This is a genomic window from Bradyrhizobium aeschynomenes, assembly GCF_013178945.1.
GTDB classification, from domain to species: domain Bacteria; phylum Pseudomonadota; class Alphaproteobacteria; order Rhizobiales; family Xanthobacteraceae; genus Bradyrhizobium; species Bradyrhizobium aeschynomenes.
In genome coordinates this window covers 56,882-113,492 of the sequence record NZ_JABFDM010000014.1, presented here as the reverse complement: position 1 = coordinate 113,492, position 56,611 = coordinate 56,882, and the positions used below count along the sequence as shown (strand labels likewise).

Below are 56,611 nucleotides of genomic sequence, written 5' to 3'. Positions count from 1 at the left end.
GGTAGACACATAGGTTTCGAGACAGCCGGCGTGCCCGCATCGGCAGACAGCCCCGCCGGGATCGATCACGACATGGCCGATTTCGCAGGTTTCGACATCGCCGCTCTCGGCCAGTTCGTCGACGATGGCCGCGCCGACGCCATGGCCGACGAACACGAAGAAATACGAGCCGCCGAGAACGCCCGTTCCCATCTCCAGCCGATGCCCGACGGCACGCGCGACCATCGAATTGGTCAACCGTGCCGGCGTCTCCGGAAGCTCGCGCTGCAGGAGGTCGTCGAGCCGCGCGACGTTCACTGCAACGATGGGACTGGTGCGCAGATCGGGATCATAGCCCGGGATCGAGACGGCGAGTTGCTCCAGGGCGATGCCGCGCTGCTTGGCCCAGCCGGCGAGATCGCAGACGGCCCGGGTCATCGTCGCCGCAACATCGGCGGCACCGAGGCCGTCGGGAAGATCGTATCGCTCAGAGTACAGCGTTTCGCCGGCCAGCGTGCCGACGGCGGAGTACAGACTATTGTTGGAGATCTCGATCGCTGCGACGCGAATCTGATTGCTCAATGTGACGAACTGGCTCGGGCCGCCGCGGTAGGGCGCCGTGCGCCGCGTCTCCTCAATGACGCCTTCCGCCTTCAGATCGCCGATGATGCGCGAGATGCTGGCTTCGGTGAGCGCGACCCCCTGCGCCAGATCCGGCCGGAACGAGCCACCGGAGCACCAGAGGTAACCAAGGACTGCAGATCGCGTATCACGCCGACTGCGGATGAGCCGCACCCCGCTTCCCCATCATTCTTACTTATTGTAAGAATGCTATTCAGCGGGCATGACGCTGTCAATCGGCACGACATCCAGACGACCCGGCGGACCGGATGACGGGCCTCTCGGCGACCATCTGCCTCCAACCAGAGTGCGCGGGCTGGGACGCACGGCTGGCGCGCCGATCAGGCGCAATACAGGCGGTACAGCGTCTGCAGGATCTCGCGGACCTCGTGGCTCGCCAGCCGGTAATAGATCGTCTGGCCCTCGCGCCGCGTCGCGACCAGGTCGAGCGCGCGCATCATCGCGAGATGTTGTGACAGCGCCGCCTGGCGCAAGCCCACTTGTTCGGCCAGCTCCCCGACTGCGCGTTCGCCTTCGATCAGGTTGCACAGCACCATGAGCCGCTTCGGGTTCGCCATGGCCGTGAGCAGGCGCGCGGCCTCCTCGGCCTTGTCTTCGAGGCCCGCCACCAGGGCTGCCTCCGACTTGCGAGCGACACGCGTTGCCATGATTGTTACTTCTCTATTTTCGTATATTAGCAATAATGCACATGAAATCCAATTGCAATGTGCCGACTGCCAGGAATGCCGAGAACGATGATCAACGAGTATACATTCATAACGGCGCTCGCGGGTGGCGCTCTCATTGGGGCTTCCGCCGTGATGATGATGGGTCTGACCGGCCGAATTGCCGGCGTCAGCGGGATCGCCGCACGCCTGCTGCCGCCCTGGAACGGCGCGATCGCCGGCCGCTTTGCCTTCATTCTGGGCCTGATCGCAGCCGCCCTGATCGTCCGCCTCCTGACTGGCGGCCTGCCGCCCCTCAATCTCGAGGCCGGCACGGTCGATCTGGTGGCGGCCGGGCTGCTGGTCGGTTTTGGCGCGGTGCTGGGCAACGGTTGTACCTCCGGCCACGGAGTGTGCGGATTGGCCAGCCTGTCGCCGCGGTCGATGGTCGCCACGCTGGTGTTCATGGTGACCGCGGTCGCGACCACGTTCCTTGCACGTCACGTGATGTGAGGCTGACATGACCGTTCTCACCCAGTTCGTCGTCGGACTCGTTTTTGGCCTCGGCCTGCTGCTGTCGGGAATGTCCAATCCCGAGAAGGTGCTGGACTTTCTCGACCTTGCCGCGATCCGCTCCGGCGGCTGGGATCCGAGTCTCATCTTCGTCATGGCGGGCGCCGTGGCGGTGACTTTCGTCGGCTTCCGGCTCATCTTCAGGCGCCAGCGCCCTCTCCTCGACGATCGCTTCCATCTGCCGTCCTCGCAGACCCTGGACTGGCGGATCGCGATCGGCCCCGCCATCTTAGGCATCGGCTGGGGCCTCGCCGGCATCTGCCCGGGCCCCGCCTTCGTGGCGCTCGGCTACGGCTCGCCTGCGATCGTGCTGTTCGTGGTCGCCATGCTGATCGGGATGGCCGCGGCGCGCCTCTTCGCGAGCCGCCAGCCATCGCTCTCCACTGCTGCTTCAGAATGAACAAGAAACGGTCTTCGACGGAGGTTCAAATGTCCAGCATTCCGCATCCGGTCGATCTGTCGGTGAAGCCCGACATCACGCCGTTCTTCGATCCGGCCACCAACACCGTCAGCTATGTGGTGAAGGATCCGAACTCGTCCGCCTGCGCCGTGATCGATTCCGTCATGGACATCGACTATGCGTCCGGCCACATCGCGCCGCTGTCGGCGGACAGGATCATCGGCCTGATCCAAGAGCGCGGATGGCATCTGGAATGGCTGATCGAGACGCATGTTCATGCTGATCATCTGTCGGCGGCGCCGTACATCCAGTCAAAGCTGGGCGGCAAGATCGGCATCGGCGACAACATCAGGGTCGTGCAGGAGACCTTCGGCAAGATCTTCAACGAGGGCACCGAATTCCAGCGCGACGGCAGCCAGTTCGACCGGCTGTTCCAGGATGGCGACACCTACCAGATCGGCGGAATGACCGCGTTCGCCATGCATACGCCGGGACACACGCCGGCCTGCATGACCCATGTGATCGGCGACGCCGCGTTCGTCGGCGACACCCTGTTCATGCCGGACGGCGGCTCGGCGCGCGCCGATTTCCCTGGCGGCGATGCGCGCACGCTGTATCGCTCGATCCGCCGGGTGCTGGAGCTGCCCGCAGCGACACGGCTGTTCATGTGCCACGATTATGGCCCGAACGGCCGCGACATCCGCTGGGAAACGACCGTCGCCGAACAGCGCGCGCACAACATCCATGCGCGCGATGGCATCACCGAGGATGAGTTCGTCGCGGCGCGGGAGGCGCGCGACCGCACACTGGACATGCCCAAGCTGATCATTCCCTCGCTGCAGGTGAACATGAAGGCGGGGCAATTGCCGAGCGCCGACGAGAGCGGACGCCGCTTCCTGAAGGTTCCGCTCAACGCGCTTTGACGACGCGCACCGATCTTCGCACGGGGCCCCCCACCGGGCCCGCAGCCCCCTCCATCGAGCGCCGGACACGTTCCGGCGGAGCATTCCTTCCATGACCTTTTCCGGTGCCGAGCTTGCGCTCGGCTCGCTATCCGGCTCGCTGGTCGGGTTCACGCTCGGCCTCATCGGGGGCGGCGGATCCGTCCTTGCCGTCCCGCTGATGGTCTATCTGGTCGGCGTCGCCAATCCGCATGTCGCAATCGGCACCAGCGCGGTCGCAGTGGCGATCAACGCGGCCGCCAACCTCGCCAATCATGCCCGTTCCGGCAACGTCAAATGGCCGTGCGCGCTGGTGTTCGCGGCCACCGGTGTGGTCGGCGCCTTCGCAGGGTCGACCCTGGGTAAAACGATCGACGGTCAGAAGCTGCTGCTGCTGTTCGCCCTGGTGATGATCGTCATCGGGCTCCTGATGCTGCGCAAACGCGGCGGCGAGGGCCATCTGGACGTCAAGCTCTCACGGGACAATTTGTGGCCGCTGCTGGCATTCGGCTTCGGCACGGGAACGTTGTCCGGCTTCTTCGGGATCGGCGGCGGCTTCCTGATCGTGCCGGCCCTGATGTTCGCGACGGGCATGCCGATCCTCTATGCGATCGGCTCGTCGCTCGTGTCCGTCACCGCCTTCGGCCTGACGACGGCCACCAATTACGCGTTGTCGGGACTGGTCGACTGGGCCCTGGCAGCGATCTTTCTGGTCGCCGGCATCGCCGGCGGCCTTGCCGGCGCGAGGCTCGCAGCTCGCCTCTCAGGAACGCGCGGCACCTTGAACAAGGTTTTCGCCACGATGGTCTTTGCGGTGGCTGCCTACATGATCTACCGCAGCCTGCTCGCGATGAGCGGGGCCGGCTAGCACCGCACCCAATCGACGACGCCCAGGCGAACACGTGGGCCAAACCGAAAAGAGACGCGCCACGTCGTCGCAGCGCGTCGCTCAGATCGCATCCTGCGGTCAGTTCACGCCGCGTTGCTGCCTTCCTGGCGGCTCGCTTCGAACAAGAACCAGGTGCGTCGCTCGGTCTCGTCGATGAAGTTTTCCAGCAATCCCGCGGTCGCCGGGTCGTCATTGTCGTCGCACACCTCATGCGCCTTCCGCATCGCGGCAGCGATGTGCTTGTTGTCCTCCATCAACTCCCGCAGCATCTCGCGCGGTGGCACATACTCCTCGTTGTTGTCCTTGATGGTCTGCAGCTTGCTGATCTGGCTGATCGATTTGATCGTGGTGCCGCCGAGCTTGCGCACCCGCTCGGCCAGTTGGTCCGTGGTGGCGAAGATCGCATCCGACTGCTCGTCGAGCATCTCGTGATAGTCGTGAAAGTGCCGGCCGCTGACGTGCCAATGGAAATTCTTGGTCTTCAGATACAGCGCGAAGGCGTCGGCAAGCAGCGTGTTCAAAGCTGTCGAAATCTTGTTCACGGCGTCGGGCGACAGATCGGTCGGCGTATCGAGCTCGGGGGCGGTCTTGTCTGTCTTTGCTTTACTCACGGCTTAACCTTCCTGTTAGAACCAGCAATGGACACGGGTGATCGGACCCGTTAACGCTCGCTGACCCTTCAAGTTCCCATCAAGGAACTGTGTTTGCCGGAACCCGCCGCCATGGACGATTGGATCGATTATTACGATTCCACGCACACGATCTATGCGAGCAAGCTGCATCGCGACCTGCACTTCCAGGGGATCGCGCGCGACATCGTCAGCTATATTCCGTCGGCTGATGCCGTCGTGCTCGATTATTCCTGCGGCGAGGCCTTGTCGGCCGCCAAGGTCGCGGACGCCTGCATGACGCTGATCCTGGCCGAGCCGGCGCCGGGCGTGCGTGGCCGGCTGATCGCCCGCTTCGCCCCTAACACCAAGATCCGCGTGCGCTCGCTGGATGAGCTGCGCAACATGCCGGAAGGCTCGATCGACCTCATCGTCATGAACTCGGTCGCGCAATACATGAGCGAGGCCGACTTCGATGCCGCCCTGGCGGTGATCCGGCGGCTGCTGAAGCCGTCGGGGCAATTCGTGCTCGGCGACGTGCTGCGCCCGGATGTCGGGATGGGCCGAGACGTGCTTGCATTGCTGAGGTTTGCCGCGCGGGACGGCTTCCTCAAGGATGCGCTGGTCGGCCTGGTCGCCACCGCGCTGTCCGATTACCGGCAGCTGCGGACCAAGGTCGGCCTGCAGCGCTATAGCGAGGCCGATATTCTGGCGCGGCTGAAGAGGGCCGGGCTGAGTGCCGTCCGCGCGCCCAAGAACATCGGCCACAATCCCTGGCGGATGACCTTCGTGGCACGTCCGGCGACGGGAACCGCCTGACCTCCCGCCCGCTGGAACCGAACATCCGGCAATTGGATTAGGGTTAACTGAAACACGGGCTGGCTCACGCCGCCGTGAGAGGTAAGATCGCCCCCGGCCCGGTGGCGGAAGCTACGACGCGAAGAGCGGTGCAACGCTCTTGAACCTGGTTCAAGTCCAGGCCGGGCCTCCAGCCTTCGCGGCTTTCGCAGCTTCGGCTCGGCAAGCCAGCCAAGATCGGCTGTCCTTGCGCCCTGCCCTCGCCAATTTGGCCGTTGATTTCGGCCCAAAACCCTTTTCGCTCAGAGGAAACTGGTCTAAAGACCGCTCGCGCGCGAGCACTGGTCGCGCCTTGGCCTTCCCTGGGCCTGTGGGGGACGCGCGGCACGCGCGCCCTTTTTTTGTGCCCAATTCTCTGCCGTTTCTTGCCCGTGAGCTTGAATGCCGAAACGCACTGACATCTCGACCATCCTGATCATTGGCGCCGGTCCGATCGTGATCGGCCAGGCCTGCGAATTCGACTATTCGGGCACGCAGGCGGTAAAGGCGCTCAAGGAGGAGGGCTACCGCGTCGTCCTCGTCAATTCCAATCCGGCCACGATCATGACCGATCCGGAATTGGCCGATGCGACCTACATCGAGCCGATCACGCCCGAGATCGTCGCCAAGATCATCGAGAAGGAACGTCACGTCATCCCCGGCGGCTTCGCGCTGCTGCCGACCATGGGCGGGCAGACCGCGCTGAACTGCGCGCTGTCGCTGCGCCGGCAGGGCACGCTGGAGAAGTTCGACGTCGAGATGATCGGCGCCACGGCTGACGCGATCGACAAGGCCGAGGACCGCCAGCTGTTCCGCAACGCCATGGAGAAGATCGGGCTGCAGACGCCGAAGTCGCGGCTCGCCAACGCCTCCGCGCTGAAGAAGCAATACCGCGACAAGTACTACGCCGAGCGCGAGAAGCTGTCGGGCGCCGAGCGCGACGAGCTCGACCGGCAATGGACGCTCGGCGAGAACGAGCGCCGCAAGCGGTACCAGGAGCACGCGCTCGGCCAGGCGCTGATGGCGCTGTCCGAGATCGGCCTGCCCGCCATCATCCGTCCCTCCTTCACGATGGGCGGCACCGGCGGCGGCATCGCCTACAACAAGGAAGAATATCTCGACATCATCGAGCGCGGTCTCGACGCCTCGCCCACCAACGAAGTGCTGATCGAAGAGTCGGTGCTCGGGTGGAAGGAGTACGAGATGGAGGTCGTCCGCGACAAGAAGGACAACTGCATCATCGTCTGCTCGATCGAGAACCTCGATCCGATGGGCGTGCACACCGGCGACTCCATCACCGTCGCGCCGGCGCTGACGCTCACCGACAAGGAATATCAGATCATGCGCGACGCCTCGCTGGCGGTGCTGCGCGAGATCGGCGTCGAGACCGGCGGCTCCAACGTGCAGTTCGGCGTCAACCCCGCCGACGGCCGCATGGTTGTGATCGAGATGAATCCGCGCGTGTCGCGCTCCTCGGCGCTGGCGTCGAAGGCAACCGGCTTCCCGATCGCTAAGGTCGCCGCCAAGCTCGCGGTCGGCTACACGCTGGACGAGATCGCCAACGACATCACCGGCGGCGCGACGCCGGCCTCGTTCGAGCCGACCATCGACTACGTCGTGACCAAGATCCCGCGCTTCGCCTTCGAGAAATTCCCGGGCGCCTCGACCACCTTGACGACATCGATGAAGTCGGTCGGCGAGGTCATGGCGATCGGCCGCACCTTCCAGGAGAGCCTGCAGAAAGCGCTGCGCGGCCTGGAGACGGGTCTCACCGGCCTGGACGAGATCGACATCGAAGGTCTCGGCCGCGGCGACGACAAGAACGCAATCCGCGCCGCCCTGGGCACGCCGACGCCGAACCGCCTGCTGCAGGTGGCGCAGGCGATGCGGCTCGGCTGGACGGACGAGGACATCTTCAACTCCTGCAAGATCGATCCCTGGTTCCTGGCGCAGATGCGCGGCATCGTCGAGATGGAGGACAAGGTCCGCCGTCACGGCCTGCCGCCGAATGCGAGCGGAATGCGCACGCTGAAGGCGATGGGCTTCTCGGACGCGCGGCTCGCGGTGCTCGCCAACAGCACCGAAGCCGAGGTCGCCGCCAAACGGCACGCGCTCGATGTCCGTCCGGCGTTCAAGCGCATCGACACCTGCGCGGCGGAGTTCGCCTCGCCCACCGCCTACATGTATTCGAGCTATGAGACGCCGTTTGCCGGCGCACTCGGCGACGAGAGCGCCCCGTCCGACAAGAAGAAAGTGATCATTCTCGGCGGCGGTCCGAACCGGATCGGCCAGGGCATCGAGTTCGACTATTGCTGCTGCCATGCCTGTTTCGCGCTGGCCGATGCCGGCTACGAGACCATCATGGTCAACTGCAATCCGGAGACGGTGTCGACCGACTACGACACCGCCGACCGGCTGTATTTCGAGCCGCTCACGGCGGAGGACGTGCTCGAGATCATCGCCACCGAGCGCAAGAACGGCACCGTCCACGGCGTCATCGTGCAGTTCGGCGGCCAGACGCCGCTGAAGCTCGCGCGCGCGCTGGAAGCCGCGGAGGTGCCGATTCTCGGCACCTCGCCGGAAGCCATCGACCTCGCCGAGGACCGCGACCGCTTCAAGCGCATCCTCGACAAGCTGCATTTGAAGCAGCCGAAGAACGGCATCGCCTATTCGGTCGAGCAGGCGCGCTTGGTGGCGGCCGATCTCGGCCTGCCGCTGGTGGTGCGTCCGTCCTACGTGCTGGGCGGCCGCGCGATGCAGATCATCCGCGAGGACAACCAGCTCAGCGACTACCTGCTCGGCACCCTGCCCGAGCTGGTGCCGGCCGACGTCAAGGCGCGCTATCCGAACGACAAGACCGGCCAGATCAACACGGTGCTCGGCAAGAACCCGCTACTGTTCGACCGCTATCTGTCGGACGCGACCGAGATCGACGTCGACTGTCTCTCCGACGGCAAGGACACCTTCATCGTCGGCATCATGGAGCACATCGAGGAAGCCGGCATCCACTCGGGCGATTCGGCTTGCTCGCTGCCGCCGCATTCGCTCGACGAGGCGACCATTGCCGAGCTGGAGCGGCAGACCCGCGATCTCGCGCTCGGGCTCGATGTCGTCGGCCTGATGAACGTGCAATACGCGATCAAGGACGGCGCCATCTACGTGCTGGAGGTCAATCCGCGCGCCTCGCGCACGGTGCCGTTCGTCGCCAAGGTGGTCGGCACACCGGTCGCCAAGATCGCGGCCCGAATCATGGCGGGCGAAAAGCTCGCTGATTTCGGCCTGACCAAGCGCGCGCTCAAGCACGTCGGTGTCAAGGAGTCGGTCTTCCCGTTCGCCCGCTTCCCCGGCGTCGACACGGTGCTCGGCCCGGAGATGCGCTCGACCGGCGAGGTGATGGGCATCGACCGCTCGTTCGCGGTGGCCTTCGCCAAGAGCCAGCTCGGCGGCGGCACACGCGTGCCGCGCAAGGGTACGGTGTTCGTCTCGGTGCGCGAGAGCGACAAGGCCCGAATCACCGAGGTGGTGCGGATGCTGCACGAGCACGGCTTCAAGGTGGTCGCGACCTCCGGCACTCAGCGCTTCCTGGTCGATCAGGGCGTCCCGGCCGAGAAGATCAACAAGGTGCTGGAAGGCAGGCCGCACATCGTGGACGCCATCACCAATGGCGACATCCAGCTGGTCTTCAACACCACTGAAGGTCCGCAGGCCCTGGCCGACAGCCGCTCGCTGCGGCGCGCTGCCCTCTTGCATAAAGTGCCGTATTACACCACTCTTTCGGGTGCCGTGGCGGCTGCGCAAGGTATCCGTGCCTATCTCGGGGGAGACCTTGAGGTCCGCACCTTGCAGAGTTACTTTTCCGAAAACTAATCGCGTCACGCGGGCGAGAGCCCGCTAAGCGGTTGGCAACAATCGGCAATAAGCCCTCTCGGCAGGAACTCGCCGCCTTGTTCGATGTTGGTCCGGCCTTTGACGGGTCGGCATGGCCCGGCTTTTCGGCTTTGCTTTGAGCCGCGAAGGCCTATTCTGAAGATGCTGATCGTGCGCACGCTTTATCCGCACGACTGAAGGACGAGAAGAGATGGTCGAAAAGGTTCCTATGACCGCGGGCGGCTACGCCGCGCTCGAGAACGAGCTGAAGCAGCGCCAGTCGGTGGACCGCCCGCGCATCATCGAGCACATCGCCGAGGCGCGCTCGCATGGCGACCTGTCGGAGAACGCGGAATACCACGCCGCCAAGGAAGAGCAGTCGCACAATGAGGGCCGCATCGCCGAGCTCGAGGACAAGCTCGCCCGCGCCGACATCATCGATGTCGCCAAGCTTTCGGGCGATACGATCAAGTTCGGCGCGACGGTGACTCTGATCGACGAGGACACCGAGAAGAAGACGGTCTGGCAGATCGTCGGCGAGGTCGAGGCCGATGCCAAGAAGGGCCGGATTTCGATCACGTCGCCGCTGGCGCGCGCCTTGATCGGCAAGAAGATGGGCACCACCGTAGAGGTCATGGCGCCCGGCGGCGCCAAGTCTTACGAGATCGCCAAGGTCGAGTGGCGCTGAAGCGGAACGTTCGGCGTGAACGACTCAGCCTGAACGACGCAAAGGGCCGCATCCCGGATGCGGCCCTTCGGTTTTTGCAGTGCGCCACGGCCGGCCTCGGGATTCTGGCAGCACACGGTCAATTCATCGAGCCTGGTGACACACGCCGGTGACGGGGGTCCGTTATTGGGTTAGTTCAGGGCTGACGCGCCGCACTGGCGCGGCGTCGTCCGACCATGATTTCTTTGATTTGGGGGATGATCAGACATGGAGCAGATGCTCTCGAAATGGCAACCGGCTGCGCTCAGCCTGTTTCGCTTCATCACCGGCCTGCTGCTGTTTCAGTACGGCGTGGCGAAGATCTTCAAGTTTCCGGTGATTCCGTATTTTGCGAACATTCCGCCGCTGATCTACACGGCCGGCATGATCGAGCTGGTGCTCGGCGCGCTGCTGATGGTCGGCCTGCTCACGCGGCCCGTCGCGTTCATCCTCTCGGGCCAGATGGCCTTCGCCTATTTCCTCGGCCACATGTTCAAGACCGGCGAACCGGTCTGGCTGCCGCTGCTGAACAACGGCACCGCGGCGATCGCGTTCTGCTTCTCGTGCCTGTATCTGGCGACGGCCGGCGGCGGGCCGATCAGCCTGGACGCGCTGCTGCGCAAGAAGGGCTGAGCGCTCGCTCGATCCGCTGTCATTCCGGGGCGATGCGCCAGCGTCAAACCCGGAATCCCGAGCTTACAAATGCCATATCGAGATTCCGGGTTCGGCCCCTTCCGAGGCTGCCCCGGAATGACCGGGCGTCTAGCTCCGTCCCTTGACCTCGAGCGGCACCGCCGCCTCGTATTTCGAATTGTGCAGCACAAGCGACGTCCGCACGTTGCGCACGTGCGGTGCCGCCGTCAGATGCGTGACGAATTCCTGGAAGGTCGCCATGTCAGGCGCGACGCATTTCAGGATGAAGTCCACCTCGCCCGACAGCATCCAGCATTCCCGCACCAACGACTCGGCGCGGACGAACTCCTCGAACGCCTTCAGGTCGGCATCCGCTTGGCTCGACAGGTGGACCGCGGCAAACACGGTGACGTCGAAGCCGAGCTTGCGCGGATCGAGCAGGCCGCGATAGCCGGTGATGTAGCCTTCCTCCTCCAGGGTCCGAACACGCCGCAGGCAGGGCGGCGGCGAGATGCCGACCCGCTTGGCCAATTCGACATTGGTGATCCGGCCATCGGCCTGGATCTCGCTCAGGATTTTGAGATCGATCTCGTCAAGATTCTTGGACACAGGGGGAGCGGGGGTCTGGCGGGAACTTGCGGGAGGCACGGCCCCCGGGCGGATGGCAACTCTCTTAGCGCACACCGGTCAATTTGCGCAATTTTATTACTCTAGATTTCCCCTGTTGACCGGGTCGTGAAGGGAAAATTCGCCGAGATGCGTTGCAATTCTTGCATAGCTTGCCAGATGGCTTAGACTTGGATTTGACATTTTCGATGGGGCTTCGGGGCGTTTGGTCCACGCATTCCGCTCGCTGCGTCGTCAATCCTCCCTTTTCCAGCGAGTTATCGACCCCATGCAAGCTCCGATCCATGCCAAAGTCGTCATCATCGGTTCCGGCCCTGCCGGCTACACGGCGGCGATCTACGCGGCACGAGCGATGCTGGAGCCGATCCTGATTCAGGGCATCCAACCGGGCGGACAGCTCACCATCACCACCGACGTCGAGAACTATCCGGGCTTTGCCGACGTCATCCAGGGCCCCTGGCTGATGGAGCAGATGGAGAAGCAGGCGACCCATGTCGGCGCCCAGATCAAGACGGACCTCGTGACCAAGCTCGAGCTGGCGCAGCGCCCGTTCCGACTGACCTGCGATTCCGGCGACGTCTATCTGGCGGAGACGGTCATCCTGGCCACCGGCGCCCAGGCGCGCTGGCTGGGGTTGCCATCAGAGGAGACGTTCAAGGGCTTCGGCGTGTCGGCATGCGCAACCTGCGACGGCTTCTTCTATCGCGGCAAGGAGGTCATCGTGGTCGGCGGCGGCAACACCGCCGTCGAGGAAGCGCTGTTCCTGACCAATTTCGCCTCTACCGTCACGGTCGTGCACCGGCGCGATCATTTCCGTGCCGAGCGCATCCTGCAGGAACGGCTGTTCAAGCACCCCAAGATCAAGGTCGTCTGGGACAGTGCGCTCGACGAAATCTGCGGCGCCAGCTCGCCGTCGAAGGTGACCCATGTCCGGCTGAAGAACGTCAAGACCGGCGCGCTCACCGAGCTGCCCGCCGACGGCGTCTTCATCGCGATCGGCCATGCACCGGCCACGGAGCTGGTGGCAGGTCAGTTGAAGCTGAAGCCGTCCGGCTATGTCGAGGTGGTGCCCGGCTCGACCGCGACCTCGGTCCCCGGCGTGTTCGCCGCTGGCGACGTCGCCGACGAAACCTATCGGCAGGCGATCACCGCCGCCGGCATGGGCTGCATGGCAGCCCTCGAGGCCGAACGCTTCATCGCCCACGCGGCGAGCGAACGCGCCGCTGCGGAATGAACTGACGATGCCACGATCACGGGATGGATTTACGGATATGGATTGGGACAAGCTGAAGGTGTTTCACGCAGCGGCGGAAGCTGGGAGCTTCACGCATGCCGGGGAGCAGCTCGGGCTGTCGCAATCGGCGGTCTCGCGCCAGGTCAGCGCGCTGGAGCAGGAGCTCGCGGTCTCGCTGTTTCATCGCCATGCCCGCGGCCTGATCCTTACCGAGCAGGGCGATCTGCTGTTCCGCACCGCGCACGATGTCTTCATGCAGCTTCAGGCGGCGCGCGCCAAGCTCACCGACAGCCGCGAGCGTCCGAGCGGCGACCTCAAGATCACGACCACCCCCGGCGTCGGCATCAACTGGCTGATTCCGAGGCTCGGCGAATTCACCGCCATGTATCCGGAGATCCGGATCTCGCTGATCGTCACCGACGAAGAGCTGGATCTGTCGATGCGCGAGGCCGACGTCGCGATCCGCACGCGGAAGCCGACACAGCCGGATCTGATCCAGCGCAAGCTGTTCGCGATCAGCTTCCACGCTTACTGCTCGCCGGAATATGTGAAGCGCTTCGGAACGCCCCGCACCCTCGACGAGCTCGACGATCATCGCATCATCATGCTCGCCGACGGCCAGGTTGCTCCGCATCTGCAGAACCGCAGCTGGCTGGTCGATGCCGGCCGCAACGGCTCGGGTCCGCGCGAGGCCTATTTCCGCGTCAACAACATCCTCGGTCTCGTGCGTGCCTGTCAGCAGGGCCTCGGCATCGCCGCGCTGCCCGACTATCTCGTCGAAGAGAACAGCCGCCTCGTGCAGCTGTTCGGCGAGTCCGACTCGATCCAGCTCGACACCTACTTCGTCTATCCAGAGGAATTGAAAACGGTCGCGCGCGTTCAGGTGTTCCGTGACTTTGTCGTGAGCAAAGCACAGCGCTGGCCGGCCTGAGATTGTGCATGTCTGACATGCGGCACACCTGCTTGCTGCAGGGCCGCGACGAAGACCATAGTGTCTTGGTGCTGAGCGTCGGCGTTACGCATTGTCCCCCTCCTCCAGTGGCGCGGACGCTCAGAAATCCCTCTTGGAAGGTGATTGTGTCGGCCGCGTTGGCCAATACCTCCAGCCGGGCTCATTGGGCCCGGCTATTTTTTTGCTCGGTTTTTCCCTTTGTATCCGTCTCGCTGGTGTTGCGACGTTGACAGTCTGAGCGGCGCCGCGCATGTAGGAGGCATGTCCGCATTTTCGTACGCCAAGCTGTCGTCGAAAAAAGCTCCCCTTCCGGGGAGCCGTGGACGCGCGCGCTAGAACCTCTCGAGAGTTCACCGCCGCCTCACCAAGCCCCGCCGCAAGGACGGGGTTTTTTCATGTCCCGTCTCCGGCTCACGACACCCAAGGAGATGGACCATGACCACCCCCCGAACGCGACTGCAAGGACTCTGGCTGCCGCTGATCACGCCCTTCTGCGACGGCGCGCTCGACGAAGGATCGTTGCGTCATCTGATCCGACACTACGCCGCCCAGCCCATCGATGGCCTCGTGCTCGGTGCGACCTCGGGCGAAGGATTGGCGCTGTCATGGGACGAGCGCGCGCGTCTTGTCAGCGTGGTCCGCGATGAGCTGGACACCATCGGCCGGCTGCTACCGATCTGCCTCGGCATCGGGGGCGTGGCGACGGCCGATCTGATCGAGGCGCTCGATCGAACGGCGTCGTGGTCGATCGACTTCTATCTGATCTCGAGCCCGCCTTATGTGCGCCCGTCGCAGCGCGGGCTGCTGGCGCACTTCACCGCCTTGGCCGATCGCGCCGCCCATCCGATCGTGCTCTACAACATTCCCTATCGCTCGGCGGTGGGGCTCGACAATGCGACGCTGCTCCAGCTCGCTGCGCATCCGGCCATCGCGGGGCTGAAGGATTGCTGCGCCAACCGGATGCAGACCCGCGACCTGATCGCGCGCCGGCCTGCCGGCTTTCAAATTCTGACCGGGGAAGACGCCCAGAGCTTCGACGCCTTGCAGGTCGGCGCCGACGGCGCCATCCTGCTCTCCGCGCATCTGGAGACGACCAATTTTGCGGCCATTCTCGATCACGTGAAGGCCGGCCGCCATGACGCCGCGGCAGCATGCTGGGCGCAGGTGGAGGATCTCACGCGCCTGCTGTTCACCGAGCCGAGCCCGGCCCCGGCAAAGTACTGGCTGGCTCGGACCAGCCTGATCGCCAGCGCCGAGATGCGACTGCCGATGGTGGAGGTGGGAGACGAGCTCGCCGCTCGGCTAGACCTGGAGATCGAACGCCGCAGGTCTGTTACGCAAGCCCGCGTCGCCTGAGCCGTCGCGACCGGGGTCATTCCGGGGCGGCCCGCAGGCTCGACCCCGGAATAACGGCGCGCCTGCGTGAGGCAGCAGAGTTAATCCGAACTAACAGAGGCGATCAAAAGCCGCGCAGTCCGCAACCTGCTGTTTAAAGATGTTCCGCTATGAATGTTGAAAACCAAAGAGCGCGGGGGCGTCGTGGCTTTTCAGGATCATGCATTCCCTGAACGTCAGGGATTTAGCGTCGAGGACATTATCTGGGCGGTCGGGATCTGGTCGGTGATCCTGACTTTGACGCCGGCGATTGCATTCTATCTGCTGATGGTCGCCTGACCTCGCGTCCCGCGCGGGCGTGGCCGCCTCGCGGCCTGCCCGATCGCTGCGATCACAACGATCGGATCCGGCGCGAAAAACGCGCGGAAGACCGCGCGTCGATGCCTCGTGGGAGCGATCGCGATCAGGCGGCCTGCTTGTGCATGGCCCCATTCGCCGAGACGGTCCCGCGAATCGCCCTCACCGAACGCTCGATCGCCGCCCACAGCCGGGCGATCTCGGCCGCAGCACGACCCTCCGCATAATACTCGCGCACGCCCTCGCCCTGGCCCAGCGCCATCAAGAGATCGGCGCGGTTGGTGATCTGTCCGCCCCACACCGGTGCCTTGAACTTGGCCAGCGCCTCGCGGGCAATGGTCACGATCGGGCTCTCGGCGTCGTCGCGGCGCGCCGGAGCGCCGTTGAGAACGACCGCATACGGCTTGCGCGCAGCGCGGCAGGTCTGGATCGTCTCCTGAACCGCGTTGACGTCGAACACGCCCGGGCGGGCCGGGATGATCACCATGGTCGCGTTCTTGATCGCATCCTCGACCACGGCCGAGATCGTCGGCGGCGTATCGATCAGCACCCACTCGACGCCGTCGCGGCGGGCCGCGGACACGATCGCGCTCACCGAGTTCACGGCGGTCTTGATCGGCGGCTCGTTGGTGCCGCGCAGCTTGTGCCAAAGCGTCAGCGACCCCTGAGGGTCGGCATCGATGAGCAGGCAAGACTTGCTCGCCTTGATCTGCGCAGCGAGATGGGCGGCCAGGGTGCTCTTGCCTGAACCGCCCTTACGCGATGCGAAAACAATAACGTTCATACCTTGGCCTCCAGATTGACCCCGGCCGCGAAAATGAATCAGCGGACTGATTCGCGGAAGATAAATTTAGCGATTGCCGGGGCGTAACTCCTGATTGCTGAAACGCATTGGTTTTTGAGTCACACCATCAGCAAAAACGCAGCACGTCAGGCGTGTCGTTCGACAACATCCAGTCATGTCCGATCGCATTTGCATGCTGAGGCTGCGCATATGCACCGGAAACGAGCAGGGCGTGGCGACACGCCGTTCGCGCCGTGACGCGTCCGGCGGCATGGCGGTGCTCAGGTCGGTTCCGGTCGCGACGGCTTCTTCGTCTTGCCCGCACGCGCATTCACCGGCTTCTTAGCTGCGGGCCGGATGCTCATCGGCCGGTCTGTGCGGCCCGATGACGCGGCTTGGCGTGGCTGTGGCCCGAACTGCGCGCGACAAGGCGGCGACAGCTCGGCTTTGCGACGGACCATGCAGGCGGTGACGCGATCGACATTGGGAATGTCGGAACTACAAAGCCGGAAGGCATCGCTGGTGCAGGCCTGCTCCTGCTCGGCCGTATAGGCGCGCGCCGCGGCCGGCACTAACAAGATCGCCGTCCCGATCAGCACGGCCGCCATGCCTGGATTGAGATCCATTCTCCTCATCGTCCCCTCCCCTCGTTGCCACAAATTGTGATTGAACGAGGTCGGATTCGCAAGCGAACGCGCTGCATCCTGCCGGTACGCATGGGATCGCGGACGCGCGGCGCCGAGAACTCCGTCAAAATACGGAGATCGGGAGTAGTTGCGATTTGGCTTCGATGCAGCCGGATCTCGCGGCAAGAGTGGTCGCGAGAGCATCGTCATCACGACGCTTGATCGGCAGGCCGCTTCATTCATGCTGGGGTTGATCCGAGAGCAACGCCCTCCGGGTCGTCATCTCGTGAAGAGCCGTTCCGACCTGCTCGACCACTTCGGCCCAGTTGCGTCTTTCGCATTGCCGGAAAAGACGCATCGTCGGGTACCAGACGCTGTCGTCACGGTCCAGCAGCCAGCGATAATCCGGCGTGTACGACAGAAGCGTCCAGGTCGGGCGACCGAGCGCGCCGGCGAGATGGGCGACACTGGTATCGACCGTGATCACCAGATCGAGGCAGGAGATCAGCGCGGCCGTGTCCGCAAAATCGGTGATCTCGCTGGTCAGGTCCAGGATCCGGCTCGCCTCCAGCAGGGCAGCCTTGTCGTCCGGCTTCGGCTCCTTCTGCAGGCTGATGAACGCCGCTTCGTCGCCGAGCAGGCCGGACAACATGCGCAACGGGATGGAGCGGTTGTGGTCGTCCAGATGGTTTGGATTGCCTGACCAGACCAGGCCGACACGCAGTTTGTCATGCGCGCCGAGACGCTCCTCCCAGAATTGGATCCGTTCCGGATCGGGCGCCCGCAAATAAGAGACGGGTGCAGGAACCGTCTCCAGCGTCGTTCGAAACGCAAAAGGGAGGCTCATGATGGGGCAATGGAAATCAACGGCCGCCAGCTCGGCCGCTTCGGAGACCGGAATGCATTGCGAAATCCCAGCCATATTCGACAGGAGAGCAACCAGCGACTTTTGGACCGCCAGAACGACGCGAGCCCCGAGCGCTGCGACCATCGGCACGTAGCGGGCAAACTGGATCGTATCGCCCAGCCCTTCGTCGGCTGCGATGACAATGGTTTTTCCCGCGATGTCGTCATGACCCAACCACATGGGTTGCTGGAACCGGGGATAGGCGCTCGGCAACTGCCAACGAGCTTCTCGCCCCCGCCAGCCCGCATCGAAATTCCCCAACAGCAGGTTCAGATGAGCTGTTCCCAGATCAGCCAAAGCGTCACTCGGCTCGATGTCCTTCAACCGCCTGTAGATCCCGAAGGCCTCGTCGAACCTGCGAAGCTTCGTCAGGACAGCAGCCTTGTCGTGCAGCGCATCCCTGGAGCCAGGCTGCACGGCCAGAGCCCGCTCGAACCACGCCAGCGCTTCTTCGTCTCTGCGCATCGTGCGCAAGACAATACCCGTCTTGACGCAGATATCGGAGTTGCCAGGTTCGATCTCGTGAGCTCGCCGGCAGATCGAAAGAGCCTCGTCGAAGCGCTTCAGAGCATTCAGAAGCGCGCCACGCATCAAGAGTGTCGGCACATGGTTGGGCCGCAAAGCGTCGCTCAGGTCGAGACAGGCCAGCGCTTCGTCGATCCGCCCCAACCGTTGAAGCGTGATGCCGCACTGGTTTGCGGCATCCCAATTCTGCGGATTCAGTTCCAGCACGCGTTGGAAGCTCGAGACCGCGTCGGCCAGCTGCTGCAGATGAAGCAGAGCATTGCCCCGCAGCATCCACAGATCGGGGCTATCAAGACCGAGCGCCCTCGCCTTGTCGAAGACCTTGATCACCTCGTCTGGCCGTCCCTGGACCTGGAGAACCGTGCCGAGACTCAAGAAGTATTGCGGCTGAACGTCCTGCTGGAGCGCACGGGATACCCACTGTAGCGCGGCATCGTAATGCCCTGCCTGCAGCGCGAGGATGCCCAGCAAGTTCAGTGTGGGCGCGTGTCCTCCATCGATCGCAAGCGCCATGTGGCAACACCCCTCGGCGTCTGCGTGGCGGCCACTCGCGATTTCACGCAATGCTGACTCGTAGAGAATCGCAGCACCATCGGGTTGAACAGGTTTGGGCTTCGCCTTCGTCTGCAAGGTCCGACGCTCTTGACGGCTCATTGTTGCAAGTTGCTCCAGGTGCAATCTCGGACTACGTGATTCTCACTCTGGCTAAAAGCAAAATTCTATCTCTAGATGTATGACGACACGCGATGGTTGCAGCCACGGCATTGAAGGTCGTGAATCAATCAGATCTTCAACCGAGACAAGAGGGGAGAAAAAATGCCATCGACGGTGTGACGTAGATCTGTGCCAGACGCTCGGTCCTCGTCGCGCGTGCTCCGTGCGAATTTCCGTGTGACGCGCAACTGCCAGTTATCATCCTATCAAAGCCTGTGGTTATCGGTCCCTGCGTTCGCAGGGACGACGGCGGAGTCTTGGGCAAGCGTTGGTGCCCGCCGCGAACCGGAATGATGATCGCGAGATGTCGACCCGCGCGCCAACATTCTCGCGGCGCCGGACGCCCGAGTTGGTCTGCCGTTTCCCCCGCTCAACGCGAGGGCGCAGGGAATGCCGGGTGAAGGCCTCACCCATGGCCCGCCTGCAACAAGAAAAGCAGGCGGCAGTCACCACAGGTTCAGCCGAACATCCGGCATTCCCTGCGCGATGGGCTTACGATTTATACGTGATCTCCCTGGGGATCGGCGTTCTTGCCCCCATCGCCCGCGCGTGCCGTCAGGCAACGCTTGCGGACTTGACCTCAGCGACGAGAGGCCAGGACCACACGACTTCATCGTCCGCAATCGATCAGTCGTCGCGCATCAGCGCCTGATCCACCACGGCCACCGCATCCCAGCCCCACGTATCGTGACGACCGCGCGTACGCCCCTTCGCTTGGGCGGGATGCGCGGATAAAACCACTGATTTGGGGGCGGCGTCAAGAATTATTCTGAAAACCGGAAAGTGACGCAGAGTCCGTTCTTTGAGGTCAGCGAACAAGCAAGCGGCCCAAACAGGCAGATTGCCTTCGGCCCCACGCGGATACTAATCAGAGATCGAGATCAACGACTTCAAAGCGAGGCGGTGCTTTGGAGAGCACGTCCATGCATCCCCATCCCGTGATGAAGCGATAGTGGCTGGCAGGATGAAAATTCAACTTCCAAGCCTCCGATTGAGTCTCCGCAAACACGGAGCCCTCGACACGATAGGCGAAATGGCGTGAGGCCAGCCCCTCCGGCTTTGTGTCCGCCTCGGTGCTGAGCGGAAATTCGTCGAGGAGACGGACGATGGTGGCGTCGTTGAAGTGAACGCGGAGCGCGCGCTTCTCCGCGCCCGGAAGGATGAAATCTGCCGAGAGATGATCCCGTTGCCAGTTCACGGCGAGAAGATCGCTGTCATCGCACGCGAAGCTCACGCCCGCATCGATTGGAAAATACGTCGGCACGTTGGCTCCGGTCTCTTGGCGAAGATCGGCATCCTAATACGATGGCCTCAAATGCGTCAGCGCGTCGGGCGGATCAGCGCAGCGCGATCCGCCGTTTCATCGTCAAGACCGTGAGATGGATGGGGCAGAGGCTGCTCAAGGGCGCTGGCAGGAACAACGGTCGTCGCGAATATCTTGCTCGAGAGGGCGGATTACGCTGGCGCTAATCCGCCCTACGACATTGAAGCATGGCGTCCAGCCGAGCGATGACATCGCCGATCGTCCCCCTAAACCTCAGAAATTCTTGGTCTTCACAGGCTTCTTCGGCAAGCGTGAGCGCGAGCGACAATTGCTCGATGGACCGCTCGACATGCTGCTTGAATACTGCGGCCCACTTCGAATCCATCATGCGTCCTCGGGATCAGAGATCGCTTGGCGCCCATTTGCCCCGCGCCAGCCACGGAGCTCATCGGCAGCCCCCGACGTTCGTTACCTCGCAAGATCGGACGAACCTAGTGGTGATGCAAACGATGGATATGTCGGGATTTGGTACAGTTGGGTGGGCTCGAACCACCGACCTCCTGTTCCACAGACAGGCGCTCTAACCAACTGAGCTACAACTGCATCCGAAACGGGCAGAGCCCCGCGAGAGGGGGCGCCCGAACGGGCCGGAAACTAGGTGCAACGGGCGGATTTGGCAAGTCCGAGAACGGATAAAGTCGGCCGCCTCCCCGGCGTTTTTTGCCGCCTTTGTGAGCGGTTTCGGAGCCTGCCCGAAATGCGGGCCCTAAAAAGGAGCGAGCCCGGACGCGCAGCGCCGGGCTCGGGATGGTCGGCCATTGCCGCCGACGCCGTCGGGCGCCAGGCGAAGCGATCTCAGGCCGCCGGCTTGAACAGCTTGGTGGCGCTTTCCTTGATCGGCTCGACCGTCTCGGTGGCGACCTTCTGGCCGAGCTCGCCGAGTTCCTTGGCCTGGGCGGTGAAGGCCTCGAACTGCTTGCGGGCGAAGCCGGTCCACAGCTCCATCGCCTCGGTCGGCGACTTCACCCCGAACAACTCCTGGGCGAAGTCGAGCGAGGCCGTCGTGTTGGCCTTGGTGAACTCCATCACCTTGGAGGAGTAGGCGCCGGCGCCCTTGCTGGCATTGGCGAAGAAGGCCTCGATGGCCGAATTGTGGGTCTCTGCGGCGTCCTTGAACTTGGCGTAGTTCTCACGGGCCTGCGACACGCCTTTTTCGGCGAGCGCGCGCACCTGCTCGGGAACCTCGAACGGGATGATGGACGCGGAGAAAGGATCGGTGGCATTGGTCATGGCATGCATCCTTCGAAACATTGAGACTGGACCGCCCCGGCAATCGGAGAGTCACTTCGGATCACGCAGAGGAACCGCCCCTGGGAGGTGAGTAACAACCTCGCGTAGAGCTATATCGTGTCGAATTTGTGCAACGCAACGGAAATTCCACTATCAGGAACTGTTTGTCGCGCCCGGGGCCGAGCCGAATGCCAACTCTACCGGTGCGTGTGACGAGCCGCAACGCACTCGGGTGTCCAAAACCTCACGCTTTCGGCTTGGTGGCTTCGATGGCCGCCTTGCTGAAGGCTTGGCCCATGTCGCCGGCCTGCTCGGCCAATGAGCGCATCTGGCCCTGGACGAATTCGCTATGCAGCTTGAGCACTTCGGGGAGATCCTTGGCGTGAACCAGCGACTGCGCATAGTCCAGCGACGACTGCACGTTCTTCTCGGCGTAGGTCAGCACCCTGGCTCCGATGTCCTTCGCGCCCGCACGCATGGTCGCGCCGCGCTCTTCGAGCGAGCCGGCGGTCGCTTCAGCGCCGGCCAGGAACTTCTCGAACGTCTGGCGCGCCTGGTCGAAGCCGGCTTCCGCCAAGGTCCGCATATCCTTCGGCATGTCGTATCGACGCCCGTCGTCGGTCATGAGTCCCTCCATCAGCTGCGGGATCGGCTCCGCCTGCCCCATCGCCGCTGGCCCGGATCGGGCCGGACGGCCTGCGGCTTCGGCCCATTGCCTATCATCCTGACCGCCCGGCCGCGCTTCCCACGTCCAACCCCGACTTTCGCCGCCGGTTCGGCGCCTCCTGAGCGCCCGAGGAACACATTAAGGTTATCCAAGCTTTAGCAGGACCACAGCCCGGCCCGGCCGTGGACCTCTGCCCTCAAAACGCGCGATAGTAACGAATTCTTAACGCTGCCACTTCCGGCAGCCGATCAACGCCACAAGAGCCGTTCGCCGTCGTCGCCCATGACCCACGCCGATCTCGAATTGCAGGCCCTCAGCGATCCCCGGCTGGCCGTCCATGCCGCGGGCGCGCTGCCTGCGTGGCTCTGGTCGGCCGACGGCCGCCACGTGCTGTGGGCCAATGCGGTCGGCGCACGTGCGCTCGGGGCGGCAAACGTGCCGGCGCTGATCGCCAAAACATTTGGTCCCGCCGATCAGCATCGCCGCCAGATCGCGCAATTGGGCCGGCGGTTGCCCGGGCATGGCGCGTTGCGACTCGAACGTCTGCGCGGCTTCGGCGCGCCGCTCGGCACGCTCGCGACCTGCGGCTGCGCCCGGATCGACCTTCCCGACGGGGCGTACGCGGTGCTGATCACCGGCACCGACAGCGGCGGCCGCAGCTTCCCCTTGGCGGATCGCTTGAAACGGCTGGTGGATGACAGCGCGCATGCGCTGATCGCGTTTACTCAGGACGGTCAGTTCGCCGGCATCAGCACGGCCGGCCGCGACCTGTTCGGCATGCACGATCTGAGCGATCCGCGATTCGCCGCGATCCGCAACGCGGCGCTGGCCGATGGAGCCGCCGAGGTTTTGCTCGGCAGCGAGCGCGCAACCCTCTACCGGATCGGCAGTGGCAGTCAGACCGGACTGATCGCCGTACCGCTGCCCGCCCCGCCCGACGAGTTGGACGCGCCGCGCCCGGTGCCGACACCTGATGCAGAGCTCACCGCAGATGCCGCCCCGGCATCACCGGCTTCCGCGGATCTCGCGGACGCGGCCGAGACTCCGCCTGCTCCTTCGATGGATGAAATGACCGAACGCCAGACCGACTACGAAGCCCCTGCGCTGTCCAACGAAGCTCCGGCCGAATTCCTCCTGATCGACGATCCCGCCGAAGCCGAGTTGTTCGAGCCGCTCGCGTCGCAGACGACGACCGACATGCATCCATCCGACTTCGAACCTGCGCCGCCCCCCTCCCACGAAGTGCTGGTCGCCCAGACTGCCGAGCAGACAAGGGCTCGCGAACTCCCCAACGCTCCCGAGGTCGCCGAAATAGCGGCGTCCTCGATGGAGATGCAGCACGCCCTGGACGACAGCAACGACATCGCGGCCGGTGATCCGTCCATACGCGGCCGCCGTCATCCCCTACGCTTTTCGTGGCAGATGGATGCCGAGGGACGGTTCTCGCTCGGCTCCGACGAGTTCGCCCGCCTGATCGGCGCATCCAGCGCCGCGCAACTGGGCCGGCCCTGGCACGACCTTGCGGCGGCGCTCGGGCTCGATCCGGATGGGCGTGTCGCCACGGCCATCGAGACCCGGGAAACCTGGAGCGGGCTCGTCGTCACCTGGCCTGCGGCGCATGGCGAGCGGCTGGCCGTGGAGCTGTCGGGACTTCCCGTCCTCGCCGAGGGCAAGAGCCATGCGGGCTATCGCGGCTTCGGCGTCTGCCGCGACCTCGACGCGCTGGACCGGTTGGAAACGCAGCTTGCGGCTGCGGCCGAGATGAACATGGCCGATGCCGGGCATGCGGACGGAGACGATGTCGCCTCCGCCGCCGAGGCGCTCCCGGACGATGCCCAATCCGACCATGCGCCGGCCGCAGATGCGCCGCCGCACCAGGACAACATCACCGTGTCGGCGCGTGACGCTTCCGCTGCAATGGAAGCCTCCCACGTCGATGGCGTCGGCTTGGAGGCGGCAGGGAACGTCGTGCCGTTCCGCGCCCCGGGCGAGGCCAAGCTTCCGGCGCTGACGCCGGTGGAGAACAATGCGTTTCATGAACTTGCGCGCCAGTTGTCGGCCCGGCTCGAAGGTGAAATCCGCAACACGCCGGCCGACGGTCCCGGCGCGACGTTCGAAGCGGCCCCGCGCATGAGCGATCCGTTTGGTCCACCACAGCATCCGGATGCGCCGCCGGCGAGCGAGGTCGTGACTGAGCACGGCACCGCCCTTCAGACGGACTGGCTGACGCCCGAAGCGCCGCCGGCACAGGGCGACAGCCAGCGCGACCGGATCCTGCTCGATCTGCTGCCGACCGGCATGCTGATCTATCGGCTCGACCGGCTGCTCTACGCCAATCCAGCCTTCTTCAAGCAGATGGGCTATGCCGACCTGCCGACCCTGGAGCAGGCCGGCGGGCTCGATGCCCTCTATGTCGAGCCCGGCGCGCCATCCGCCACGGGCAGATCCGAAGCAGGCACGCCGGTGACGATCTCGGCCGCCGACGGCTCCTCCAGCGAGGAGATCAAGGCCGAGGCGCGCTTGTTCACGATCACCTGGGACGGCGACAGCGCGCATGCGCTGATCTTCGCACCGGCGCCCGGCCCGGCGGCAGCTCTTCCTTCTGCCGCCGAAGCCGCGCCAGCGCCGGCTCCGCCGCCGTCCGCGCCGCCCGCACTCGTGGTCGCCCCGCCTCCGGCCGCCGGCCATGCCGAAGCCGAAGACCTGGCCGCGATCCTCGACGTCACGGCCGAAGGCATCCTGATGTTCGATGCCGGCGGCAACATCCACGCCTGCAACCGCAGCGCCGAGGCCTTGTTCGGCTACGACGGAGCGGAGCTGGTCCGCCGCAATCTGATCGAGCTGTTCGCGCCGGAGAGCGCGCGGCTGGTGGTGGACTATCTCGACTGCGTGCAGCAGTCCGGCGCCTCCAGCATGCTGGATCAAGGCCGCGAGGTGCTCGGCAAGGTCGCCCAGGGCGGCGCGATCCCGCTCTCGATGACGATCGGCCGGACCAGAATCGACGGCCCGAACTTCTTCGCCGTGTTCCGCGATCTGTCGCAGCTGCGCCGCGGCGAAAGCGAGTTGCTGCAGGCCCGGCGCGTCGCCGACCGGGCGGCCAACGCCAAGGCCGACATGCTGGCGCGGATCAGCCACGAGGTGCGTGCGCCGCTGAACGCGATCATCGGCTTTGCCGAGGTCATGATCGGCGAACGCTTCGGCACGCTCGGCAATGCGCGCTACGCCGAATACATGAAGGACATCCGCACCTCCGGCGAACGCGTGGTGTCGCTGATCGACGATCTGCTCGAGCTGTCGCGCATCGAGACCGGAAAGCTCGAGCTGGCCTTCACCGCGCAGAATCTGAACGAGCTGGTCGAGGGCTGCGTCGCGGTGATGCAGCCGCAGGCCAACCGCGCCCGCATCATCATCCGCACCTCGCTGTCGCAGACGCTGCCGCCCGTCATCGCCGACACCAGGGCGCTGCGCCAGATCGCCACGAACCTGATCTCGGCCTCGATCTCGCTGGCCAATGCCGGCGGCCAGGTCATCGTCTCGACAGCGCTGTCGGATTTCGGCGAGGTGGTGCTCCGCGTGCGCGACACCGGTCATGGGTTGAATGATCAGGCCGTCGCTGCGGCGCTCGAGCCGTTCCGTGCGACGGCCGGCGCCGAGCTGAGCTCCGAGGGCGCGGGTCTCAGCCTGTCGCTGACCAAGGCGCTGGTCGAAGCCAACCGGGCGCAGTTTCACGTCAAGGCGGCGCCGAAATCCGGCACGCTCATGGAGGTGGTGTTCTCACGCGCGGTCGCCCGCAATCAGAGCACCGGCTGAGCCGCCCCCGTCGAGCGGATCGCGAGCGCGCGCAGCCTGAGACCCAGCAGCAGCGGACCGAACGCCAGGGCAAAGCCCGAGAAGGCGATGATCCAGGCGAAGGCCGCAACGTGCAGCAGCGCTCCCGCATGCGCCGGCACCAGCACGGCACAGACCCGCGTGACCGCCGCCACGATGATCCCGAGATAGATCACCTGCGTGGCGACCGAGGCGGTCAGCGCCTGACCGGTGTGGCCGAGCGTGGCTCGGGTCATCACCGCGAGCGTCATGATTCCGGCGGCGCCGACCATCCAGGCATGCAGCCCGGCGCTCGGCAGCACCCATCCGAAGCTCGCCGCCGCATTGATCAGGAAGCCGAGCGGCACGAAGGCATAGCCGACATGCAGGATCACCAGCAGCCGTTCACGCAGCGTGCGATCGCCGGCCCAGCGCGCCAGCCGCACCGCGTGCAGCATGCCGGCCGCGGCCAGTGCGAGCCCGGTCGCGGCGCTGTCGGGCACGACGATCCAGCCCAGCAGGCTCAGCGCACTGATGACCACGACGGCCATGTCGAAGCGGCCGAACGGGGCCGGAAGCCGGCCGGGATTGTGCTTGACCAGCCAGTTGCGCGTGAAGCTCGGCGTGATGCGGCCGCCGATCAAGGCGAGCAGCAGCACGATGACGGCGACGCCGACGCGGATCGCATCATCGGCCGAGCCGCGCAGATGCACTTCGAGATGAAACGCGATGTTGCCGGCGCACAGCACGCCGACGACCGCGACGACCGGCAGATTGCGCCAGTTTCGCCCCGCCACGATCTCGCGTGCCGCGGCAAGGACGACCAGCAGCAGGAAGCTTGCATCGATCAGCAGCGCCGCCCACCACGGAGCGAAGGCAGACAGCGTCACGGCAATCCGCCCCGCCAGCCACACGGTGACGAGCGTCAGCAGCGGCAGGCCGCGGATCGGCAGCCGTCCGGTCCAGTTCGGAATTGCCGTGAACAGAAAGCCCGTGACGATGGCCGGCAGATAGCCGTAGAGCATCTCATGCACGTGCCAGTCGCGCGGCGTAAACGCAGAGCTCAGCGTCAACTCGCCGTAATAGGCCGGCAGCCAGACCAGGATCGCCAGCGCGGCCTGCATCGCACCGAGCAGGAAGAACGGACGGAACCCGTTGCCGAGAACGGTCAAGCCCTGATAGTTGCGCGGAATGGCCATGTGCATGCTCGCTCGATGCTGGACGGGAACCGCGCCGATGATGGCGCCTCCCACACGTAGTTGCGGACGGCTCGCGGCGGATTGCGCCAGCACAAACTTCCGACGGATCGCGAAAACGTGTTATTGAGCGGCGCGCATTTCGCCGCGCCCGGCCCGGAGAAGATCATGGCTTCCATCGACCGCTCGCTGGTCGCGCATCTGCCGCTGTTTGCGGGGCTCTCCAACGAGGATCTTACCGAGGTGCTGCGGGAGGCCCGTTCGATTCGCGTGCCCCGCAACGCCGCGGTGTTCGAGCAGGGCGCGGATGCGAGCTCGTTCTTCCTGCTGCTGCACGGCCATGTCCGCGCCACCAAGACCACGCCGACCGGCGACCAGATCGTGGTCCGCTATGTCGTGCCCGGCGACACCTTCGGCGTCGCCCCCGCGATCGGCCTGCAGCATTATCCGGCGACGGCCACCGCCGTCGACGACAGCATCGTGCTGGCCTGGCCCTCCGCCGCCTGGCCGCGGCTGGTCGCGCGGTTCCCGTCGCTGGCCGCAAATACGCTGCAGACCGTCGGCCAGCGGCTGCAGGAAACCCATGCGCGCGTGATCGAGATGTCGACGCAGCAGGTCGAGCAGCGCATCGCGCATGCGCTGCTGCGGCTCGCCAACCAGGCGGGACGCAAGCTCGATCACGGCGTGCAGATCGACTTTCCGATCAGCAGGCAGGACATCGCGCAGATGACCGGCACCACGCTGCACACGGTCAGCCGCATCCTCTCCGGCTGGGAGCAGCTCGGCCTCGTCGAGAGCGGCCGTCAGAAGATCGTGCTCCGTGAACCGCACAAGATCGTGCTGCTCGCCGAACAGAGCGCGGGCGACAGCGCGTCGCGCTCCTGATCACGTGCAGGCGGACAGCGCCGACAGAAATGCGTCGGGCTCGACGCCGTGCTCGCGACAGGCATCGGCGACATTGTGAAAGCAGGCGATCGGGCAGCCGACGCATCGCATTTGGAACGCGAGAAAGACGCCGATCGTCTCCGGCTTGCGCCGCATGAGATCGTCGACCAGTTCATCGAAGGTGATGGGCATGCGCGCCTCCATTCGAAGGCGAATGGTAGCCGGTGGCCCGTCGACCATCTTTGTCGCGGCACAAGCACCGCGTCGTGCGGCGGGCTAAAGCATGATCCGGAAAAGTGCGCAGCGGTTTTCCGAAAAGATCATGCGCAAACAACAACCTAGAGCGCGATGATGATTCATCCTGATCTCATCGCGCTTTAGACCGCCCGGCTGTGCAGCTGCTTCGAGGCGTCGAGATGCGCGTCGAACGCCGCGGCCACGCTGCGCACCAGGAACCGCGAATGCTCGGTCACCGCCAGCGCGCTGCCGTTGAGCTCGACCACGCCATCGGAGATCAGGGACTGCAGCCGCGGCGCCGATTGCAGCATTGCATCGGTCTCGATGCCGTGCCGCGTGCAGATCACGTCGAGGTCGACGCCATAGTCGCACATGATGCGCTCGATGATGTCGGCCCGCAGGCGATCGTCGTCGGTCAGGCCATAGCCTTTCACAGTGGCGAGGCTGCCGGACGCGATCTGCCCCTCATAGGCACGAACCTGCGGTGCATTCTGGACGTAGCCCTGCGGCAGCTGTCCGATCGCCGAGGCGCCGAAGCCGATCAGGAGGTCGTTGGCGTCCGTCGTATAGCCCTGGAAATTGCGGTGCAGCCGGCCTTCACGGAAGGCGATCGTCATCGGGTCGGTCGGCAACGCGAAATGATCGAGCCCGATCTGGACGTAGCCGGCTTCCTTCAGCGCATCGCTGATCGCGCACGCCTGATCGTACCGCTCCAGACTGTCGGGCAAGGACGAATCCTGGATCTTGCGCTGGTGCGTCTTGAACGTCGGGACGTGCGCATAGCCAAACACGGACAGCCGATCGGGGCGCAGATCGATGGCGCGCCGGACAGTGTCCAGACAGGAGAAGACGGTCTGATGCGGCAGCCCGTAGATCAGGTCGAAATTGATGCCGGCAACACCGGCCCTGCGCAGCCCAATCGTCGCCGCCGCGGTCTGCTCGAAGCTCTGCACCCGGTTGATCGCCTTCTGCACCAGCGGGTCGAAGCTCTGCACCCCCAGGCTCGCCCGGTTGACCCCGCTGACCCCCAGCGCATCGATCATGTCAGGCGTCAGCGTGCGCGGATCGATCTCGATGGCAATCTCGGCCGAGGGCAGCACGAAGAACGAATGACGCAGCGAGCCGACCAGATCGATCAACGACTCCGGCGCCATGATGGTGGGCGTGCCGCCGCCGAAGTGAATGTGGCCGACCGGAAGACGCCGGCCGATCTGGCGCGACACCATATCGATCTCGCAGCGCAGCGCCGATTCATAGACCGCGATCGGCTCGTCGCGCTTGGCCACCATGGTGTTGCAGCCGCAATACCAGCACATCGACCGGCAGAACGGCACGTGCAGGTACAGAGATGCCGTCGCGCTCGCCGGGATGGCGCGCAACCATTCCGCATAGGTCGATGGCCCGACCGCAGCGGAGAAATGCGGCGCCGTGGGATAGCTGGTGTAGCGCGGGAGGCGCTCTTGTCCGTAGCATGCCGCGAGATCTGGTCTCATGTCCTGCCTGTCCACCTTGGGTTCGGACGTTCTTGACACAAGGCAACCGGCGCGACCTTGAGCTTTCTCAAAGCGGCGGCCGGCAGAGCCCCGTGGGGATTCCAGTAGAACGCCGGCTTTCGTGCCGGACTTTGCGCTTCCTCAAAGTGGCCGGACCATTTCGCATCATCATCAACCCATTGACGATTCGAGGAATCCGCAATGGAAGCTCTGCAACTGCTCATCCGTTCCTTCGCTCTCCTTGCCAGCATTCGCGGCCACATTCCTCAATCCGATGGCTTCGAATCCTTCCGCGACGACCAGACGCCCGCCGGGCTGCTCGGCAACGTCGCGATGTTCCTGACAACGCTCTTCTGCGTGGCAGCCGCAGTGGCCTTCGTCGTGCTGCTGGCGGTCCGCTGGATGAGCTGACGATCTCCCCAGACCAATCGCGAAGGGTGGCGCGCGGCGCGCCCTCGGCGGCTCCCATGGCGCTCGTCCGTTCACGGCATCGCACCGGGGCCGCGCGGCGATCTGGCGCGCGAGCAGGTCGGCGCGCGCACTGCCGATAAATCATCATCATCTTGATCGGGCCTGCCGATGCCACGCATTCGCGCGGCCCGAGTGCACCTGCGCCGGCATCATCTGCACGCGCCCCTCCGATCGTTCCGCAATTGCTAAGTTGCTTGTTGCAGCACAAACAAGCCGGGTTCCAACAGGCGCATGCTGTTTACGGCACTACAACAGATCCAATGAAGGAGCGATCCATGTTGACCCGCCGCACCGCCCTGCTCAGTGCAGCCATCGCCGCGATGATGCTTGCGGCTCCCGCCGTTGCCGACGACCTCAAGCTGCCGCGGCAGAGGGTCGATCTGGTGGCCCCGCCGTTCGTGCATGTGCACGAGCAGGCCACCAAGCAGGGACCGAAGATCATGGAGTTCAAGCTCGTGGTCCAGGAGAAGAAGATGGTGATCGACGAGAAGGGCACCACCTTCCAGGCCATGACGTTCAACGGCTCGATGCCGGGCCCGCTGATGGTCGTTCACGAGGGCGACTATGTCGAGGTGACGCTGGTCAATCCGGCAACGAACACCATGCCGCACAACATCGACTTCCACTCCGCAACCGGCGCGCTCGGCGGCGGCGCTCTGACCCTGGTCAATCCGGGAGAGCAGGTCGTGCTGCGCTGGAAGGCGACCCGGACCGGCGTGTTCGTCTATCACTGCGCCCCGGGCGGACCGATGATCCCCTGGCACGTCGTCTCCGGCATGAACGGCGCCGTGATGGTGCTGCCGCGCGACGGCCTCAATGACGGCCGCGGCCATGCGCTGCGCTACGATCGCGTCTACTACATCGGCGAGCAGGACCTCTATGTGCCGCGCGACGAGAAGGGGAATTTCAAATCCTACGATTCGCCCGGCGAGGCCTATAGCGACACCGAGGAGGTCATGCGGAGGCTGACGCCGACCCACGTCGTGTTCAACGGCAAGGCGGGCGCGCTGACCGGCAAGGACGCGCTGACGGCCAAAGTCGGCGAGAACGTGCTGATCGTGCACTCGCAGGCCAACCGCGACAGCCGTCCGCATCTGATCGGCGGCCACGGCGACTATGTCTGGGAGACCGGCAAGTTCTCCAATGCGCCGGAGACCGGGCTCGAGACCTGGTTCATCCGTGGTGGCTCGGCGGGTGCCGCGCTCTACAAGTTCCTGCAGCCCGGCATCTACGCCTATGTCACCCACAATCTGATCGAGGCGGCCAATCTCGGCGCCACCGCGCATTTCAAGGTCGAAGGCAAGTGGAACGACGACCTGATGACGCAGGTGAAAGCCCCGGCGGATATCCCGACCGGATCGACCAACTGATCAGCCCAAGGGGGCCGGCCCGTCCGGCCCCCGCTCTCCTCGATGTGCTGCCATGCTGCTCGCCTTCAAGATCAAGCTCACCCTCGCCTGCATCGTCGGACTGGCCGGCCCAACGGCGATGGCGCCCCTCCTCACGAGCCTCCAAAACCCTGCCGCCGGCTACAGTCCAGCCCTCACCGAGATTGCACCGGGCGTGGTGAGCTATCGCGATTCCGGCGACCATCTGCGCAACGGCCGCCCCGCCGAGGCTCCCGTCGCGAGGGTCCGCTTCGATCGTCCGCTGACGATCATGACCAACCAGGTCAGCGCCGCCGACTATCACACCTGTGTCGAAGCTCGCGCATGCCGCGCGCTCGACCGCGATGTCCGCATCGCCATCGACCGCCCGGCCGTGCAGGTGAGCTGGCACGATGCCGTCGCTTATGCAGAATGGCTCTCGCGCAAGACCGGCGATCGCTATCGCCTGCCCACGGACACCGAGTGGGCTCATGCAGCCGGCAGCCGTTTCAAGGACGATGGCGTCGCAATCGACGACACTGACCCATCGCGGCGCTGGATCGCGCGCTACGAACGGGAAGCCGCCTTGCCCGACGAATCCGAGACCCGCAGTTTCGGCGGCTTCGGCAACAACGAGCACGGCGTTGCCGATCTCGCAGGGAATGTCTGGGAATGGACGTCGACGTGCTTCACACGCAAGGTGCAGGACGATGCCGGACGCGTCATCAAGACCGTCAGCAATTGCGGCGTTCGCCTCGCGGAAGGCGCGCACCGGGCCTACATGACCGACTTCATCCGCGATGCGCGCGCCGGCGGCTGCGCCTCGGGCAAGCCACCGGCCAATCTGGGCTTCCGGCTGGTCCGTGAGCAGCCTGGATGGGGCCGCAGCATGGCGCATCGTCTCCGCCGGCTGCTCGGCGCCGTCAGCATCTGACGGCGAGATCCCTCCGGGTTGCGCCGAGCATCCAGTGGCCCGCTTGGCGGTGCCCTGACACTGGCACAATTGACAGTCACCCAATATCAACTTTCGGTTGCGAAAATCGAGCTACAAACGTTAGACAATTGCAGTTGAGAGACGCGATGAGCGGACCAGGAGGCGAGTGTGGTTTCTCGACATCCGCCGGTCTTCTTCACGTCCGACCTGCATGGGTACGGAATCGGCAATACCAGCTGGTTCGACGATAATTCGCCCCGCGCGCTGGCCGGGCGCTGCCTCATCGACGCGCTGGAATATCTGCGGACGTCCCCGAAATTCGCCGCCAGGGACTGGCACGTGGTGAACGCGAACGCCGCACGCGTCGTTCATCAGTGTCTTGCGGACCCTGCCCTCGCGCGACGCGACATTCTCGACCGCGTAACGCCGGCGATCGAGGAGGTCTGCGCGCGGATCGTCGCGAGTCGCCAATACCGCATTCCGTTTTACGGCGATGATTTCTGGGACTGGGCCGGCGTGGTCGATGCCCTCTGCGAGGTGCAGACGGTCTCCGCCACGGCGGCGCAAGTCGCGAAGCGCGAGCTCGACCAGTTTCGCAGAACCGTGCACATCCGCATGCCCAGCGGCCTTTCGGTCGGCAATGCCGATCAGGAGTGGTTTGGCCCGGCGGTCGCGACGCGTGCCCATCGGCTGCTGGACACGCGCGCATCCGGCTTCGATCCGGATCTGCGCCACGAGCTGCAGGCCCAGGCGCTCGAACGCATCGAGCGCGGCAGGTATCGCGGCCGGCAAGTGACACCCTGGCAGCTCAGCTGGCATTATGGTCAGGTCGTCGGCGAATTTCAGCGCGCAGCGAGCGAACAGGCCGCGGAGCTGGCGGATTTCGCCTGGCTGGCCGTGCCGCTCGAGCCCGCCAAGCGGGCGCTCGTTCTCGCCCGCATCCTACAGGGCGCCGGCGCGATCAAGGATCGCCGAACCGTCCTGCAGACGCTGGAGGAGCTCTATCGCTGCGAGACGCCCGGACGCCCTCTCGGTCAGGGCGTGATCGGCGCCGGCATCGAGGCCTCCCTCGACGTGCTCGAGGCGCTATGGCCGCAGCTCGACGACCGCGACAAGGCCGCCATCAACGCCATGCTCGACGCGCTGCGCTTCCTCCATGCCAAGGCGCATACGATCGGCTTCGTGGTGGAAACGCCCGATGACATCGAAGGCCTGATCCAGGCGATGGGGCCGGGCACGCTGATCGAGCAGCGCAACGCCGCGCGGGCGATCATCCGGCATTCGTGCTTCCATGCCGTCATCTGCCTGGGGCGATCGATGACCGAGGTGGCGAGCGCCACGGCCGTCGCGGTCGAGGAGCATGGCGCACGGTGGGTGATCATGCCGGCTCGTGCGCAGGCCCTGGGGCCGGCCCTCGCGCAAGCCGGCCACGGCGTCCGTTTCGTCGGCGCCGGCGCGGGCGATCTGGTCATCGCGGCCTCGCTGGCGCCGTTTCGGATCGATGTCCAAGTGCGGGACGCGCTCAGCATCGCCGAGCCGCCTTTTCCCCATGAGGGGGGCATGATGATCCCGGCCGATCCGGAGCTCTGTCGTCTCGCGCATGAATCGGCGCAGGCCATGCTCGACGAGATCGGCGTGTTCTTCGAGGGGACGACGGTCACGCGCAACGACGAAGGGACCGCCGCCGATGTCTCGGCGGCGTTCCCGGGCGCCCTCGCGGTGGACGGCACGGCTTATATCATGGGACTGATCTGCCTCGGCCGCGGCGTGCCCTGTCTGGTGGTCCATAGCCTGACGCCGTCGCAGGCTCACGCGAGCCCGCGGCACAACGCGGCCTGCCGGCTTGCGGTCAAGGTCGCGGAAATGCTGTGCCGGCGCTGGTAGTCGCGCCTCAGGTGTTCTTCAGCGCGACCCGGAATTCGGCTTCGGTCTTGGCCTTGACCTCGTCGAGCGTCACGCCGTCGGCAAGCTCGATCAGCGCCATTCCGTCATTGCCGTGCTTGTCGATGGTGAACACCGCAAGATCCGTCACGACCATGTCGACCACGCGCTCGCCCGTCAGCGGCAGATTGCACTGCTTGAGCAGCTTCGGTCCGTCCTTGGCGCTGTGTTCCATCACGACGACCACGCGCTTGACGCCGGCGACGAGATCCATCGCGCCGCCCATGCCCTTGACCATCTTGCCGGGGATCATCCAGTTGGCGAGGTCGCCGTTCTGGGCCACCTGCATGGCGCCGAGGATGGAGAGATCGATGTGGCCGCCGCGAACCATCGCGAACGAATCCGCCGAGGAGAAATAGCTGGTGATCGGCAGCTCGGTGACGGTCTGCTTGCCGGCATTGATGAGGTCGGGATCCTCCTCGCCCTCATAGGGGAACGGACCCATGCCGAGCATGCCGTTCTCGCTCTGCAGCGCGACGTCGACGCCCGGCGGAATGTAGTTGGAGACCAGCGTCGGAATGCCGATGCCGAGATTGACGTAGTAGCCGTCCCGCAGCTCCTTGGCGGCGCGCGCCGCCATCTGCTCTCGCGTCCAGGCCATCAGACTTCCTCCCCGGCTGCAGCGGCGGCTTCACGTTTGCGCACGGTGCGCTGCTCGATGCGCTTGAGCGCGGTTCCAACCTGGATGATTCGCTTCACGAAGATGCCCGGCGTGTGGATGTGGTCGGGATCGATCTGGCCGGCCGGCAGCAGATGCTCGACCTCCGCGACCGTGACCTTGGCCGCCGTGGCCATCATCGGATTGAAGTTTCGCGCGGTCTTCCGGTAGACGAGGTTTCCGGCGGTGTCGCCCTTCCAGGCGTGCACGATCGCGAGGTCGGCGAACAGGCCGCGCTCCATCAGGTATTTCTCGCCGTCGAATTCGCGCACTTCCTTGCCTTCCGCGACCAGCGTACCGACGCCGGTCTTGGTGAAGAAGGCCGGGATGCCCGCGCCGCCGGCGCGGATGCGCTCGGCCAGGGTGCCCTGCGGGCAGAATTCCAGCTCCAGCTCGCCAGCCAGATATTGCTGTGCGAACAGCTTATTCTCGCCGACATAGGACGAGATCATCTTCTTGATCTGCCGCGTCTCCAGCAGCCGGCTGAGGCCGATGCCGTCGACGCCGGCATTGTTGGAGATGACGGTGAGGTTCTTTACCCCGGACTCGCGAATGGCGTCAGACAGGGTTTCTGCGATGCCGCAAAGGCCGAACCCGCCGGACATGATGGTCATGCCGTCCTTGAGAAGGCCCGCAAGGGCGGATTTGGCGTCCGGATAGACCTTGTTCATACGGGAATGACCTGATGCAGAGCGGCGAGCGCGCGGATATCGACCGGATTATTAGGCGAAATCTTCGCAATGCGTCAATGATGCCTTCCCAACGTGCAGATCGTGCGTTAGCTGTCGGGGCCACCCGCGGCTCCGGAATGATCTGGGGGACGGGATCCGCAGGCCTCGCCGCAATCCGGCCACACCGGCGGCGCGGCCTTGAAAGCGTCAAGAAAACGCATCAAGTTGTTGATGTTGGCAAGGGTTTTCGGCGCGCCCTGCCCATCCCCAGTAAACAGCGATCCGACGACCCCAGGACATGTCCGTGACCATGGCCCAAGGAATGAGGCGGCTCGGCACACCGATTGCGGTGCTGCTCGGGATCGCGTTCGTGGGCCTGCTCGCGAGCTCCTGGCTGGTCAATCGTGAGGCACTTCGGCACGCCGTCGCGACCCAGATCCGCGCCGTGACGGGTCTCGAGCTGGTCGTCAAGGGACACATCGACGTCTCCTTGTTCCCCGGCAGCTACGTGTCCTTCCACGATGTCGGCCTGAAGGGCAGCGGCACCGATGACCCCGCATTGCGCGTCGATGTTCTGACCGCCAATCTGCAACTCCTGCCACTGCTGCTGCAGCGTTTCGAGATCGCCGACGTCATGATGCTGCGGCCGCAGATCAACGTCACCCGCGAAGCCGACGGCAACAGCAACTGGACGCCCTTCATCGAGACCATCGCGCGCACCATGCGCCCTGGTCCCGACAGTCAGATGTCGTTCTCCGAGATCCGCATTCAGGACGGCATCCTGGTCTATGAGGACAACAGCCATCATGCGACCGAGCGGCTCGACGACATCGACCTGTCGCTGGCCTGGCCCTCGATCTCGCGCTCGTTCGCCGCGACCGGGCAATTCGATTGGCGCGGCCAGCGCATCGAGGGCTCGATCAGCGTCAGCGATTTCCTGGCGGCACTGTCGGGAGACCGGTCTGGGCTGAAGATGCGCCTGGCCAGTCCGCCTTTGAAGGTCGCCTTCGACGGTACGGTCGCCAACCGCACCAGCGCGCTGATGGAAGGCACGCTGACGGTCGACAGCCCGTCGCTGCGCGACGCGCTGCGATGGACCGGGCAGACGCCGCTCGGCGGCGGCGGCTTCGGCCGCTTCGCGTTGCGCGCGCGCGCCAATGTCGTGGGCGCCTCGATCGCGCTCACCAATGTCAATGTCGAGCTCGACGGCAACACGGCCGAGGGCGTGATGACCTACACCAACAACGGTCGGCAGGCGCTGCAGGCGACGCTTGCAGCCGATGCGCTCGACTTCACCCCCTATATCTCGACGTTCCGGCTGCTCGCCAACGGCGCGCGCGACTGGAATCGTCAGCTGTTCGACCTCAAGGCGCTGTCCACGACGGACCTCGACATGCGGCTATCGGCCGCAAAGGTCACGGTCGGGTCTTCGAAGCTCGGACGTACGGCCTTCGGCGCCAATTTGCGCAACGGCGTGCTCGCTCTCTCCGTGGGAGAAGCGCAGATGTATGGCGGCGTCGTGCGGGGCTCGGTCGGCATCGCCCGGGCGGACACGATCGCCGACGTGAAGGCCGAGCTGCAGTTCAACGACGTCGATCTGCAGGCCTGCGCCAACGAGATGTTCGGCATCTCGTCGCTGTCCGGGCGTGGCAATCTCAACGTTTCGCTGACCGCCTCCGGCTCGAGCCCGTTCGGGCTCGCGCAGTCCCTGGACGGCAGCGCCAATCTGCAGGGCCGCGACGGCGCGATCTCCGGTTTCAACGTCGAGCAGTTGCTGAAGCGTCTCGAGCGCAGCCCGTTGTCGCGCGGCGGCAATTTCCGCACCGGCTCGACGCCATACGACTCGCTGACGATCGCCGTGAAGTTCGCGGACGGTGTCGCCACCGCCGAGGACATCAGGGTGGAGAGCCCGACCGCACGCATCACCATGACCGGCACGGCGTCGGTGCCGAGCCGCGAATACGACTTCAAGGGTGTGGCGAGCCTGTTGTCGGCCGGCAACGGCAATAACGGCTTCGAGCTGCCGTTCGTCGTGCAGGGCCCCTGGGAAGATCCGTTGATCTTTCCCGATCCGGAGAGCCTGATCCGCCGTGCTCCGGCCGCCGCCCCTCTGCTCGACGCCGTCAAGGACCGCAAGACGCGCGATGCCGTGCGCTCCGTGCTCGAGCGCTTCACCGGCGGCGGGCTGCGGCCGACGCAGCCGGACAACGCCCCGCAAGCCGATGCGCCGGCGGCCGACGGTTCCACAAAGCAGAACTGACCTGATCTCATCGTGGAACGACAGAGAAGCACGGCCGCCGCCGCGACCTATGTCTGATATATTACTTCTGGATCGCGCCGTGCCCCTGGGTTAGTGTCCGCGCAACCGATCAAGCAAGATCGGCGGATCAGGGAGAGACATGTGAAATCCAGGGGAATGGGTGCGCTTTCAATCGCAGTAGCCGCCGGGCTGTTTTGCGCTGCAGCACCGGCTGTCGCTCAGGACACCATCACGATCTGGTGGAGCAAGGGCTTCTACAAGTCCGAGGACGATGCGCTGCTCAACGTCGTCAAGAAGTTCGAAGCCAAGACCGGCATCAAGGTCGAGCTGTCGCAATATGCGATCCAGGACATGATCCCGAAGACGGTCGCCGCGCTCGATTCCGGCACCGTGCCCGACGTGGCCTATGCCGACACCTACGACGTCCAGGCCCAGGGCAAGTGGGCCTATGAAGGCAAGCTCGAGGACCTCACCGACATCCTGGAGCCGATGAAGTCGGCCTTCGCTCCGAACACGCTCGAGACCGCCTATCTCTTCAACAACGTCACCAAGAAGAAGGCCTATTACGGCTTCCCGCTGAAGCAGCAGAGCATGCACGTCCAGATCTGGGGCGACCTGCTGGACAAGGCCGGCTTCAAGCAGAGCGACATCCCGACCAAGTGGGAAGACTATTGGACGTTCTGGTGCGACAAGGTGCAGCCGGCGGTGCGCAAGGCGACCGGCCAGCGCATGTATGGTGTCGGCCAGCCGATGGGCGTGGAATCCACCGACTCGTTCCAGTCGTTCTACACCTTCATGGACGCCTACAACGTCAAGCTGGTCGACGACGACGGCAAGCTGCTGGTCGACGATCCCAAGGTGCGCGACGGTCTCATCAAGGCGATGAAGGATTACACCGACACCTACGTCAAGGGCTGCACGCCGCCGTCCTCGACGACCTGGAAGGATCCCGACAACAACGTCGCCTTCCACAACAAGACGATCGTGATGACCCACAATTTCACGATCTCGATCGCAGCCAAATGGTTCGAGGACTCCACCAACCCGGCGCTGACCCCCGAGCAGCGCGCGGCCGGCAAGAAGGCCTATGAGGAGGACATCATCACCGCGTCCTTCCCCAACAAGCCCGATGGCACGCCGATCAAGTACCGCTCCGACGTCAAGACCGGTCTCATCTTCAGCAACGCGAAGAACAAGGCGCAGGCCAAGGAGTTCATCAAATTCCTGATGCAGGAGGAGAACCTGCGGCCCTATATCGAGGGCGCGCTCGGCCGCTGGTTCCCGGTGACCACGGCAAGCCAGCAGAGCCCGTTCTGGCAGGCCGACCGCCATCGCAAGGCCGTCTACACCCAGTTCACGGGTGGCACGACGCCGTTCGACTTCACCAAGAACTACAAGTTCACGATTCTCAACAATGAGAACGTCTGGGCGAAGGCGATGAACCGCGTGGTCAGCGAGAAGGTGCCGGTCGAGAAGGCCGTCGACGAGCTGATCGCCCGCCTCAAGGAAGTCGCCGGCTAGTCACTCGCAACGCGATGCACTAGCCTGACATCCTGACGAACGACAACACGTGCCGGCCGCAGCGTCTGCGGCCGGTTTGGCGATAGGCGGGACAAGACGACCCGGGAAGAAACGACCATGGCGATCACGCTCTCAGCTTCCGATTCCGCGCTCGCGGAAGCCCCGCGTCCGGTGCTGCTGACACCGTCACAGGTGTGGGGCATCGTCATGCTCGCGCCCTACCTGCTCGTCTTCCTGGCCTTCGTCGTCTATCCTGTCGGCTACGGCCTGTGGCTGGCGCGAGATCCGGCCAGCTACGTCGCGCTGTTCAACGATCCGATCTTCGCGCGCGCCGCCGTCAACACGCTCATTTTCCTGCTGGTCGGCATCAATCTGAAGATGCTGATCGCACTGTTCCTGTCCGGCTTCTTCATCCAGCAGCGCGGCTGGATCAAATGGCTGTCGGTGATCTTCATCCTGCCCTGGGCGGTGCCGTCGATCCCGACCATCCTGTCGGTCCGCTTCATGCTCAATCCCGAATGGGGCGTGATCAACCAGCTGATCTTCAAGTTCACCGGCGAGGACGGCCCGAACTGGCTGAACGACCCAACGGTCGCGCTGGCGATGGCCATCGGCATGCACATCTGGAAGTCGCTGCCGTTCTGGACGCTGATCCTGATGACCGGACGGCTGGCGATCTCGCACGATCTGTTCGAGGCTGCCGAGGTCGACGGCGCGACCTGGTGGCAGAAGTTCCGCTTCATCACCTGGCCGTCGATGCAGACGCTCTACATCACCTGCACGCTGCTCTCGATGATCTGGACGCTGGGTGACTTCAACAGCGTCTATCTGTTGACCGGCGGCGGACCGGCCGATCTGACCCACGTCCTCTCGACGCTCGGCATCCGCTATCTCCGGCTCGACCAGCTCAGCCTCGCGATGGCCTCGATCGTCTGCGCGATGCCGCTGGTGCTCCCCCTGGTCTATTTCATGATGAAGCGGTTGTCGCGATGAAGCTCCCCACCCTGCGCGAAGTCGGGACCGAAGCCCGGCTGCTGCTGATCGGCATTCCCGTCTTCATCTGGACGATGATCCCGATCTACCACATGTTCCTGTTCGCGATCTCGCCGAAGGAGGACGCGTTCTCGGGCAAGCTGTGGCCGGACCATCCGACCTTGCACAACTTCTCGATCGTGTTCCACCAGCAGCATTACTTCCTGCGCGACTTCTGGATCCAGTTCGGCAACTCGGTCGTGATCGCCGTGGCCGTCGGCGCCTTGACCCTGGTGATCGCAACATGCGCCGCTTATGCGATCTCGCGTTTGCGCGTGCCCGGCAGCCGCGTAGTGATGAACCTCGCGCTGTTCACCTATTTCATTCCGGCGGCGTTCCTCGCGGTGCCGATGTATCGCACCATGGGCAAATACGGCCTGCTCAACAACGACTGGTCGCTGATCCTGGCGATGGTGACGATCGCCTCGCCCTACGCGATCTGGGTGCTGAAGCAGGCCTCCGACAAGCTGCCGGTCGAGCTGGACGAGGCGGCCGTCATGGACGGCGCGAGCCCGTTGCAGATCTTCCGTCTCGTCTATGTGCCGCTGATGATGCCCTCGCTGGTCGCGATCGGCACCTATGCCGTGCTGCTGGCCTGGAACGAGTATCTCTATGCGTTCCTGCTGCTGTCGAACGACAAGGACATCACGCTGCCCGTGGCGCTCGGCAACTTCCTGGCAGCCGACGATTCGCCGTGGGAGCTCCTGATGACTACCGGCTTCATCTACGCGCTGCCGCCGGCCGCCGTGTATTACGCCTTCAAGCGCTACATGGTGGGCGGTCTCACCGCCGGCGCCGTGAAGTCGTGACGGAGCGATGAAGGTCGGATTTCGTCAGGGCCGGTTCGCGGATGCCTCACGGCCGAACTGGGATGGCGATGGTCCGCGCCCGATCGACTGGTTCGCGTGGTACCCGGCCGCGGAGAGCGCAATCGAAGCAGCGCTTCCGGTCGCGCCGTGGCCCGAAGGCTGGTTCAAGGCTGGAACTGCGGCGCTGAATGCGCCGCTCGCGGGCAACGGGTCTCGTCCGCTGCTGGTCTATTCGCACGGCACCGGTTGCAATGCCCTGCAGGTCGAGTGGCTGGCGCGCGAGCTGGCCAGCCGTGGCTTCATCGCGGTCGGGGTCAACCATCACGGCAACAACAATGCCGCACCGTTCCGCGCCGAAGGCTTTCTCTGCTCGTGGGAGCGGCCGCGCGACATCTCGGTGCTGATCGACCACATCGTTGCGCATCCCGACTTCGCAGGCCACGTCGACCTCGATCGCATATCCGCGGTCGGCTACTCGCTCGGCGGCGTCACGGCCACCGCCCTGCTCGGCGCCATCATGATCCGCTCGCCGTTCGAGCCCGGCGCCAATCTCGGCCGCGGCCCGCGTGAGTTTCCGGATCTTGCCGATCATCTGCCGCGCCTGATGGGCGAGAGCGCAATCTTCCGCGATTCCTGGGCGCGCATGTCGGTCTCCTATCACGATCCCCGCATCAAGGCGGCGCTGCTGCTGGCGCCCGGCCGCTCGGTCCAGGGCTTCTCTGAGGAGAGCGTCGCCGCGATCAAAGTCCCCACGCGAATCATGGTCGGCGGCGCGGATGCGCTGCTGCCGTCGGCGCGTTGGCTGCAGGAACGATTGCCGGACAGCACGTTCGACATCGTCGCTGACGATGCCGGCCACTACGTATTTCTGCCCGAAAGCACCGAACTCGGCCGCAGCTCCGATCCTGTCTGCTGCGTCGATCCGCCCTCGGTCGACCGCGGCGCGGTCCATCGCACGGTTGTGACAGCTGCGTTGCAGCTGTTCGCCGCCTGAGCGACGCTCTCACACCGATCTCCGTCATTGCGAGCGCAGCGAAGCAAGCCGGAGGTTTTGCGCGGCCCTGGATTGCTTCGCTGCGCTCGCAATGACGATCGCTAGAGTGGGGCCGCGCTCTCGCCGCGGTCGCTGGACAGTTTCGACGCCAACGAAGCGATCACGATGACCACCGCGATCAGCCCGATCACCAGCGTACAGATCGCGTTGATCTCCGGCTTCACACCGAGCCGCACCTCCGAATAGATCCGGATCGGCAAGGTCGCAGAGCCCGGGCCAGTGGTGAAGCTCGCGATCACGAGATCGTCGAGCGACAGTGTGAACGCCAGCATCCAGCCGGCGAGCACGGCCGGCGCGATCAGCGGCAGCGTGACCATCACGAAGGCGCGGACGGGATCGCAGCCGAGATCCATCGCGGCCTCTTCGAGACTTCGGTCGAGCGACACCAGCCGCGACTGTACGACCACCGCCACGAAGCACATCGTCAACGTGGTGTGAGCGATCGTCACCGTCCAGAAGCCGCGCTCCGCCTCCAACGCCACGAACAGCAACAGCAGCGACAGGCCGGTGATCACCTCGGGCATGACGAGCGGCGCATACAACATGCCGGAGAACAGCATGCGCCCGCGAAAGCCCTCGCCGCGCGACAGCGCCACGGCCGCCAGCGTGCCGAGCACCGTCGCCACCGTGGCCGACGTCGCGCCGACGCGCAGACTCATCCAGGCCGCGTCGATCATGGCGCGGTCGTTGAAGAACTCGTGATACCAGCGCAGCGACCAGCCGCCCCACACCGTCACCAGCCGCGAGGCGTTGAACGAGTAGATCACCAGGATCAGGATCGGCAGATACAGGAAGGCGAGCCCGAGCGTCAGCGAGGCGACGTTGAAGCGGGACAGGCGGGACGATTTTGCCGCCATCACCGGCTCTCTTCCAGCTGCCGGCGTTGCAGCCGGTCGTAGAGCAGGAGCGGGAGCAGCAGGACGACGAGCAGCACCACGGCGATGCTGGAGGCCACCGGCCAATCCTTGTTGGTGAAGAATTCGAGCCAGAGCGTCTGCCCGATCATCAGCGACTTCGATCCAGCAAGCAGATCGGGAATCACGAACTCGCCGACGATCGGGATGAAGCACAGCAGGCTGCCTGCGCCGACGCCGGGCAGCGACAACGGAAACGTCACCAGCCAGAAGATCTCGCGCGGCGAGGCACCGAGGTCGGCGGCGGCCTCCTCAAGCGCCGGCTCCAGCTTGGTCAAGGTCGCGAACAGCGGCAGGATCATGAACGGCAGATAGGAGTAGACGATGCCGACATACATCGCGCTGTCGGTCGACAGCCACACCACCGGTGTCGACACCAGGTGCAGCGCGAGCAGGATCTGGTTCAACAGCCCGTCATGCTGCAGGATGTTGACCCAGGCATAGATGCGGATCAGGAACGAGGTCCAGAACGGGATGATGACCAGCATCATCGCGATGCCCTGCCATCGCCTGGGCAGCCGCGCCATGCCATAGGCGATCGGGTAGCCGATCAGGAGCAGGATCGCGGTCGACGTCAATGCGACGACGACGCTGCGCAGATAGGACGAGAGATAGAGATCGTCGGAGAGCAGCAGTCGGAAATTGTCCGGCGACAGCGCTGCGAAGGCGTCACTGAGTGACGACCACCCACCGGCCAGCGAAAACACCGGCGTATAAGGCGGCTGCGCGATGGCGGTCTGCGACAGGCTGATCTTGGCGACGAAGGCGAACGGCACCAGGAAGAACAGCACCATCCAGACATAGGGCGCGATCGCGGCGAAACGCGCCGGACGCGAGAAGATGCGGCGCGCGCTCATCGCTCCAGCACCACGCAGTCGTCGGGGGTGAACCAGGCCACGACGCGCTGGTTCAGCCCATAGCCATCGGCATCGAGCCGCGCCGTGTTGGCCTGCGCGGCGTGAATGGCGGCGCCCCCATCGAGCCTGATCTTGTACACGGTCTTGCCGCCGAGATAGCTCGTATCGGAGATGATCCCCTCGACGCAATTGATCGCGGCGGCGTCGCCCGCGGGCCGGCGGAGCGCGAGGCGGATCTTCTCGGGACGGATCGCGACCGCGACCTTGCTCTCGTCGATCGGAGCAACGGGCTGTGCCGCCACCAGCTCGCCGGCGGACGCCGTGCTGACCCTGAGCCGGTGCGGCTCCCGCGCGGTCACCTCGCCCTCGAACAGATTGATGTCGCCAACGAACTGCGCCACCCAGCGCGAGGCCGGCTCCTCATAGAGGCGGCGCGGCACGGCGACCTGCTCGAGCTTTCCGGCCTTCATGACGCCGATGCGGCTCGCCACGGTCATCGCCTCCTCCTGATCGTGGGTGACGATGATGAAGGTCATGCCGAGCCGGCGCTGCAGCTCCATCAGCTCGAACTGCGTGCTCTCGCGCAGCTTCTTGTCGAGCGCGGCCATCGGCTCGTCGAGCAGCAGCACCTGCGGCCGCCGCGCCAGCGAGCGCGCCAGCGCCACGCGCTGCTTCTGGCCGCCGGAGAGCTGATCGGGCTTGCGCTTCTCCAGCCCTTCGAGCCGGACCAGCGCCACCATCTCCGCGACGCGGGTGGTGATCTCGGCGCGCGGCATGCCGGCGCGGCGGAGGCCGAAGGCAATGTTGTCGCGTACATTCAGATGTGGGAACAGCGCGTAATTCTGGAACATCATGTTGACGGGCCGCTCGTGCGGCAGAACCTGCGCGATGTCCTCACCCGACAGCAGGATGCGCCCTTCATCCGGCGTCTCGAAGCCGGCCAGCATGCGCAACAGCGTGGTCTTGCCGCAGCCGCTCGGGCCGAGCAGCGCGAAGAACTCGCCAGCGCGGATGTCGAGCGAGACCCCGTCGACCGCGCGGAAGCTGCCGAAGGTCTTCACGACGTTCTCGATCCGCAGGATCGGCGGCTGGGGATCAGGACGGGGTTCCGGCGATGGCGTCGGCTCGGCAGCGGGCTCTGGGGTCGCGATGTCGTCAGCCATGTCCAGAGCCATGATCCAGTCAATTCACCCTGCCGGCCCACAACGGCACGGCGGAGGGCAAGCTAGCCGCCGATCGACCGCAGCTCAACCGCACGGGCCGGACTATCCCCGTCCACCTCGCGCGCGGGCGGCGTGGTCTGTGCGGCGGTTGCGGTGGCCATGAATACGGCCAGAGCATCGCGCTCGGCTGCCGAGACGCTCAGGCCGAGCTTGGTCCGCCGCCACAGCACGTCATCCGGAAACCGTGCCCATTCCCTGGTCACGAGATAGCGGACCTCCGCGGCCGTCAGTTGCGATCCGAAGGCCTGACCGAGATCGGCCCGGCTCTTGGCCTCGCCGAGAATCTCCGCGGACCGGGTGCCGTAGGCGGCGACCAGCCGCCGTGCCTCGGCTTCACCGAGAAAACGCCAGCGATCCCGCACGTCGTCGACGAGATCCTCGAAGCGATCCCATTCGAAATCGCCGCCGGGCAGCGGTGCCCTGGCAGTCCAGCCCGGCGACATCGGACAAAATCTGGCGAGCCGGGACACCGCCTGCTCCGCGCGCCGGCGGACGGTGGTGACATCACCGCCGCACATCGTCAGCAGCGGCGCCCTCTGCCGGCCGGTATCGAGGCTCACGACCGTCTCCAGTCTTGCCCCCACATCACCGCGCAGCAGCATCATGTTGGCGCCAGACACGGTTCTGACGACGTCGGCGGGCTGGATGTCCGCGCGGAAATAGCGGTTGGCCGCCTTGCAGAGATAGGTGACGTCGGGCGCCGCCGTCGCGACCACGGCCGGATCGCCTCGGAAGCCATGAGCCACGGTGCCGATCAGCGTGAAGTCGTGCTCATAGGGCTGGGCGAAGATCAGCCGCCCATCCGCGTTCTGGAACACGTAGACGGCGTCGACCTCGAACAGCCGGGGCACCACGATCTGGCTGACCTGCCGCGTGGCCACCCGGGGCGGCGGCTGGCGCAGCACGGTCTCCGCGGTCAAGACGCTCCAGGCGCCGGTCGCGTTGGCCAGGGCACGGGAGGTGACGATGCGGCGGTGCCCGCGATCGATGATGGCCAGGCGCCAGATGCGGTCGCGGTCAGCCCGGATGCAGCGCGCGCCGGTTCTGATCGCGGCGCCCCGCTCGGCAGCATCGAGCGCCGTCAGCACGACCAGGCGGGAATCGTCGACGACGCAGTCGGAATATTCGAACGCGGTGCCGATCGGACGCTTCAGCGCGTCGCCGACCGGATGATGCGTCACATCGAGCGTCGTCGCGGCAGGCAGCCGCTTGCGCGCGGCGAGCCGGTCATAAAGCCACAGCCCGGCACGCAGCTGCCAATGCGGACGCTCATCGGCGTGGGCCGGGATCACAAAGCGGACCGGGCGCACCAGATGCGGCGCGGTGGTGAGCCAGACGTCGCGTTCGACCAGCGATGTGCGCACACGCAGGAAGCTCCGGCGCTCCAGCGCGGCGAGATCGCCATGCACCAGCCGGGACGTGGCCGACGAAGCGGCGCTGCCGAGATCGCCCTGCTCGATCAGGATGACGCGCAAGCCACGGCCCGCCGCGTCGCGCGCCAGGCTGACGCCGCTCAGGCCACCACCGATGATCGCAAGATCGTAGTCCGCCATACGCAACGTCTTCGAGCGTGTCAGGACGAACGAGCGTAGACCTGCGCCGATGATTCTCGTAGCGGGCGGCAGCAACGTCGGCGGATAAATTCGTGCTGTTGCGCGATCGCCTCTGACCGGACTCGTACGGTCAGCCGGTCTTGCGAACGGTGGCCACGACGTCGTCATGAGCACGGCCGACGACGCCGTCATATTTGGCGATCGGCAGCGGCTTGCCGAGCAGATACCCCTGGACCGAATCGCAGCCCTGCTCGGCGAGGAAGCCGAGTTGCTCCTGGGTCTCGACGCCTTCGGCCACGATCGACATGTTCATGCCGTGTCCGAGACCGATGACCGCACGAATGATCGCCGCCGATTGCGGGTTGCGGCCGAGATTCATCACGAAGGCGCGGTCGATCTTGATCTTGTCGAACGGGAAGGCCTGCAGATAGCTGAGCGACGAGTAGCCGCTGCCGAAATCGTCCATCGACACGCGCACGCCGAGCGCCTTCAGCCGGCGCAGCAGCGCGACACCGCGGTCGAAATCCTCGATCAGCACGCCCTCGGTGATCTCGAGCTCGAGCCGACCGGGCGACAGCCCGGTCTCGAGCAGGATCGAATGCACCAGCGCAACCAGATCGCCATGGACGAACTGGGCCGGAGAGAGATTGACCGCGATCTGCAGCGGCTTCGGCCAGGAGGCCGCCTCGCGGCAGGCCTGGCGCAGGATCCACTCGCCCATCTCGACGATCAGACCGCTCTCTTCGGCGAGCGGAATGAAATCGCTCGGCGGCACGAAGCCGCGGACGGGATGATGCCAGCGCGCCAGCGCCTCGAAGCCGATGATCTCGCTGGAGTCGACGGTGCGGCCCGAGCTCGCCTGCGGCTGGAAGTACAGCGACAGCTCGCCATGCTTGATCGCGACCGACAGCTCCTGATGCAGCACGCGACGATCGCGGATCTGCTGGTCCATCTCGGGCTCGTAGAAGGTGATGCTGCCGCGCGCCTTCGCCTTGGCACGGAACAGCGCGGCGCCGGCATTTGCGAGCAGCGAAGCCGGATCCGAACCATTGTGCGGAAACACCGAGATGCCGGTGGTGAGCGCGGTGCGGATCGACTTGCCGTCGATCTGGAACTCGACGGCGATCGCCTCGGCCAGTTGGTCGGCCAGCGCCCTGCCCGCCTCCGGCTGCTTGCCGTCGATGATCAGCCCGAATTCGTCGCCGGACAGACGTGCCACCACGCCGCCGCGGGCGACATGATGGACGCGGCGGGCGACCTCGATCAGGAGCTTGTCGCCGATGGCATGGCCGAACACGTCATTGACGTCCTTCAGGCCCTTGAGGTCCACGTTCAGCACCGCGAACTCTTCGTCCGTGTCGGCACAGGCCTCGATCATCTGGCTCAACGCCTGCAGGAAGGCGGCGCGGTTCGGCAGGTCGGTGAGGCCGTCATGATAGGCCATGTGCGCCATCCGCGATTCGGTCTGGCGCCGGTCGGTCACGTCCTCATAGGTCTTGATCAGATATTGCGGCTCGCCCGCATCGCCCAGCACCGTCACCCGCCGGGTCAGGAACAGCCGCAGGCCGTCCTTGGTCGAGATCGGATGCTCCTCGGTCAGGAGGCTGCGCTTCTTGATGGCGGCCTCGTCGCGGGCAATGATCAGCCGCGCTTCACGGGGATTGAAGATATCGGCGGCGGTCAGGCCCGTCGCATCCTCGCGCTTGCGATTGAGGATGATCTCGGCACTGCGGTTGGCGAGCAGATAGCGGCCGTCATCGACGCTTTCGACGATCAGCGAAACCGGAATGTTGTCGACGACCAGCTCCAGGAACTTCTTGCTGTTCTCCAGCTCGCGGCTCAGCGACCGCCGCTCGGTGGCGTCGTCGAACAGCGCGATGAGGAATTGCGGTTCGTTCTTCTCATTGCGGGCAACGACGCGATGGGCTTCCAGGATGCGCTTGTCGTCGCCGCGTTGAACGACCAGCTCGCTGCAGTAGGTGGTGCCAGGCGCCAGCATCGCTTCGCGGTCGGCAGCCGCGATGTCGGCCGCCGTCGCGTCGCCGAACAGGTCGCTCGGGCGCCGTCCGATGATCTGATCCCGCGGCACCTGCGAGAACTGCTCGAACGCCCGGTTGGCAAAGATGTAGCGGCCGTCGTCGATATTCTTGGCTGCGACGCAGACGGGGACCTGATCGACCACCGATTCCAGGAACTGCTTGGTCGAGGCGAGCTCGCGCTCCAGCCGGTGCTGCACAGTACAGTCTTCGTGGATGCCGATCGATCCGCCGGTCGGAAGGCGGAAGATCTGTGCGCGCACCACACGACCGCCGGGCAGCTCGGTCAGACACCCGTCCGGCTCCCGCGCCTGGCGCGCATAGTCCTCGACCGTCAGATGAAGCAGGCCGCGCTGCCGCCGCAACTCGACCAGATCCCGGCCGGTGCAACCGGGCGGAATGTCGGCCCGGCTCATGCCGTAGATCTCAAGGAAGCGCTGGTTGTAGAAGACGACGCGGTTGGCGGCGTCGGTCAGCATCAGTCCCTGGCTCAGATTGTTCAGGGCGGAGCTGATGAAAACGTTACGCCGCAGCTGCGCCCGTTTGGTGCGCCGCAATGCCGAATGGATCCAGATCAGGACCGAGGCCAGGAAAGCGCAGACGACGATGCCCCCGATCAGCACCTTCCACAGCACGTCCGGCTCGACGGTGCCGAGATAGCTCGAGGGAGAGAAATCAGACGAAGCCGCCCACGCACGCCCCGGCAAGGCAGCCGTCAGCGTGGCCATGGCGGCCATCGGGGCCGCAACGACACGCGCACGAAACGCGTTTCGGTCGCTCGCCTGCCAATTCTTGCCTGCCATCAATCACCCGCGGTATTCGGATGACAGTCTCTGGCTTGACCCGTTGGGATCGGGTAAACGGTTTCCGCAAACTTCGAAAAAGACGAAGCAAATTCACGCAATGACCTCCTATGATGAACGGATTGCTAAGCTGCGACGTGCTCTGGACCGGGGTTCCGCCCACCAGGGATTGCAGAAGACCGTGACTTCGCCAGATCGCCTCAGGAACCCGAATGGATAAGGTCGATTGCGTCGTCGTGGGAGCCGGTGTCGTCGGGCTCGCCGTCGCCCGCCAGCTGGCCAAGGCCGGCCGGGAAGTCATCGTTCTCGAGGCCGCCGAGGACATCGGCACCGTAACCTCGTCTCGCAACAGCGAAGTGATCCACGCCGGCATTTACTACAAGGCCGGCAGCCTGATGGCCCGCTTCTGCGTCGACGGCAAGCGGATGCTCTACCGTTATTGCGACGAGCACGGCGTTCCTTACCGCAATTGCGGCAAGCTGATCGTCGCCACCAATGCGGCCGAGACCGAGAAGCTGCAGGGCATCCGCGCCCATGCCGAGGCGAACGGCGTCGAGGGTATGCGGCTGCTGGCGGGATCCGAGGCCCGGGCCATGGAGCCAGCCCTCGCGTGCGAGGCGGCCCTGCTGTCGCCCTCGACCGGAATTCTCGACAGCCACGCCTTCATGCTGTCGCTGCGCGGCGAGATCGAGGATGCCGGCGGCGCCCTGGCGTTCCACACCCCGCTGCTGCGCGCCAAGGCGACGGACGGCGCGATCGAGATCGAGGCCGGCGGCGAGCAGCCGATGACGCTATCCTGCGAGCTTCTGGTCAATGCGGCCGGCCTGAGCGCGCCGGCCGTGGCCCGCCTGATCGACGGCATGCCGCCGGAGCTGGTGCCCACGGCCTATCTCGCGAAGGGAAATTACTTCAGCTGCAGCGCCAAGGCCCCGTTCAGCCGGCTGATCTACCCGGTGCCGGAGCCCGGCGGACTCGGCGTGCATCTCACGCTCGACATGGCCGGCCAGGCCCGCTTCGGTCCCGACGTCGAATGGATCGAAACCATCGACTACACGGTCGATCCAGCGCGCGCCGAACGCTTCTATCCGGCGATCCGAAAATACTGGCCGACGCTCCCTGATGGCGCACTGATGCCGAGCTATTCGGGCATCCGTCCAAAGATCGTACCACCCGCGGTGGCGTCACAGGACTTTGTCATCCAGGGCCCGCGCGACCACGGCGTCACGGGACTGATCAATTTGTTCGGAATCGAATCGCCCGGACTCACGTCATCGCTTGCGATCGCCGCCCATGTCGTCGATCTCACCTCGTCGATCTCACCGCGGACTGACGCAATCCGCGCATGAGATGCGAAGCGGAGCGCCGGCGATGTCCGGCGCCAGAGAAGCGATCGGTTGCGCCTCAACTGTCATCGAAGCTGCGCCTGGGATGGAGCTCGTGGCCATCCCAGTGCGCACGGCCTTGCAGTCGGAAGTTTGCGGGGATTGTTGTCGTCACATGTCAGTGAAGCGTTTCGGTGGTCACCTGCCTCAAGCGCTCGATCTCATCCTTCACCATCAACTTACGTCGCTTCAGCTCGGCAATTCGTAGATCGTCAGTCGATGGATGCAGGAGAGCTTCATGCAATTCGTTTTCAAGAACTTTATGCTTACGCTCCAGTTCAACGAGATGCGCCTGAATGGCCATTCGAAACCTCCTTGGTAGGTGAACCTGAGATTCGACCAGGGCCAATGAGTGTACACAAGTCGCTTGACCTGTCGATGGGGCCAAAAGACCGCACATGCAAATTTGAGCACCGTGTGTAACGAAGCGTGAGCAGATGCGGACGAATCTCGCGCCGACGCCAACCCGAAATTCACGGGACAGCTGCAGAGATGATGACGTTCGCAGCTTGCGTATGACGCTTCGCAAGCGCAATATTTGCACCCCGCCTTTCGCGAGGCTTCCCACTTCCTTCCGCTTTTTTGCTATCATAGATCATGGCTGACCAAGACGAGCGCGAACTGCAGGCCGAACTCGCGCGCCTGCAGCAGGAGCACCGCGACCTCGATGCGGCGATTGACGCGTTACATCAATCGCCCGCACCCGATCTGTTGCGGCTGCAACGACTGAAGAAGCGGAAGCTCCTGCTACGCGATCGGATCGCCTTCATCGAAGACCAGATTACGCCTGACATCATCGCCTGACGCGAAGCGTCAGCGCTCTTGTCGTTTTCACGTCGGCTTCCAACTGATCTTGACAAATAGGAACAAATAGGGAACACTTAGAACCAACTCCGCGCGCCCTCGAACGTTCAGGATGGTTCTGATGCCCGCTCCCTTCTCTCCCCATGATCGTCTCTACGAACAGGCCTGCGATCAGGCCATCGCAATGTGCGACGGCAATCTGCGTTCCACCATCAAGGCGCTGATCATGGCGAATGAATATCTCGAGCTCGAGCTGCAGGAGTTGCGCGCCGCGATCTCGTGCGGTTGCATGCCGAACACGGCCTCGGACGACGCGCAGAGCAGTGCGGCGTAATCCTCCGACGATTTCGAGGGCCCCGCAACGAGCGCGACTGCACTTGCCAGGAGCTTCGAAGGAGCAAGGAGCGCGCAATGCCCGATGTCACCTATTACGTCGCCATGCCCTTCAGGCGGGACGAGCTGGGCACACTGATCGCCGGAGCAGCCGAGGAATGCCAGAGCTCGACGGCCGCCCTTCGTCGCGCCGAGGCGATGTCGCGCTTGCCGGACAACATCGGCGCCATCGCCTTCAGCCGCAGCGGTGATCCATTGATGGGCGAGTTCAGCGACGCGCGGCTGCTGCACAAATTCGGCGAGCTGCCCGACGACCTCGGCGAGCTGTGATCGCGCGCGTGGCCGCCAATCTTCCCCCCGTCAGGAGCGGACCTCGTGCCGCCTCTGCGCCTTGCGGATGTACATCGCGCGATCGGCTTCCTCCAACGCGCGCACCGGGTTGACGCGCTTGTCGAGCAGGGCCACCCCGGCAGAGGCGCCCGCGCGCACGGTCTGATCGCCGAAGGTGAAGCTCAGGCGGTCGATTGCCTCCTCGAGCGCGGCGGCCTTCACCCGCGCATCGGTCTCGCTGAGGTGCCACAGCAGGACGCCGAACTCATCGCCGCCGAGCCGCCCGATGACGTCGGAGGACCGCACCTCCTCGCTGAGAACGCGCGCAACGGCTTTCAGGACCTCATCACCGGCGGCGTGGCCGTAAGTATCGTTGATCGGCTTCAGGCGGTCGACGTCGAGCACGACCAGGGCACCGGTCGCGTCATAGCGCTTGATGAATGCGATCGAGCGGTGAAGCTCGCGGGCGAAGCCACGGCGGTTGAAGATGTCGAGCAGGAAGTCACGCTCGGCGGTGGCTGTGAGCTCAGCGATCCGGGCCTGCGCCGCGGCGAGCTCGGCCTTGAGACGCCGGATGGTCTGCCGGGCCCCCGCCGGTGCGGGACCTGCCTGCGGCGAGCGCCCCCGTGAAACCCTGCTGCGGTAGCGGGTTCCGCGCTTACCGGCCGGTCCCCCCTTCTTGATGCGCTTCTTTTTCATCCCATTCCCTGCCGCGCCGAGGTTTGGACTTGCCGGCTTTAACCAAGACAGGATAGTCCATTCACACCTCCATGCCATGGCTTGCCGCTGTCGGGACCGATCCTATACTCCGGCCCATGCTGATGGATTCCCGAGAAGAATTGAGGTCATGACCGCCCCGATCGCCATCATCATGGGAAGCCAGTCGGACTGGGATACCATGCGCCATGCCGCCGAAACACTCGGTGCGCTGGGCGTGAGCTATGACGCTCGCATCGTCTCGGCGCACCGCACTCCGGATCGCCTGTATGCCTTTGCCCGGGGCGCCAAGGCAGCCGGCTTCAAGGTCGTGATCGCCGGCGCAGGCGGCGCAGCCCATCTCCCGGGCATGACCGCATCGCTCACCGAGCTGCCGGTGTTCGGCGTCCCCGTCGAGTCCAAGGCGCTATCGGGGCTCGATTCACTTTATTCGATCGTCCAGATGCCCGCCGGTATTCCCGTGGGAACACTTGCCATCGGCAAATCCGGCGCCATCAATGCAGCGCTGCTGGCGGCCAGCGTGCTGGCGTTGTCGGACTCGGCGCTGGCCGATCGACTTGCGGCTTGGCGCCAAGCCCAGACCAACGCGATCGCTGAACGTCCGGAGGGCGCGGCGTGACCGGATCGAATCGGGTCAAGCTCAAGCCCGGCGACACCATCGGCATTCTCGGCGGCGGCCAGCTGGGTCGCATGCTGGCACTTGCCGCGGCACGGCTCGGGCTGCGCTGCCAGGTGTTCTCGCCGGACCCGGACTCGCCGGCATTCGACGTGGTCCTCAACGCCACCTGCGCGGAATATGCCGACGTGGAGGCGCTGGAGCTGTTTGCCAACGACGTCGACGTCGTAACCTATGAATTCGAGAACGTTCCTTCGGCAGCGGCGATGGTGCTGGCCGCAAGGCGTCCGGTGCTGCCGAGCCGTTCGGCGCTCGAGACCACGCAGGATCGGTTGATCGAGAAGGATTTCGTCACCTCGCTCGGCATCCGCACCGCCAATTACGCCGACATATCCTCGCTCGCCACGCTGCGCGAGGCGGTGTTGCGGATCGGGCAGCCGTCCGTCCTGAAGACGCGGCGTTTCGGCTATGACGGCAAGGGCCAGGTCAAGATTCGCCCTGGTGACGACCTTGAGCGGATCTGGGCCGAACTCGGCACCAAATCGGCAATCCTCGAGGCTTTCGTGCCATTCGAGCGCGAGATTTCCGTGGTCGCGGCGCGCGCCGCCGACGGCCAGGTCGAGTGTTTCGACGTCACCGAGAACGAACATCGCGACCACATCCTGAAAGTGTCGCGGGCGCCGGCCGCCATTCCGGACGCGCTCGCCGACGAGGCCCGGGACATCGCCAGCCGGATCGCCACCGCGCTCGACTATGTCGGGGTCCTGGCGGTCGAGATGTTCGTCGTCTCCGGCGGGCCCAACCCCGGCGTCCTGGTCAACGAAATCGCCCCGAGGGTGCACAATTCCGGCCACTGGACCCTCGACGGCGCATCGATCTCGCAATTCGAGCAGCACATCCGGGCGATCGCCGGCTGGCCGCTCGGCAAGCCGCTGCGCCACGGTCACGTCACCATGACCAATCTGATCGGCGACGAGATCGACGGCTACGAGCAATGGCTCACCGTTCCCGGGGCAACCGTGCACCTCTACGGCAAGGGAGCCGCGCGCCCGGGCCGCAAGATGGGGCACGTCACCCAGGTATCGCCTCTTCCTCCCCGGCAAGGTCGAAATTAAGCAGGCCCGCCGCATTAAACTTGCCGTTAAGAGCCCGTCAGCGGGTGGACAGCAACGAGGTTGTCTGATACACGGGCGCCCTCAAGGTTAAGGGCGAGGCCATTTGCCGGCCCTGACTTTCAGCCGATTTCAAACCGATAGACTGAGAAAGAGGATGCCGCGTGCAGGTTCTCGTTCGCGATAACAATGTCGATCAAGCCCTCAAGGCGCTCAAGAAGAAGATGCAGCGTGAGGGCATTTTCCGCGAGATGAAGCTCCGCGGCCATTACGAGAAGCCCTCTGAGAAGAAAGCCCGCGAGAAGGCCGAAGCCGTGCGCCGTGCGCGCAAGCTGGCCCGCAAGAAGCTGCAGCGCGAAGGTCTGCTGCCGATGAAGCCGAAGCCGGTGTTCGGTGCTGGCGCCGGCGGTGACCGTGGCGCCGGTCGTGGTCCGGGCGCGGGCGCCCGCCCTGGCGCGCCGCGCTGATCTCTGCACATACATCTGGCGACATTTGAAAGCGCGGGCCCACGGCTCGCGCTTTTGCTTTGCGCGTTGGCCGGATCGCCCCCCTCTCCCGACCATTCAGCCAGCCGCCGAGTTCGCGCTTGGTCTTGCAAACGGCCGGCTGCCGCCGTGACATCACCGACAGCAAAAAGCGGCGGCCCCGACGGCCGCCGCTCTTGCATTGTGATCAGGATCCACCGGATGAGCTACGATGAGCTACTTGGGCAGCACCGAGTGGAACACCGACTTGGCCGCTGACATCATGTCCTTCGCCACGCTGGACATCTGGTCCTTGATCGACGGATCGGCCCTGTCGGCCCGCAGGTCGAGCGGGCGCAACTGGCTGGCCGGGATTTCGGCCGGCGGCGTCGGGCGGCCATCCGGCTGCACGGATCCCGTGTAGGAGGGCGCCACGCCCGGCGCGTTGGTGGCAAGCACGCTCTGATCGTTGGGCGGCGCAGAGACCGATATCGGTGGCGGCAGCGGACGCACCGGAGCCACCTGCGGCGCCGCAGTCACGATGCGCGGCATCTCGCGCGCCGGATCGACCTGGGATGGCTTTTCGGCGGCTCTCTCGCCTGCCGTCTTGCCTTCATTGGCACGCAACCGTTCGATGGCGGCGCGGGCGAGATCGGCAGCGTCGCGGCGATCCTCCTGCGGGGCCGCCGGCGCCTCCGCTGGCGCGTTGCGGGACATTATCTTCTCGCGCGGTGAGACCGGATGACGCGGCGTCTCGGCCGGCAGGCTCGCGGTCTCGGTCGGCTTCACCTCGACCGCCTTCTCGGCGGCCTTGTCGGCCAGCGACTTCTCGGACACGCCCTTTGCCTTGATGCCCGGTGCCGGGATGTTGGAGACGTCGGCCGATGTTTCGGCCGGCTTGGCGCCAGCTTTGGCTTCGACCTTGGCGCCATCGGCGGACTTGTCGAGAGATTTGGGAGCGTCGCCCTTGGCCTCAGCTTTGGAGCCCGTCAACTTGGCATAGGCGGCCGATGCCACCGCCGCCACCGTCGAAGGGGGCGAGTCTGGCTTGGTATTGATGTAGTGGTTGACGATGTAAGCCCCGACGATGGTGGCGACCACCGACGGGATGATCTCCAGGGCAAACTTGG

54 protein-coding genes and 2 tRNA genes (2 of these 56 cut by a window edge) are annotated in these 56,611 nt (G+C 65.0%); 31 read left to right on the top strand and 25 right to left on the bottom strand.

Annotated features, from left to right (window positions below; translation table 11 throughout):
- Positions 1–774: the 5' portion of an ROK family transcriptional regulator gene (locus tag HL666_RS29615; protein ID WP_172185058.1), read on the bottom strand. 396 nt of this gene lie to the left of the window's left edge; only the first 774 of its 1,170 coding nucleotides appear in the window; its start codon is at positions 772–774; its stop codon lies off the left edge, out of view.
- A gap of 167 nt (positions 775–941) precedes the next feature.
- Entirely contained in the window at positions 942–1,268 is a 327-nt protein-coding gene (locus HL666_RS29610; protein WP_172109894.1) for an ArsR/SmtB family transcription factor, read from the bottom strand.
- Positions 1,269–1,355: 87 nt separating this feature from the next.
- On the opposite strand from HL666_RS29610, the gene HL666_RS29605 reads away from it, so the two are divergent.
- From HL666_RS29605 to HL666_RS29590, 4 genes are all read left to right on the top strand, one after another.
- Positions 1,356–1,778 carry a YeeE/YedE family protein gene (locus HL666_RS29605; RefSeq protein ID WP_172185056.1) on the top strand — a complete coding sequence of 141 codons (423 nt, stop codon included), beginning with the start codon at positions 1,356–1,358 and terminating at the stop codon, positions 1,776–1,778.
- Between the two features lie 7 nt (positions 1,779–1,785).
- Positions 1,786–2,238, top strand: coding sequence for a DUF6691 family protein (locus tag HL666_RS29600; protein ID WP_172185054.1), 453 nt, complete (start codon positions 1,786–1,788; stop codon positions 2,236–2,238).
- Positions 2,239–2,267: 29 nt separating this feature from the next.
- On the top strand, positions 2,268–3,161 hold the full coding sequence (locus HL666_RS29595; RefSeq protein ID WP_172185052.1) for an MBL fold metallo-hydrolase: 894 nt from the start codon (positions 2,268–2,270) through the stop codon (positions 3,159–3,161).
- 91 nt (positions 3,162–3,252) lie between these two features.
- Positions 3,253–4,047: a sulfite exporter TauE/SafE family protein gene (locus HL666_RS29590; RefSeq protein WP_172185050.1), complete on the top strand. Its 795-nt coding sequence runs from the start codon at positions 3,253–3,255 to the stop codon at positions 4,045–4,047.
- 104 nt (positions 4,048–4,151) lie between these two features.
- Here the strand turns inward: HL666_RS29590 and HL666_RS29585 are convergent, their stop codons facing one another.
- Positions 4,152–4,679, bottom strand: a complete 528-nt coding sequence (locus tag HL666_RS29585; protein WP_172109899.1) for a Dps family protein — start codon at positions 4,677–4,679, stop codon at positions 4,152–4,154.
- Between the two features lie 111 nt (positions 4,680–4,790).
- On the opposite strand from HL666_RS29585, the gene HL666_RS29580 reads away from it, so the two are divergent.
- From HL666_RS29580 to HL666_RS29560, 5 genes are all read left to right on the top strand, one after another.
- On the top strand, positions 4,791–5,495 hold the full coding sequence (locus tag HL666_RS29580; protein WP_172185048.1) for a class I SAM-dependent methyltransferase: 705 nt from the start codon (positions 4,791–4,793) through the stop codon (positions 5,493–5,495).
- Between the two features lie 95 nt (positions 5,496–5,590).
- Positions 5,591–5,667: transfer RNA gene (locus HL666_RS29575), tRNA-OTHER, on the top strand.
- Between the two features lie 248 nt (positions 5,668–5,915).
- Positions 5,916–9,380: a carbamoyl-phosphate synthase large subunit gene (carB, locus tag HL666_RS29570; RefSeq protein WP_172109901.1), complete on the top strand. Its 3,465-nt coding sequence runs from the start codon at positions 5,916–5,918 to the stop codon at positions 9,378–9,380.
- A gap of 211 nt (positions 9,381–9,591) precedes the next feature.
- Positions 9,592–10,068: a transcription elongation factor GreA gene (gene greA, locus HL666_RS29565; RefSeq protein ID WP_172109902.1), complete on the top strand. Its 477-nt coding sequence runs from the start codon at positions 9,592–9,594 to the stop codon at positions 10,066–10,068.
- Between the two features lie 246 nt (positions 10,069–10,314).
- Complete coding sequence (locus HL666_RS29560) at positions 10,315–10,719, top strand: DoxX family protein (RefSeq protein ID WP_172109903.1); 405 nt, start codon at positions 10,315–10,317, stop codon at positions 10,717–10,719.
- A 129-nt stretch (positions 10,720–10,848) separates the two neighbouring features.
- Here HL666_RS29560 and HL666_RS29555 read toward each other — a convergent pair whose 3' ends face one another.
- Positions 10,849–11,328 carry an Lrp/AsnC family transcriptional regulator gene (locus HL666_RS29555; protein WP_172185046.1) on the bottom strand — a complete coding sequence of 160 codons (480 nt, stop codon included), beginning with the start codon at positions 11,326–11,328 and terminating at the stop codon, positions 10,849–10,851.
- Between the two features lie 286 nt (positions 11,329–11,614).
- Between HL666_RS29555 and trxB the strand changes: the two genes are divergently transcribed.
- From trxB to HL666_RS29535, 4 genes are all read left to right on the top strand, one after another.
- Positions 11,615–12,580, top strand: a complete 966-nt coding sequence (trxB, locus tag HL666_RS29550) for a thioredoxin-disulfide reductase (protein ID WP_172109905.1) — start codon at positions 11,615–11,617, stop codon at positions 12,578–12,580.
- A gap of 7 nt (positions 12,581–12,587) precedes the next feature.
- A complete protein-coding gene (locus tag HL666_RS29545) occupies positions 12,588–13,511 on the top strand; it encodes a LysR family transcriptional regulator (RefSeq protein ID WP_006610484.1) in 924 nt (307 codons plus the stop codon).
- A gap of 456 nt (positions 13,512–13,967) precedes the next feature.
- Positions 13,968–14,888, top strand: coding sequence for a 4-hydroxy-tetrahydrodipicolinate synthase family protein (locus HL666_RS29540; RefSeq protein WP_172185044.1), 921 nt, complete (start codon positions 13,968–13,970; stop codon positions 14,886–14,888).
- A 153-nt stretch (positions 14,889–15,041) separates the two neighbouring features.
- Positions 15,042–15,206 carry a hypothetical protein gene (locus tag HL666_RS29535; RefSeq protein WP_172109837.1) on the top strand — a complete coding sequence of 55 codons (165 nt, stop codon included), beginning with the start codon at positions 15,042–15,044 and terminating at the stop codon, positions 15,204–15,206.
- A gap of 124 nt (positions 15,207–15,330) precedes the next feature.
- Here HL666_RS29535 and HL666_RS29530 read toward each other — a convergent pair whose 3' ends face one another.
- The 8 genes from HL666_RS29530 to HL666_RS29495 form a co-directional block, all read right to left on the bottom strand.
- Positions 15,331–16,008 carry an AAA family ATPase gene (locus tag HL666_RS29530; protein WP_172109907.1) on the bottom strand — a complete coding sequence of 226 codons (678 nt, stop codon included), beginning with the start codon at positions 16,006–16,008 and terminating at the stop codon, positions 15,331–15,333.
- Between the two features lie 281 nt (positions 16,009–16,289).
- Positions 16,290–16,877, bottom strand: a complete 588-nt coding sequence (locus HL666_RS34325) for a hypothetical protein (protein ID WP_246741654.1) — start codon at positions 16,875–16,877, stop codon at positions 16,290–16,292.
- The gene (locus HL666_RS29520) at positions 16,870–18,696 is read right to left on the bottom strand and encodes a tetratricopeptide repeat-containing glycosyltransferase family protein (protein ID WP_246741653.1); all 1,827 of its coding nucleotides are present in this window, start codon (positions 18,694–18,696) and stop codon (positions 16,870–16,872) included. Before HL666_RS29520 ends, HL666_RS34325 begins: the two co-directional genes overlap by 8 nt.
- Before the next feature lie 952 nt (positions 18,697–19,648).
- Positions 19,649–20,044, bottom strand: a complete 396-nt coding sequence (locus tag HL666_RS29515) for a hypothetical protein (protein ID WP_172185040.1) — start codon at positions 20,042–20,044, stop codon at positions 19,649–19,651.
- Between the two features lie 202 nt (positions 20,045–20,246).
- A complete protein-coding gene (locus HL666_RS29510; protein ID WP_246741652.1) occupies positions 20,247–20,432 on the bottom strand; it encodes a hypothetical protein in 186 nt (61 codons plus the stop codon).
- Between the two features lie 138 nt (positions 20,433–20,570).
- Positions 20,571–20,647: transfer RNA gene (locus HL666_RS29505), tRNA-His, on the bottom strand.
- Positions 20,648–20,899: 252 nt separating this feature from the next.
- The gene (locus tag HL666_RS29500; RefSeq protein ID WP_172109911.1) at positions 20,900–21,334 is read right to left on the bottom strand and encodes a phasin; all 435 of its coding nucleotides are present in this window, start codon (positions 21,332–21,334) and stop codon (positions 20,900–20,902) included.
- Between the two features lie 244 nt (positions 21,335–21,578).
- On the bottom strand, positions 21,579–21,959 hold the full coding sequence (locus HL666_RS29495; RefSeq protein WP_172185038.1) for a phasin family protein: 381 nt from the start codon (positions 21,957–21,959) through the stop codon (positions 21,579–21,581).
- Positions 21,960–22,283: 324 nt separating this feature from the next.
- Between HL666_RS29495 and HL666_RS29490 the strand changes: the two genes are divergently transcribed.
- Positions 22,284–25,811, top strand: a complete 3,528-nt coding sequence (locus HL666_RS29490; RefSeq protein ID WP_172185036.1) for a PAS domain S-box protein — start codon at positions 22,284–22,286, stop codon at positions 25,809–25,811.
- Here the strand turns inward: HL666_RS29490 and HL666_RS29485 are convergent.
- The gene (locus tag HL666_RS29485; protein ID WP_172109914.1) at positions 25,796–27,007 is read right to left on the bottom strand and encodes an NnrS family protein; all 1,212 of its coding nucleotides are present in this window, start codon (positions 27,005–27,007) and stop codon (positions 25,796–25,798) included. The genes HL666_RS29490 and HL666_RS29485 overlap by 16 nt on opposite strands.
- 165 nt (positions 27,008–27,172) lie before the next feature.
- Here HL666_RS29485 and HL666_RS29480 point away from each other — a divergent pair, with 165 nt between their 5' ends.
- A complete protein-coding gene (locus HL666_RS29480; RefSeq protein ID WP_172185034.1) occupies positions 27,173–27,889 on the top strand; it encodes a Crp/Fnr family transcriptional regulator in 717 nt (238 codons plus the stop codon).
- Here the strand turns inward: HL666_RS29480 and HL666_RS29475 are convergent, their stop codons facing one another.
- A complete protein-coding gene (locus HL666_RS29475) occupies positions 27,890–28,081 on the bottom strand; it encodes a DUF1858 domain-containing protein (RefSeq protein WP_172109916.1) in 192 nt (63 codons plus the stop codon).
- Between the two features lie 185 nt (positions 28,082–28,266).
- A complete protein-coding gene (gene hemN, locus HL666_RS29470; protein ID WP_172109917.1) occupies positions 28,267–29,619 on the bottom strand; it encodes an oxygen-independent coproporphyrinogen III oxidase in 1,353 nt (450 codons plus the stop codon).
- 201 nt (positions 29,620–29,820) lie between these two features.
- Here hemN and HL666_RS29465 point away from each other — a divergent pair, with 201 nt between their 5' ends.
- From HL666_RS29465 to HL666_RS29450, 4 genes are all read left to right on the top strand, one after another.
- Positions 29,821–30,030: a hypothetical protein gene (locus tag HL666_RS29465; protein ID WP_172109918.1), complete on the top strand. Its 210-nt coding sequence runs from the start codon at positions 29,821–29,823 to the stop codon at positions 30,028–30,030.
- Positions 30,031–30,365: 335 nt separating this feature from the next.
- Entirely contained in the window at positions 30,366–31,460 is a 1,095-nt protein-coding gene (gene nirK, locus HL666_RS29460; protein WP_172133879.1) for a copper-containing nitrite reductase, read from the top strand.
- A 52-nt stretch (positions 31,461–31,512) separates the two neighbouring features.
- Positions 31,513–32,391 (top strand): SUMF1/EgtB/PvdO family nonheme iron enzyme, encoded by an 879-nt coding sequence (locus HL666_RS29455; protein WP_172185032.1) that lies wholly within the window; start codon positions 31,513–31,515, stop codon positions 32,389–32,391.
- Positions 32,392–32,559: 168 nt separating this feature from the next.
- Positions 32,560–34,275, top strand: coding sequence for a nucleoside phosphorylase-I family protein (locus HL666_RS29450; protein WP_172185023.1), 1,716 nt, complete (start codon positions 32,560–32,562; stop codon positions 34,273–34,275).
- A gap of 7 nt (positions 34,276–34,282) precedes the next feature.
- Here the strand turns inward: HL666_RS29450 and HL666_RS29445 are convergent, their stop codons facing one another.
- Positions 34,283–34,933: a CoA transferase subunit B gene (locus tag HL666_RS29445; RefSeq protein WP_172109922.1), complete on the bottom strand. Its 651-nt coding sequence runs from the start codon at positions 34,931–34,933 to the stop codon at positions 34,283–34,285.
- Positions 34,933–35,661: a CoA transferase subunit A gene (locus HL666_RS29440; RefSeq protein ID WP_009030127.1), complete on the bottom strand. Its 729-nt coding sequence runs from the start codon at positions 35,659–35,661 to the stop codon at positions 34,933–34,935. The genes HL666_RS29445 and HL666_RS29440 overlap by 1 nt, the downstream gene beginning before the upstream one ends.
- A 310-nt stretch (positions 35,662–35,971) precedes the next feature.
- Here HL666_RS29440 and HL666_RS29435 point away from each other — a divergent pair, with 310 nt between their 5' ends.
- The 5 genes from HL666_RS29435 (at position 35,972) to HL666_RS29415 (ending at position 42,277) form a co-directional block, all read left to right on the top strand.
- Positions 35,972–37,921 carry an AsmA family protein gene (locus HL666_RS29435; RefSeq protein ID WP_172110548.1) on the top strand — a complete coding sequence of 650 codons (1,950 nt, stop codon included), beginning with the start codon at positions 35,972–35,974 and terminating at the stop codon, positions 37,919–37,921.
- Positions 37,922–38,062: 141 nt separating this feature from the next.
- Positions 38,063–39,442, top strand: a complete 1,380-nt coding sequence (locus HL666_RS29430) for an ABC transporter substrate-binding protein (RefSeq protein WP_172185021.1) — start codon at positions 38,063–38,065, stop codon at positions 39,440–39,442.
- A 117-nt stretch (positions 39,443–39,559) separates the two neighbouring features.
- On the top strand, positions 39,560–40,435 hold the full coding sequence (locus HL666_RS29425; RefSeq protein WP_172109924.1) for a carbohydrate ABC transporter permease: 876 nt from the start codon (positions 39,560–39,562) through the stop codon (positions 40,433–40,435).
- Positions 40,432–41,283, top strand: coding sequence for a carbohydrate ABC transporter permease (locus HL666_RS29420; RefSeq protein ID WP_172185019.1), 852 nt, complete (start codon positions 40,432–40,434; stop codon positions 41,281–41,283). The genes HL666_RS29425 and HL666_RS29420 overlap by 4 nt, the downstream gene beginning before the upstream one ends.
- A gap of 7 nt (positions 41,284–41,290) precedes the next feature.
- Positions 41,291–42,277 carry an alpha/beta hydrolase family protein gene (locus HL666_RS29415; protein WP_172185018.1) on the top strand — a complete coding sequence of 329 codons (987 nt, stop codon included), beginning with the start codon at positions 41,291–41,293 and terminating at the stop codon, positions 42,275–42,277.
- A 101-nt stretch (positions 42,278–42,378) separates the two neighbouring features.
- Here HL666_RS29415 and HL666_RS29410 read toward each other — a convergent pair whose 3' ends face one another.
- From HL666_RS29410 to HL666_RS29390, 5 genes are all read right to left on the bottom strand, one after another.
- A complete protein-coding gene (locus HL666_RS29410; protein WP_172109927.1) occupies positions 42,379–43,194 on the bottom strand; it encodes an ABC transporter permease in 816 nt (271 codons plus the stop codon).
- Entirely contained in the window at positions 43,194–44,108 is a 915-nt protein-coding gene (locus HL666_RS29405) for an ABC transporter permease (RefSeq protein WP_172185016.1), read from the bottom strand. The genes HL666_RS29410 and HL666_RS29405 overlap by 1 nt, the downstream gene beginning before the upstream one ends.
- Entirely contained in the window at positions 44,105–45,271 is a 1,167-nt protein-coding gene (locus HL666_RS29400; RefSeq protein ID WP_172185014.1) for an ABC transporter ATP-binding protein, read from the bottom strand. Before HL666_RS29400 ends, HL666_RS29405 begins: the two co-directional genes overlap by 4 nt.
- A 62-nt stretch (positions 45,272–45,333) precedes the next feature.
- Positions 45,334–46,884, bottom strand: a complete 1,551-nt coding sequence (locus HL666_RS29395; RefSeq protein ID WP_172185013.1) for a glycerol-3-phosphate dehydrogenase — start codon at positions 46,882–46,884, stop codon at positions 45,334–45,336.
- Between the two features lie 130 nt (positions 46,885–47,014).
- The gene (locus tag HL666_RS29390) at positions 47,015–49,723 is read right to left on the bottom strand and encodes a sensor domain-containing protein (protein WP_172109931.1); all 2,709 of its coding nucleotides are present in this window, start codon (positions 49,721–49,723) and stop codon (positions 47,015–47,017) included.
- Positions 49,724–49,935: 212 nt separating this feature from the next.
- Here HL666_RS29390 and HL666_RS29385 point away from each other — a divergent pair, with 212 nt between their 5' ends.
- Positions 49,936–51,069, top strand: a complete 1,134-nt coding sequence (locus HL666_RS29385) for an NAD(P)/FAD-dependent oxidoreductase (protein ID WP_172109932.1) — start codon at positions 49,936–49,938, stop codon at positions 51,067–51,069.
- 154 nt (positions 51,070–51,223) lie between these two features.
- On the opposite strand, the gene HL666_RS29380 is transcribed toward HL666_RS29385, so the two are convergent.
- Positions 51,224–51,409, bottom strand: a complete 186-nt coding sequence (locus tag HL666_RS29380) for a YdcH family protein (RefSeq protein ID WP_083839074.1) — start codon at positions 51,407–51,409, stop codon at positions 51,224–51,226.
- 293 nt (positions 51,410–51,702) lie between these two features.
- Between HL666_RS29380 and HL666_RS29375 the strand changes: the two genes are divergently transcribed.
- The 3 genes from HL666_RS29375 (at position 51,703) to HL666_RS29365 (ending at position 52,572) form a co-directional block, all read left to right on the top strand.
- Positions 51,703–51,909 (top strand): YdcH family protein, encoded by a 207-nt coding sequence (locus HL666_RS29375; RefSeq protein WP_009028242.1) that lies wholly within the window; start codon positions 51,703–51,705, stop codon positions 51,907–51,909.
- Between the two features lie 121 nt (positions 51,910–52,030).
- Positions 52,031–52,243: a hypothetical protein gene (locus HL666_RS29370; protein ID WP_172109933.1), complete on the top strand. Its 213-nt coding sequence runs from the start codon at positions 52,031–52,033 to the stop codon at positions 52,241–52,243.
- 77 nt (positions 52,244–52,320) lie between these two features.
- Positions 52,321–52,572, top strand: a complete 252-nt coding sequence (locus tag HL666_RS29365) for a hypothetical protein (protein WP_172133870.1) — start codon at positions 52,321–52,323, stop codon at positions 52,570–52,572.
- A gap of 30 nt (positions 52,573–52,602) precedes the next feature.
- Here HL666_RS29365 and HL666_RS29360 read toward each other — a convergent pair whose 3' ends face one another.
- Positions 52,603–53,271 (bottom strand): GGDEF domain-containing protein, encoded by a 669-nt coding sequence (locus HL666_RS29360; RefSeq protein WP_210262297.1) that lies wholly within the window; start codon positions 53,269–53,271, stop codon positions 52,603–52,605.
- A gap of 148 nt (positions 53,272–53,419) precedes the next feature.
- On the opposite strand from HL666_RS29360, the gene purE reads away from it, so the two are divergent.
- The 3 genes from purE (at position 53,420) to rpsU (ending at position 55,484) form a co-directional block, all read left to right on the top strand.
- The gene (gene purE, locus HL666_RS29355; RefSeq protein WP_172133869.1) at positions 53,420–53,908 is read left to right on the top strand and encodes a 5-(carboxyamino)imidazole ribonucleotide mutase; all 489 of its coding nucleotides are present in this window, start codon (positions 53,420–53,422) and stop codon (positions 53,906–53,908) included.
- Entirely contained in the window at positions 53,905–55,020 is a 1,116-nt protein-coding gene (locus HL666_RS29350; RefSeq protein WP_172109936.1) for a 5-(carboxyamino)imidazole ribonucleotide synthase, read from the top strand. Before purE ends, HL666_RS29350 begins: the two co-directional genes overlap by 4 nt.
- Before the next feature lie 161 nt (positions 55,021–55,181).
- Positions 55,182–55,484 (top strand): 30S ribosomal protein S21, encoded by a 303-nt coding sequence (gene rpsU / locus HL666_RS29345; RefSeq protein ID WP_006612200.1) that lies wholly within the window; start codon positions 55,182–55,184, stop codon positions 55,482–55,484.
- Positions 55,485–55,718: 234 nt separating this feature from the next.
- Here rpsU and HL666_RS29340 read toward each other — a convergent pair whose 3' ends face one another.
- Positions 55,719–56,611 carry the 3' portion of a hypothetical protein gene (locus HL666_RS29340; protein WP_172109937.1) on the bottom strand. The gene runs 16 nt beyond the window's last position, so only the last 893 of its 909 coding nucleotides appear in the window; its start codon lies beyond the right edge, outside the window; its stop codon occupies positions 55,719–55,721.

Coding starts and splice junctions, on each gene's coding strand:
- HL666_RS29485 (WP_172109914.1), bottom strand. CDS start 27,007: ATGGCCATTCCGCGCAACTATCAGGGCTTGACCGTTCTCGGCAACGGG.
- HL666_RS29375 (WP_009028242.1), top strand. CDS start 51,703: ATGGCTGACCAAGACGAGCGCGAACTGCAGGCCGAACTCGCGCGCCTG.
- HL666_RS29545 (WP_006610484.1), top strand. CDS start 12,588: ATGCCACGATCACGGGATGGATTTACGGATATGGATTGGGACAAGCTG.
- HL666_RS29440 (WP_009030127.1), bottom strand. CDS start 35,661: ATGAACAAGGTCTATCCGGACGCCAAATCCGCCCTTGCGGGCCTTCTC.
- HL666_RS29410 (WP_172109927.1), bottom strand. CDS start 43,194: ATGGCGGCAAAATCGTCCCGCCTGTCCCGCTTCAACGTCGCCTCGCTG.
- HL666_RS34325 (WP_246741654.1), bottom strand. CDS start 16,877: ATGAATGAAGCGGCCTGCCGATCAAGCGTCGTGATGACGATGCTCTCG.
- HL666_RS29605 (WP_172185056.1), top strand. CDS start 1,356: ATGATCAACGAGTATACATTCATAACGGCGCTCGCGGGTGGCGCTCTC.
- HL666_RS29595 (WP_172185052.1), top strand. CDS start 2,268: ATGTCCAGCATTCCGCATCCGGTCGATCTGTCGGTGAAGCCCGACATC.
- HL666_RS29415 (WP_172185018.1), top strand. CDS start 41,291: ATGAAGGTCGGATTTCGTCAGGGCCGGTTCGCGGATGCCTCACGGCCG.
- purE (WP_172133869.1), top strand. CDS start 53,420: ATGACCGCCCCGATCGCCATCATCATGGGAAGCCAGTCGGACTGGGAT.
- HL666_RS29495 (WP_172185038.1), bottom strand. CDS start 21,959: ATGACCGACGACGGGCGTCGATACGACATGCCGAAGGATATGCGGACC.
- HL666_RS29600 (WP_172185054.1), top strand. CDS start 1,786: ATGACCGTTCTCACCCAGTTCGTCGTCGGACTCGTTTTTGGCCTCGGC.
- carB (WP_172109901.1), top strand. CDS start 5,916: ATGCCGAAACGCACTGACATCTCGACCATCCTGATCATTGGCGCCGGT.
- HL666_RS29500 (WP_172109911.1), bottom strand. CDS start 21,334: ATGACCAATGCCACCGATCCTTTCTCCGCGTCCATCATCCCGTTCGAG.
- HL666_RS29380 (WP_083839074.1), bottom strand. CDS start 51,409: ATGGCCATTCAGGCGCATCTCGTTGAACTGGAGCGTAAGCATAAAGTT.
- HL666_RS29455 (WP_172185032.1), top strand. CDS start 31,513: ATGCTGCTCGCCTTCAAGATCAAGCTCACCCTCGCCTGCATCGTCGGA.
- HL666_RS29490 (WP_172185036.1), top strand. CDS start 22,284: ATGACCCACGCCGATCTCGAATTGCAGGCCCTCAGCGATCCCCGGCTG.
- HL666_RS29590 (WP_172185050.1), top strand. CDS start 3,253: ATGACCTTTTCCGGTGCCGAGCTTGCGCTCGGCTCGCTATCCGGCTCG.
- HL666_RS29425 (WP_172109924.1), top strand. CDS start 39,560: ATGGCGATCACGCTCTCAGCTTCCGATTCCGCGCTCGCGGAAGCCCCG.
- HL666_RS29395 (WP_172185013.1), bottom strand. CDS start 46,884: ATGGCGGACTACGATCTTGCGATCATCGGTGGTGGCCTGAGCGGCGTC.
- HL666_RS29385 (WP_172109932.1), top strand. CDS start 49,936: ATGGATAAGGTCGATTGCGTCGTCGTGGGAGCCGGTGTCGTCGGGCTC.
- HL666_RS29400 (WP_172185014.1), bottom strand. CDS start 45,271: ATGGCTGACGACATCGCGACCCCAGAGCCCGCTGCCGAGCCGACGCCA.
- HL666_RS29560 (WP_172109903.1), top strand. CDS start 10,315: ATGGAGCAGATGCTCTCGAAATGGCAACCGGCTGCGCTCAGCCTGTTT.
- nirK (WP_172133879.1), top strand. CDS start 30,366: ATGTTGACCCGCCGCACCGCCCTGCTCAGTGCAGCCATCGCCGCGATG.
- HL666_RS29540 (WP_172185044.1), top strand. CDS start 13,968: ATGACCACCCCCCGAACGCGACTGCAAGGACTCTGGCTGCCGCTGATC.
- HL666_RS29580 (WP_172185048.1), top strand. CDS start 4,791: ATGGACGATTGGATCGATTATTACGATTCCACGCACACGATCTATGCG.
- hemN (WP_172109917.1), bottom strand. CDS start 29,619: ATGAGACCAGATCTCGCGGCATGCTACGGACAAGAGCGCCTCCCGCGC.
- HL666_RS29535 (WP_172109837.1), top strand. CDS start 15,042: ATGTTGAAAACCAAAGAGCGCGGGGGCGTCGTGGCTTTTCAGGATCAT.
- HL666_RS29445 (WP_172109922.1), bottom strand. CDS start 34,933: ATGGCCTGGACGCGAGAGCAGATGGCGGCGCGCGCCGCCAAGGAGCTG.
- HL666_RS29510 (WP_246741652.1), bottom strand. CDS start 20,432: ATGATGGATTCGAAGTGGGCCGCAGTATTCAAGCAGCATGTCGAGCGG.
- HL666_RS29360 (WP_210262297.1), bottom strand. CDS start 53,271: ATGAAAAAGAAGCGCATCAAGAAGGGGGGACCGGCCGGTAAGCGCGGA.
- HL666_RS29390 (WP_172109931.1), bottom strand. CDS start 49,723: ATGGCAGGCAAGAATTGGCAGGCGAGCGACCGAAACGCGTTTCGTGCG.
- trxB (WP_172109905.1), top strand. CDS start 11,615: ATGCAAGCTCCGATCCATGCCAAAGTCGTCATCATCGGTTCCGGCCCT.
- HL666_RS29405 (WP_172185016.1), bottom strand. CDS start 44,108: ATGAGCGCGCGCCGCATCTTCTCGCGTCCGGCGCGTTTCGCCGCGATC.
- HL666_RS29370 (WP_172109933.1), top strand. CDS start 52,031: ATGCCCGCTCCCTTCTCTCCCCATGATCGTCTCTACGAACAGGCCTGC.
- HL666_RS29610 (WP_172109894.1), bottom strand. CDS start 1,268: ATGGCAACGCGTGTCGCTCGCAAGTCGGAGGCAGCCCTGGTGGCGGGC.
- HL666_RS29365 (WP_172133870.1), top strand. CDS start 52,321: ATGCCCGATGTCACCTATTACGTCGCCATGCCCTTCAGGCGGGACGAG.
- HL666_RS29435 (WP_172110548.1), top strand. CDS start 35,972: ATGGCCCAAGGAATGAGGCGGCTCGGCACACCGATTGCGGTGCTGCTC.
- HL666_RS29530 (WP_172109907.1), bottom strand. CDS start 16,008: ATGAACGTTATTGTTTTCGCATCGCGTAAGGGCGGTTCAGGCAAGAGC.
- HL666_RS29465 (WP_172109918.1), top strand. CDS start 29,821: ATGGAAGCTCTGCAACTGCTCATCCGTTCCTTCGCTCTCCTTGCCAGC.
- HL666_RS29420 (WP_172185019.1), top strand. CDS start 40,432: ATGAAGCTCCCCACCCTGCGCGAAGTCGGGACCGAAGCCCGGCTGCTG.
- greA (WP_172109902.1), top strand. CDS start 9,592: ATGGTCGAAAAGGTTCCTATGACCGCGGGCGGCTACGCCGCGCTCGAG.
- HL666_RS29480 (WP_172185034.1), top strand. CDS start 27,173: ATGGCTTCCATCGACCGCTCGCTGGTCGCGCATCTGCCGCTGTTTGCG.
- HL666_RS29475 (WP_172109916.1), bottom strand. CDS start 28,081: ATGCCCATCACCTTCGATGAACTGGTCGACGATCTCATGCGGCGCAAG.